This is a genomic window from Ignatzschineria sp. RMDPL8A (assembly GCF_029815055.1).
GTDB lineage: Bacteria > Pseudomonadota > Gammaproteobacteria > Cardiobacteriales > Wohlfahrtiimonadaceae > CALZBJ01.
The window spans coordinates 1,211,098-1,268,768 of the sequence record NZ_JAPPWA010000002.1 but is presented as its reverse complement, the minus strand read 5'-3'; the positions used below and the strand labels follow the sequence as shown (position 1 = coordinate 1,268,768).

Below are 57,671 nucleotides of genomic sequence, written 5' to 3'. Positions count from 1 at the left end.
TTGCAGGTCTTTTCTATCTCCCGCGCATCTATGTCTATCATGCGATGAATAGAGATACTAAAACCATCGAAACCTTTAAGGTGATGGAGCGAAAATTGATGATTATGACTCATATCGGTGGCACACTGACGCTGATTTTCGGGCTGTTGACGCTGATGAAAACCCCGCTTTTGCTTAAAATGCCATGGATGCACATTAAATTAACGCTCGTCTTTTTACTCTTTGTCTACCACGGATTTTGCTATCACTATATGATGGTATTCCGCGTCGATGGCAACAAAAAAACGCATAAATTCTATCGCTTCTTCAATGAAATCCCCTCCATTATTATCGTTGCAGTGGTGTTACTTGTTATCCTAAAACGCCCAACGATTGGGGTGTAGCAATAAAAATAAAAAATTAATCAAAAGCCCCGACGTGTAGCGATGACAGGTCGGGGCTTTTATTATTGCTGATTAATTGAGTCTTACAGATTGTCAGAGGCGTAGAGCGCTAAGCGTGAACGTTCGCCTTGCTGTAAAGTGATGTGCGCGCTATATTTCCAGCCTTGGAATTTTTCGACCACATAAGTTAAACCAGACGTGGTTTCGGTTAAGTACGGCGTATCGATCTGACCAATATTTCCTAGACAGATCACTTTAGTATTTTCACCGGCGCGCGTGATGAGTGTTTTCATCTGTTTTGAGGTGAGGTTTTGCGCTTCATCGATAATCACCCATTTATTTTGGAACGTCCGTCCGCGCATAAAGTTGAGCGATTTAATTTTGATGCGATGCGCTAATAGATCATTCGTTGCGCCTTTGCTCCAATCATCTTTTTGATGATCGCCCATCAATACCTCAAGGTTATCCATGAGTGCGCCCATCCACGGTGCCATTTTTTCCTCTTCCGTACCGGGTAGAAATCCAATGTCTTCACCCACCGATACCGTTGCTCGAGTCATGATGATTTGATCATATTTTTTCGTCTCTAAAACTTCATGCAGCCCCGCCGCAAGCGCTAGAAGGGTTTTCCCCGTTCCCGCTGCCCCAAGGAGCGTGACGAAATCAATATCGGGATCAAGCAAGATATTAAGTGCAAAGTTTTGCCCTTTATTGCGTGCTTTAATGCCCCACACGCCATTATCGTGATAATCGTGTAATGGCTCAATAATCGCGGTATCGCCCTCTTTATCGCGGACGATGTAATCCATATTATCGCTGCCAACAAAGAGCCCTTGTCCAACGATCCAGTTTTTCACTTCATCGGCCTGCACTTTGTAAAAACTACGGCCCTCTTCTTCGGTCCACGACTCTAAATTGGTATCAAACTGCTCCCAAAAATGAGTGTCATATTCGGAAAATCCTTTGTACAAAAGATTGGCATCATCGAGGATTTGGTCGTTAAAATAATCTTCCGCCTCAATGCCAACAATCGTCGCTTTAATGCGAAGGTTAATATCTTTTGAGACTAAAATCACCCGCTCAGGATATTGCTCTTCAAGCGATAACGCCACTTGCAGAATAATATTATCGTTCACCCCTTTCACAAGGCGCGAACCCTCTGCCGTCTCTTCAAGCGGACGAGTTTGGAAAAAAAGGCGACCGGTACAGAGTTTGCAATCATCGTTTTGAATTTGCGGCACAATCGGTACACCATCATTGAGATCGCCATCAAAATCCTCGAGCATATCGTTGATAAAACGGCTCGCTTGACGGGCATTTCGCGATGGCTCCGAGCGCCCCCCTTTATTGCGGTCAAGCTCCTCTAACACAATCATGGGCAAGTAGATATCATGCTCATGGAAACGGAAAATCGATGTGGAATCATGCATTAAAACGTTAGTATCTAAAACAAAAATCTTTTTAGAACGATGGGGTTTTAGCGTTGTCATACTCTTGGTTTCTCCTCGTGTGAGTCGCTTGTTGATCACAATAAGCGGGAATAAATATCAATCTATTAGACAAATCGTAGATGCGTTTAAGGTAATTAAAGGGCTTTTACCGCTTCCAATACCTCATTTGCATGGCCCGGGACTTTCACCTTGCGCCACTCGTTTACAATCTCTCCCTCTGCCGTCAAAATAAAGGTGCTACGCTCAATTCCAAAGCCAATTTTACCGAACATATTTTTCTCTTTGATGACATCAAGCGCTCGGCATAAAGTCTCATCGGGATCGGAAATGAGGGGGAAATGAAGGGAGAACTTCTCCGCAAATTTTTGATGCGATTTAACGCTATCGCGCGAGACACCAATCACCTCAACCCCGTGCATTGAAAACTCATTTAACAGCCCATTAAAATCCTGCACCTCGTTACTGCAACCAGGCGTATTATCTTTTGGGTAGAAAAAGAGCACAATGTGCTTTGCGTCGAGCGCGGAGAGGGTAAGAGAGTCGGTTTGTGTGGAGAACGATTGGCTCCAAACAGCAGAATCAATTTTGCTCATAATATTTAACTCTTTGATTTTATTTAAATTTATATCTATCCTAATAATCTATTTATTTGATTGGATCGATAATGTACGAAATTCTTCTCTTACCTATAGTTATAGCAGGTATTCTCTTATGATTAAAGATTGGCTCACTCTCTATTTTACCCCGCAGATCGGGATTCGCCGATTTCACCATCTTTTACAATCCTTTACGGATATTCATGAAATTTTAAGCGCCGACAATCGAGCATGGCAAGCGGTCGGGATTCCCCAAAGTGCGCAATCTCGTCGTGATGACCCTAAAATTGGACGCGAAGTAGAGACAAGTCTTACATGGCTAAACGCCTCACCCCTCCATCATATTATTACGCTCGATCATGCGCTCTATCCGCCGCTGTTAAAAACGCTCCCCGATGCGCCGCCGCTGCTCTTCATTAAAGGCAATCCCACAATGTTAAGTGAACCACAGCTTGCAATTGTCGGAACGCGGCATCCAACGGAAGAGGGGAAACGTCACAGCCACGCCTTTGCAAGAGAACTCTCCATGCGCGGATTTGTCATCACAAGCGGCCTTGCCATGGGTGTTGATGGTGAGGCGCACCGAGCGGTGGTTGAGGCGAATAATCGTACGATCGGCGTATTGGGAACGGGACTTGAATCGATCTATCCTAAACGTCATCAATCGCTTAGTGAATCGATAATTGATCGAGGGGGCGCCCTTGTAAGTGAATTTCCCCTTGGAACACCGCCAAAAGCGACCAATTTCCCCCGTCGAAATCGCATTATTGCAGGATTAAGCTTGGGAACACTCGTCGTTGAAGCGGCAAAGCGCTCCGGATCGCTGATCACTGCACGGCTTGCCCTTGAGTATAATCGCGAAGTATTTGCCATTCCCGGATCGATTCATAATCCGCACGCCAAAGGCACCCATCAACTCATACGGGACGGCGCAACGCTTACAGAATCGGTCGCGGATATTTTACGCGAACTGAGCGGTTGGTATGATTCTACGCTTGAATCGAAATCTGAAACCAGCTCTGAACCTAAAGCTAAATCCATACCTAGCATCGAGCCTAATTCGCGACAAAAACCAGTACCATCGCCGATCAATAGTTCGATTAGCGCGCCTCCAAATGCACCCCTAAATGCACCAAGCGATCCTACCGAGCGAAAACTCTTTGAGGCACTGCAAACCCCGCTGACCATCGATGAACTTGTCGAACGTTTAGAGCTCGAGACCTCTACCTTGATGACCACTCTCCTCACCTTAGAGCTTGAAGGGTTTGTGGCCAATATCGGTTCAGGCCGTTATCAACAAACACTCGGCTAGATGCTAGATGATTGCCTATTGAGTTTTGCCATTTAACTCATAAAATTGAGCCTGCTCACCGGTTTTTGATCCGGCTCATTTTTTAAGCGAAGCGCCATCGGAAGGGTTAATTTGGCCGTGAGCGAAATGAGATAGATAAGCGCCCGCGTTTCGGATGTGGCAACTTCATGCCGATAGATTTCATCAAACCATGTACTCAACTGGTTGCGATTAGCGAGATTGAGTGTACTAAAAAAAGAGATCATCTCCGAAAACGTCTTCAATGCTTCTTGATTGGGTGATTCAAGCGGCGTTGCAGGATGATTTTCAAGCGAAAGACTTTCTGCAAGCTCCATTAAAAATCGTGTACTAAAGGTGTGGGGCTTCCCACTTCCGAGTAACATTTCAAAAAAGAAAAGCACTGCCGATTTTTCATCAAAGAGCGTCTTTTCATTCAGCTCAAAGACAAGCCCATCTTCATGGCGATCCACATCGATTCTGTGCAGCATTTCATCGAGATAACACGCCATCGCAACGGAAAGGCGGGAGTGCCTGCGATTGAGCCGACGTAATACCTTAAGTTTCGCGTCAAATGCCTCACGATCGGCCTCATGAAGCTCACGAATCGGATCGACGCTTTTAATTAACAGCACCGCCTTATCAAATGCCGAAAGCGCCATAACTTCATCGAGAGTCTGACTCAATTCATCAAATAATGTCGCCGGAAGCGCACCTTTTAGATACTCAAGTTGCGCTTTAACAATGAGACGCTGATCGCTTAAAAAGAGCTGGTAAACCGCGATCACGCCGCCTTGCAAACGATCATATTCAATGGGCTTACCTAAAAGCGCATCAAACCCACGCGAACGTTTCCGCCCATGCAGTTTCGTATTAGCATACCGCCCATGAGCGCTCACAAGCTCGTCACTCTCTTCGGAAAAATCATGATAATAGTATCGATTCATCGCAATGAGCTCCGCATCCGTTGGGAGCTCAAACTCGGGATCAATCGCTCGAATCCGCGCAATAATGGGCGGATGGGTATCAAAGCGCCCAGGCGTTTCAAGATCTTGATAATCAGTTAAATAAAAGTGGGAAAATTCGTGATAGACCGATTCCGAGCGCATCGCAAGACTCTCATCATCCACCTCTAAAAAAGCGATTTTTTTTAACACATCCACAATGGCGTCGCTTCGTGTCAATCGCACCGATTCTGCATCGGCTAAAAACTCTCTCTTACGCGAAATTGCCGATTTTAACAGACGCGCAATAATCGCCCCCATCGAACCGATCCACAGCACAATCATCGAGATAAAAAAGAGCGGGAAATACCCAATACTGAGCGAGCCGGCACTCTTCCCTTTTTGAAATTCCGGCGCATAGCCAAGACAGAGGCGATCAAGACGAAAGGGGTAAATATCGGTAATGGAATGAAAGAGATCGCGCCCATAAAGATAGACGCATTGAAGCCCATAGAGCCAGATCACAAGTTTAAAATTAAGCAGGCAATCTTTATGGAGAATATGACTCATTTCGTGCCCAACCAGCGCCCGCAATTCCTCGCGAGACAGCCGTGTAATCGCCCCTTCGGTTACCGCGATCCCCACATCTTCCTCACTTGAGGCCACTGCAAGCGCATTAATATCCATCGAATTAATGAGATAGGTTTTCGGCGTTTTGAGATTGGCAGCGAGTGCCACCTCTTCGGCCACTTGATGAAAACGGCGCAACAATTCATTGTGTTGAAGCCCGTGTACACGTACCGCGCCAAGCATCTCCATCACTGACGGAACGCCCACTTTAAGCGCATGATATTTTGAATAGACCATGCCAAAAACAAAGAACATCGAAGCGGTGAAAATCAATAAAAAGTAGCCAAAATAATGAGGATTGGCCTGTTTAGGGGAAAAGAAAAAGATCCCCGCCGTCACCGTGACCGATAATAATAGCGAGATAAAAGCATACGAAAGTACAAAGAGCGCAATCAGGCGAAATGATGTCGCTTTTAGCTGAAATATCCGTTCAAATTGCCCCATATTGCCCTCTTTATGTTTCTATACAAAGGTTTAAAGCCCTAATCTAATCGAGCTCATTATCGCATAAATTGTATGATTTTATATGGTAAGCTCGCGTTTTCGCGTTAAGAAACGCTCCACTTCTTCAGCAAAGATCGTGGCGCGCCAAGTATTTGTCGCCGTGACATGGCTTGCATGAGGAAGCACCCACAGCGATGAGGTGGGAATCGCTTGATACATCGCAATAATATCCTCCATCGGCACCAAAGGATCGCGATCACCGGAGACAATCATTACCGGACACTCAATCGCTTCAAGCGCTGAGAGACGATAATCATGATCGGTAGTATCAGGATTGAGCGCATCACTCACCCGCGTAATCACCGTTTTCCACGCCTCATCCCCGCCTTGCCCGCGATGAAGACGCGACAGATAGCGATCCACGCCCAAACTGATCCAATAATCGGGGTCGCTCATTGAGGTGGTACTGCGAAACGTTGCCATATTTTTACGATAATTACAGCGATAGAGCACAAGTTTTTTAACGCGCTCCGGGCGATTCATCGTCACCCAAAGCGCCGTCGCTCCGCCCATGCTCGATCCGCAAAAATAAGCGCTCGTCACACCCTCTTTTTCCATCACCTCTAATACCGCGTGCCCGCATTCAGAAATCGAAAGTTTCTCCCCTTTTAACGCACTGCACCCATGACCTGGCTGATCGATGGCGATCACTTTAAAGCGCTTTTCCCACACCTTAATCTGCGGCAACCACTCTTCGTGACTCATACCCCCTGAATGCAAGACGATAAGTGGCTCACCCTCGCCAAATACTTCATAATAGATCATTCCTTACTCTCCTCTTCGGTAAACAGTGCCGTTAATTGTTTTTGTAAATCTAAACGCGTTAGACCCGCATGATAGCGCCCTTTTGGATCCACGACGAGAATTTGCGAGCCCCCTCTAAAGAGCGAGGCAAAGGATTTTGAATGCCCAAATCCGCTCTCCCCTTGAATGGCCGGCAGATACTTTGGCTCGATCCAATAGAGCTGATCCCGTAGCGCCTCAAAATGGGCCAAAATCGTCGATGATAATCCCATCGGCATCTTACCCACCACCAAAATTCGCCCAGTAAAGAGCCGTTTGTCATCTTCAAGTAGCTCAAAAATAGTACTGAGATTGGCCATCTGCTCTTTTCGCTCAAGCACAATGAGCTGCCAATCGCCCAAACCTTGGGTTAGCGTGTATTGCTCGCCCTGATTAATCCACTCAAAATAGGGAAAGGATTCGCCGAGCTCAAGCGGACTATCGCCACTAAAGGGGTAATGCCCATTTTCAAGATAATCAGCAATGAGCGAGAGCCGCTCAAAGGCCTCCTCTTTTGAGATGCCAGACAGTTCCGCTTTAGTCTCAAGATGGCGCCATGAAAAGGGATCATTTACCTGAATCGTTAGCGGACGGATCCCCAAAAGATGTTCAAACGCCTCAATCTCGGTATACACTTTCGAAAGTGGCGAGATATAATGCCGGCGCACTCGCGTAAGAAGCGCATTTATCCGCTCTTTGGTGATCGGTTTTTTCTCAAGTTCTGTCAATTCATCCAACACAGCGCGCTCCTAAATCCTGCCCAAATCCAATTTGTCTCGCCTATTATATAAATTTCCTGCAAAAGTTCCTATTTTCAGACGATATTTCCTCAAATGATCGGATCACCTCTCCTGCTTAAAAATTAATCACTTTTTGGTAAAACCGTTGCAAAATATGCCGATCGCCATGAGACCTGTTATAATCGCACTGATATTATTGAAGCTAAATTATAATCACGTTAACGCCCACGGGCCCCTGTATAGATAGATCAATTCGTGCGTAGAAAACCCCTAGTCCTCCATACATTAATTGCACTCTCTATTGCGTCTGCGATGAGTCTTTCGCCGCTTTATGCTGCGCCAAAAAGTTGTAAAATCTCCCCCCTTGCAGATTATCTTCTCGATTCGCCCAATAATCTGCCAAAAGATGAGATGATTTTACTCTCCGATGATGGGGCGATTACCCCAACGGAAGGGGCTCTTTTTGGGAATGTCATTGTTCAGGAAAAAGAGGGAAATTTCTACTCCGATTCGCTCTTTTTAGATCGCGTCAATAATGTAATTTTTTCAAAAGATGACCCGATCTATTATGGGTCTGATGCTGTTGCGGTTCGCGGGGAAACCTTCAAACATTATCTTAATGATGAAATCACCGATCTCATCGGCGGTGAATATTATTTAAGCGGTGATCGTCCGGCTCAAGGGCGTGCTAAAACCATGCATCATGAGGCGCTCGAGGAACGCTCGGATCTTGAGGAGGCCACTTATTCTGCCTGTGAGGTCGATAACGAAACATGGACCATTAAGAGTAAAAACCTCCGCATCAATCACGCCACGGGACGCGCCGTTGCCAAACATGCGTTTTTTGCGGTGCGCGGGCAATCGGTTCTCTATTTCCCCTATCTCTCCTTTCCCATTGATGGACAGCGTCATAGCGGATTTTTATCGCCGAAAGTACAATTTGATCGCAATAATGGGTTTACCTTTCGTCTCCCCTACTATTTCAATCTAGCGCCGAATATGGATGCAACGCTTGGCGTTGGGGTGATGAGTAAGCGTGGTTTTATTTTTGATGGAGAACTACGCTATCTAAATGAGTGGCAAAACTCGATTTTAAACCTTGAATACATTCCTGAAGATCGCCAAAAAAATGATGAAAAACGCTGGTCACTCTTCTTTAATCAAAATCTAACTTTTAGCGATCGATTAAGCGGTGCGATTCTCTATCAAAAGATCTCTGATGATGATTACCTTAAAGATCTCGATGACACCATCGGCCTTTTATCGAAAACGAATCTAGAGCGCTACGCTTCTCTTACCTATAACGATGAATATGTGAGTGCATCGATTCGCTTCCAAGATTTCCAAATTATCGATAAAGAGGCGATTCGCCTAAAACCCTATTCACGCCTACCACAAATTTCGGTAGCGAGCCATCAAACCTATGGCCTACTTGAATATGGGGTGAGTGCTGAATTTACACGCTTTATCACCGAGCTTGGCAAAAATGATACGCGCGCAAAGGGGGGCGATCGATTTGATGTTAAACCCTATATGCGCCTTAATTTAGAGAATTCGTGGGGCTTTTTTAGACCTGAAATTGCCTTCCGCTATACCGATTATTCGATCGATCATCGAAAAAATCCTCGCAATGATCCTGAACGTTTCCATCGCTCGATGCCCATTTTTAGCGTCGATACTGGACTCTTTTTTGAGCGTGATTTAGAGCTGAAATCACTCTTTGGCGGTGGAGAATATGTACAAACGTTAGAGCCTCGCCTCTTTTATCTCTATGTGCCCTACCGCACGCAATCACATATCCCGATGTTTGATACCTCGCTCTATAGCCCGAGCTATTCAGCGCTCTTCAACACCACCAATTTTACCGGCGCTGACCGTCAAAATGATGCAAACCAAGTAACGACCGCGCTCACCACCCGCTTTATTAATGCCAATAGCGGCGTGGAAAAGCTTCGTCTATCTGCCGGACAAATTCAATATTTTGAGAAAAATCGCATCCGCTTAGGCGATGATTTAAGTGAAGAAGAGGCCAATAAAAACCGCTCAGAATGGTTCATGGAGGGGGAATTTGAAGTGATTCCAAAACTCTATACCAATCTCACTTGGCAATGGTCTCCGAAAAAGAGTAAAACCACTAAAACCACCTTTGATCTGCGTTATCAACCTGAGCAAGATAAAATCCTCAATCTTGGCTATCGCTATACCCGAAATGATGGCAATCCCGACAACACCATCAATCAAATTGATCTCTCTGGATTTTGGGAGCTCGATGAAAAATGGAGCCTTATTGGCCGATATAATCATTCGCTCAATAATAATCAGATGATCGATACCATGGCTGGTTTCCAATATGATACCTGTTGCGTGCGCGTCCAAGCGATTACCCGTTATTATCGAGATACGCCTCAAGCGAAAGAGACACAATGGCGTTTTTATCTGATGTTTGATCTTAAAAATATGGGCAGTTTTGGCCAAAGTACCGAAGCTCTACTTCAAGATCATATTACCGGATATCGTTACCGCGGGTTTTAATCCAGCATCTCATCTCACACAATTAGATTCAACTTTCAAAGGGATAGATCGAATAATCTATCCTTTTTTTGCCATTAATCCTACTGTTTTTAGCAAAAGTACTTGAATTATTCCTTAGAGTGATCTATATCTAAGTAAGACGCTAGCAACAATTAAATCAATAATCAATGCGTCATTATTTGAATAATAATAAATAAAAAACGATTGTATCTGGAGGAAGCATGAAAAAGTCACTGTTAGCCCTAACTGTGTGTGGATTAATGAGCATGCCTGGTTTAACCATGGCGGAAGAATTAACTGGAACCCTTAAAAAGATTGATGAAACCGGCACGATCACCCTCGGTCACCGCGAATCATCAATTCCCTACTCTTACTACGACAATCAGCAAAACGTCATTGGTTATTCCCATGATGTGAGCTTAAAAATTGTGGAAGGCGTTGAGAAAAAATTGGGTAAAAAAGTCAATGTAAAACTCACGCCAATCACCTCGCAAAACCGCATTCCGTTAATGAAAAATGGCACGATTGACCTTGAGTGTGGCTCAACCACGCACAATACCTCGCGCGCTGAAGAGGCCGGTTTCAGTAATACGATTTTCATCATCAATATTCGCATGATTACCGATAAAGCCTCTGGCATTCAAAGCTTCGATGATCTTGCTAAAAAAGTTGTCATTACCACCGCCGGCACCACCTCAGAGCGTATTTTACGCAATATGGAAGCCGAGAAAAAAATGGGCATGCGCATTCAAGCGGCGAAAGACCATGGTGATGCATTTATGATGCTCGCCGATAAACGTGGCGTGGCATTTGTGATGGATGACTCCCTTCTCTATGGAGAGCGCGCAAAATCGCCTCAACCGGATCGCTGGGTTGTGGTTGGTGAATCCCAAGGAAAAGAGGCGTATGCCTGTATGATGCGTAAAGGCGATGCTCAGTTTAAAGCGGTTGCCGATGAAGTCATTGCGGAGATGTCAAAATCCGGTGAAATGGAAGCACTCTACAACAAATGGTTTATGAATCCGATTCCACCACGCAATGTCAATTTAGATTTCCCGCTATCGGATAGCATGCGCGAGCTCTTTGAAAACCCAAGCGACGTACCTTTCCAATAAAACGGATCAATCCGTCAACTCTCTAATCACAACGGGTGAGGGCCTATAATCAGCCCTCGCCTCTTTGTGGTCATGTCATAAATTTTCAGGTTAGAAAGGATCGACCTATGTTTGGATTAGATTTTTCAATTCTGCTCCAAGAAGCGGTAATCAACGAGACCTACCTCGACTGGCTGTTTGAAGGGGCAAAATGGACCATTATCACTTCAAGCGCGAGCTGGTTTCTCGCCCTAACGCTCGGGATTATCGTGGGCACGATGCGTACCCTACCGAGTCGTTTTTTTCGTTTCATCGGTGCAACCTATGTGGAATGTCTGCGTAACGTACCGCTGATTGTTCAGCTCTTTTTCTGGTATTACGTTTGGCCCAATATGCTTCCAGAACCCCTTGAGATCTGGATTAAGATGCAAGATCCAATCGTGCAGATGATGACTGCGGGGATTCTCTGCTTAGGGCTTTTCACCTCGGCGCGAGTTGCCGAACAGGTGCGCTCAAGCATTGAATCACTTGCAGGAGGACAGATGCGGGCAGCGCTTGCAACCGGGCTCACCCTTCCTCAAGCGTATCGCTATGTGATCTTACCGCAGGCGCTGCGGATTATTATTCCGCCCATGACCTCCGAGTTACTCAATATCTTTAAAAACTCCTCGGTCTTACAGACCATTGGGCTTGCAGAATTAACCCGTCAAGCGGCGCAAATTAATGACTATACCGCAAAAGCCTATGAGTCGTTTATCGTGGTCACAATCGCCTACATCATCATCAATCTAGCCTTAATGCTGATTATGAAAGCAGTTGAGCACTATTCCCAAATTCCCTCATTAAAACAAGGAGCGTAATATGGATCTTCTTCCTTTTTCTGATCTGTTCACCCTCCTCAATGAGAACCGCGCGTTTTTATGGCAAGGGATGGCGGTGAGCTTGCAAATTACCGTGATCGCGATTATTGTCGGCATCGTTTGGGGAACGATTTTAACCATCATTCGTCTCTATGCGCCAAAACCGATCGCGCTACTTGCCACCGGCTATGTCAATCTCTTCCGCTCCATTCCGCTGATTATGGTGTTGATGTGGTTCTATATCGCCATTGGCCCAAGCATTCAGCATCTTTTTGGGCTTGATAATAGCGCAAGCGTTCGCTTAATCTGGGCGATTGTGGCCTTTTCACTCTTTGAAGCGGCTTACTACTCAGAGATCATTCGCGCAGGCTTTTTAAGTGTACGCAAACAGCAAATGAACGCCGCACTTGCGCTCGGCATGACCCGTTTACAAGCGATTTTTAACGTCATTTTACCGCAAGCGCTTCGTAACATGGTGCCCCTTTTGTTAACCCAAGCGATTATTCTCTTTCAAGATACCTCGCTTGTTTACATCATGAGTTTAAATGATTTCTTCCGCGCAACTGACATTATCGGCTACAACAATAATGCCAAAATGGAGCTGATTCTCTTTGCCGGATTTATCTATTTTATCATCTGTTTTACCCTCTCAAGTGGTGTGAGATATCTGCAAACAAGGAAAAAACGTATATGATTACCTTCAAAAACGTGAGTAAATATTATGGAGATTTTAAGGTTCTCAACAACTGCTCCACTGAGATTGCTGAGAAAGAGGTAGTGGTGGTCTGTGGCCCTTCCGGTTCAGGAAAATCCACTCTGATTCAATGCGCTAATGGTCTCGAACCCTATCAAGAAGGCGACATCATCATCAATGGCCATTCGCTCTCAAACCCAAAGGTGAATCTCTCGAAAGTTCGCTCTGAGGTGGGTATGGTCTTCCAACACTTTGAGCTTTTCCCGCATATGTCGATCGAAAATAACCTGATGCTTGCACAACAAAAAGTGCTCAAACGTGGCAAAGATGAAGCCTATGAAAAGGCGATTAGCCTATTAGATCGCGTGGGGCTTAAAAACCATCTTGGAAAATACCCCACCCAGCTCTCAGGTGGGCAACAACAGCGGGTTGCGATTGCTCGTGCGCTTGCGATGGATCCTGTTGTTATGCTCTTTGATGAACCAACTTCTGCCCTTGACCCCGAGATGATTCATGAGGTGTTAGCGGTGATGGTCGAGCTGGCACAAAGCGGAATGACAATGATGTGCGTTACCCACGAAATGGGATTTGCTCGACAAGTGGCGGATCGGGTGATCTTTATTGATGGCGGTGAAATTCATGATGATCTCTCAAAAGAAGCCTTTTTTGAAGGGGATCCGAGCGATCGAGCCAAAGCCTTTTTGAAAAACATCTTTCAATATGATTAAGGATCTTGTTACACTTAAACGATTAACGCATTAATCTATTCACACCAATCTGCATTTTCACCTTAATAAAAGGAGTCAAGATGAAGCAATCGTTTACCCTTCTTGTTGCGGGGCTCATGCTCGGATTACTCACCGCTTGCAGTGCCACCACAAGCGCTTCTACCGATGGTGATATTGGCGTTTCAGCGAGCCAGAAAGTCAGCAGTGACCGCGATTCGAGCCCAAAAGTCTATGGCAGTATTCGTTACGGCTATAACTTTGGCAATTAACGCCTCGCGCTCAATAGTTAAATATTTGCTACTTAAAACAGAGCCTCAAAAATAAATCCCCATAAAAAACTCCAGTCAGTGATTGATACCGACTGGAGTTTTTAATTAACTGATTATAAACAATTATTATTGCCTATAATCATTGTTTGATCGTCTTATGATCAGTGACGTAATACCATTAATTTCTTAATCTCTGCAATTGCTTTTGCAGGGTTTAAGCCTTTCGGACAGGTATTAGTACAGTTCATAATGGTGTGACAACGATAGAGTTTGAACGGATCTTCTAACTCATCTAAACGCTCACCCGTATGCTCATCACGAGTATCAACGATGAAACGATACGCTTGAAGTAATACCGCTGGACCTAAGTATTTCTCAGAGTTCCACCAGTAGCTTGGGCATGAAGTTGAACAACATGCACAGAGAATACACTCATAGTATCCGTCGACTTTTCTACGCTCTTCAATCGATTGTAGACGCTCGCGCGGAGGATTCGGTGTATCGGTTTTAAGCCAAGGTTGTACCGATGCGTGTTGTGCATAGAAGTGCGTTAAATCAGGCACTAAGTCTTTTACAACGTGCATATGGGGAAGCGGATTAATCACCACCTCACCTTGACGATTTTTTGGCACATCCGCTGTCGCTTTAGTACAAGCAAGCGTGTTTGTTCCGCCGATATTCATCGCACATGAACCACACACCCCTTCACGGCATGAACGGCGAAGCGTCAAGGTTGGGTCGATTTTGTTTTTGATGTATAAAAGCGCATCAAGCACCATCGGACCACACGCGTCTAAGTTCACATCGTAGGTATCGTAACGGGGGTTTTCACCACTATCGGGATCCCAACGATACACTTTAAATACGCATTTATTCGTTGCGTTATCGTCCGCAAAGTGTTGACCTTTTTGAACGATTGAATTTTCTGGTAATTTAAATTCAGCCATAATATTTTTCCTCTATCTCAAATATGATGATTCCTAAAGTTCCATACCACCACAATTAGTAGGTACGCTCTTTAGGCGGAAAATACTCGACTTCATCAGTTAAGGTGTAGTTATGCACCGGACGATAATCAAGCTCCACGTCACCCTCTTCGCTTACCCAAGCAAGAGTGTGTTTCATCCAATTTTCATCATCACGTTTCGGGAAATCTTCGTGTGCGTGCGCACCGCGTGATTCGTGACGTGCTTCTGCTGAAACAATCGTCGCTAACGCTGAGATGAGAAGGTTTGACAATTCTAATGTTTCAACTAAGTCTGAGTTCCAGATTAAGCTGCGGTCATGCACTTTAACGTCTTTAAAGAGTTTAAACGCTTCTGTGATCGCCACAACCCCTTCTTTAAGGGTCTCTTTAGTACGGAATACGGCTGCATCACGTTGCATTGCGCGCTGCATTTTATCACGTAGATCCGCCGTTGAGATGGTTCCATCAGCGTAACGAATGCGATCGAAACGATCTAAGATACGGATAATTTCAGACTCTGGAAGATCTTTTTGCGAGGCATTAGGCTCTAAAATTTCAGCACAACGATTTGCCGCCGCACGACCAAATACCACTAAGTCTAACAGCGAGTTTGAACCTAAACGGTTTGCCCCGTGTACAGATACACACGCCGCTTCACCAATTGCCATTAAACCTGGAATCACATAGTCAGGATCACCATCTTTAAGCGTTACCACTTCTGCGTGATAGTTCGTTGGAACCCCACCCATGTTGTAGTGAACCGTTGGGATAACAGGAATTGGCTCTTTACGAACGTCAACGCCTGCGAAAATACGCGCACTTTCAGCGATACTCGGTAAACGCTCTTCGATCACTTCAGGACCTAAGTGCATTAAGTTGAGATATACATGGTCTTTATGTTCGCCCACACCGCGTCCGTCACGAACTTCTAGAAGAATTGAGCGTGAAACAACGTCGCGCGATGCTAAGTCTTTTGCGTTAGGCGCGTAGCGCTCCATAAAGCGTTCGCCGCTGGCGTTGGTTAAGTAACCGCCTTCTCCACGAACCCCTTCAGTGATCAAACAGCCTGCGCCGTAGATACCGGTTGGGTGGAATTGTACGAATTCCATATCTTGAAGAGCAATTCCCGCACGTGCTGCCATTCCGTTACCGTCACCAGTACAGGTATGCGCGCTCGTTGCTGAGAAGTATGCACGGCCATAACCGCCCGTCGCTAATACCACCATTTGTGAACGGAATACATGAATGGTACCGTCCGCTAAGTTCCATGCGATCACCCCACGGCACTCGCCCTCTTCCATAATTAGGTCGATTGCGAAGTACTCAATGTAGAATTCTGCATTGTGTTTTAAAGATTGTTGATAGAGCGTATGAAGCATTGCGTGACCGGTTCTGTCCGCTGCTGCACACGTTCTTTGTGCTTGCGCTTCACCGTAGTGCGTCGTCATACCACCAAATGGACGTTGGTAGATTTTACCTTCTTCGGTTCTTGAGAAAGGAAGACCGTAGTGCTCAAGCTCTAAAATTGAAGGAATCGCTTCACGACACATATATTCGATGGCGTCTTGGTCACCTAACCAGTCTGACCCTTTAACGGTGTCATACATGTGCCAGCGCCAATCATCTTCACCCATATTTCCAAGAGCCGCCGATACGCCCCCTTGAGCCGCAACAGTATGTGAACGAGTTGGGAACACTTTTGTTACACAAGCGGTTTTAAAGCCTTTTTCCGCCATACCGAGCGTTGCACGAAGTCCTGAACCACCTGCACCGACAACTACCACGTCATACACGTGTTCGGTAATTTTATAATCTTTATATTCTTTTAAATTCATTTGTTAACCTCAAAATCCTGTATCGATTCTTTTATCCCAATGACTAACCTAAAACGCTCGCAACAGATGAAATACGCACAACCGCGTATACTGCTGAAAGGCCGATAATCATCATGATTACACGCATTGCGTTAACTACCATTAGGCGAACGCACGCTTTCCCAATATAGTCCTCAAGGAAAACTTGTAATCCTAAAATGGCGTGATAAAACGCAGTCACGATAAAAGTGATGACGAGAACTGTGGTGGTCGGTTTTGCTAACCACGTTACAACGTCTCTGTAGCTTGCGGTGAGGTTTGTTGCAAAACTAAATGCAAACCATAAAAAAAGAACGGCTAACACCACTGCGCTCACTTTCTGTGCAACCCATTGGCGCGAACCGCTACGAGCAGATCCTAAGCCTTTTACACGGCCTAATGCTGTTTGATGTCTCATTATTCGCTCTCCTTATGCCATAAAACCAGCAACAATGATGATAAGTCCAAGTACGATTGCACCGATTTGAACTAAACGCGCTGATTTACGTGCTGAATCCATATCAATTCCTTTACCCGCATCCCAAAATAGGTGACGGATACCATTACAGAAGTGATAGCATGCCGCAAACGTACCAATGAACACGAAAATCAACACAAACCAGTTGGTTAAAAATCCTTGTACCGCGTGATACGCATCAGGCCCAGCTGCGATACCCGCAAACCAAGCTGCAATGACGAACATGATGAAAACGAGCGCGATCCCTGAAAGACGATGTAAAAAGCTCATCACCGAAGTGATTTGGAACTTATACGCATCCCCTAACATAAAAGGCGATAATGGTCGTTTATTTTGACTCATAAAGTGTCCCCCTTAAAGTTAATAAAATTTTAATACAACACAACTACTACAACATACAAGTTTGCCAAGTTATCCGTAAACTTGCAATACAATTATCATATTTTAACCATTTTAATCAATTCTCGACCTAGGATCGCTCAAGCGCCTCTATTGGTGCGAGTTCTGACGCTCTTTTTGCTGGGAAATATCCGAAGATAATGCCGATTAAAAAGGAGGCGAAAAATGCAAGGATAATTGAACTCATGGAGAATCGAAGGGGGAAATCTGTGTTGACTTGTCCCATAATAAATCCAAGGCCAAGCGCTAAGCTTAATCCGAGCACTCCGCCTAAAAGACAGACCAGTACCGCCTCGATTAAAAATTGTTGAGAGACATCGCTTTGACGCGCCCCAACCGCCATTCGCATGCCGATCTCACGCGTACGTTCAGCCACCGACACCAGCATAATATTCATCACTCCAATCCCGCCGACAAGAAGTGAAATGAGCGCAATGGAAGTGACTAAAATCCGCATCGTCATCGTCGTCTCTTCAATGGTTTCGCGAATGGTATCAGCGTTAAAGATAAAGAAGTCTTTTTTGCCATGAAGAACCGTTAAGATGTCAGTAATGCTCTTTTCGGCAAGTTTAAGATTCACATCTTCATCGACGCGAATAGTGATATTGCGTAAAAAGTTCTGCCCGAGCATCCGCTTCATCAAGGTTGAATATGGTACCCAGACATTCATATTATTGCTTCCGCGCATCCCCGTCGATTTCGAGGTGGCAACGCCAATCACCTGTACCGGAAGATGATCGAGCATAATCACCTCGCCAATGGGGTTTTCGCCATTCGGAAAGAGTGTTTCCACCGTATTTTCATCAATCACCGCTTCAAGTTTTAACTCATCTTCACTCTCACGATCAAAGCCAACGCCTTGGGTGATATCGTAGCCTTCCACATCAAAATATTGAAAACCCACCCCCTGAAGGCTCACATTGACCGCGGTAATATTGTGATAGCGCACGCTTACCGAATGGGAGACCACCGGCGTCACACTGTGAATAAAGCTCTGCTTTTCGAGCACTGCTACATCACTTGGACGAAGACTCTGGATCCGCCCTGAACGCCGATCCCCAAAGCCTGACCCAGGGAAAACCGTAAGCGTACTCGTTCCCATGGCGTTAATATTTTCTAAAATTCGATCGGTCGTTCCCCGCCCGAGCGCAATCACCAGCACCACCGAAGCGATCCCGATAATAATCCCGAGCATCGTCAAAAAAGTGCGCATCCTCTGCATCGCCATGGAGATTACCGCCATTTTAAAGGCATTGCTGATCCGCTGTAGAAGTTGCCCATAGAGCCCGACTTTTTTTGGCTCCGCCTCTTCATGTAGATCGATATGATTTGACGAGACCGGTGGCGGCGCTTGTTTGGTATCGCGAATCACAAGCCCATCTTTTAATTCAATCACCCGTTTTGCGTGGGCGGCAACGTCTGGATCATGGGTCACCATAATCACCGTATGCCCCTTCGCATTGAGCTCTTTGAGAATCTCTAACACCGCTTTTCCGCTCGCACTATCGAGCGCCCCGGTCGGCTCATCGGCAAGAATAATCTCGCCCCCGTTCATGAGCGCCCGCGCAATACTCACCCGTTGTTGCTGTCCGCCCGAGAGTTGCGTTGGGTAATAATCCACCCGATCCCCAAGTCCAAGCGCTTTTAGAAGATCTCGCGCACGACGATCACGATCCCCGGCACTGACGCCCGAATAGATTGCCGGCATCTCAACATTGCCTTTCGCGGTTAATGTATTCAGAAGATGATAGCGCTGGAAGATAAAGCCAAAATGTTCACGGCGCAGTTTCGCGAGCTCCTCTTGGGAGTAATTGGCAATCTCACGCCCTTTAAAATAGTAGCTCCCGCCGGAAGGATAATCGAGCCCGCCGATCAGATTCATCAGCGTTGATTTCCCCGAACCGGACGCGCCCATAATCGCTAAAAATTCGCCCTCTTCTACGGTAAGTGAAATCCCTTTTAGAACGCGAACTTCAACCTCGCCCGTCTGAAACGAGCGCTCTAGATGATCGAGCTGAATGAGTGGTGCCGTCATGATTAAAACCCTCGACGAATCCCACGGGGATGACTAATCACCGCTTTTGATTTTTTCACTTCTGTTTCAGATAAAACCACCAGCTCGCCAGCGTTTAAGCCCTCTTTCACCTCAGTAACAACATTATTGGAGAGGCCGGTTTTAATGTATCGTGGTTCGATTTTTTGGTTCGCTTTATCAGTTAATACCCATACGATTTGATAGCCCGGACGTTTCTCAGGCTTATCAATACTCGTTGGTTTATAGCGCGTTGCCATCGTTGGAATAGTGAGCACATCGTTTGCCTCATCGATCACCAGATAGATCTGGCTTGTCATATCGATATAAAATGTTTGATCGACGTTATCAACGTAAAAAAGCCCGTTATAATAGATCGCCTCATTCACATCAGTCAGCGTGTTGCCGGTGCTATTTTGGAATTTTTCCGTCGCCGGTTCGATCTGTTTTAAGATCGCTTCATATTTTTCATTCGGCTCACCTAAAATGGTGAAATAGGCCCGCATCCCGAGATCCACTTTGGGAATATCCGCCTCGGAAATTTGCGCTTTAATGGTCATTTTGGAAAGATTTGCTACCTTAACAATGGTCGGCGCTGTCTGCACCGCGTTCACCGTTTGCCCCTCTTTGACCACAATCGCCACAACCGTCCCATCAATGGGCGCGACGATTTTAGTATAGGTTAAATCAAGCTCTGCGGTATCTAAGGCGATCTGTGCTTGCGCAACTTGCGCCTCGAGCGCTTCAAGTTCCGCCTCGTAAACTTTAAGATTCGCTTCCGCCACATCTAAATCTGATTGGGTGGTCGCCCCGCTTTTAATCAGACGAGTTTGACGCTCATAATTGATTCGAGCATTGACTAACTGCGCCTCTTTCGCGACTTTCGAAGCGATCACATTTTTAAGACGCGCGTCACTATCTTTCACCGCATTTTGCTGGGGAAGGTCATCAATTTCTGCAATGAGATCGCCCTTTTTCACCATTTGCCCAAGCTTAACGTGCATCTTTTTGATCTGGCCTGAAACCTGCGCGCCTACTTCAATCTGCTCAAAGGCCTCCATCTTGCCATCTGCGAGAATATTGACTTCAATATCCCCTTTCGTTGCCGGCTCACTTAGATAGGTGGTGACCATGTTATCGCGAAACAGAAAAAACGCACCTAGCGCAATAAGGGCGATTCCGCCAAGGAGGATCCATCGATTTTTTAGTAATTTCATCGTTAAGCTACTTCTAAGTTGGTAGAATTAAATGTTCCTAGGATTACAGATTTTTTGTAAATAAACGTATACACTAGAGGCGATTATACCCCATTTTTACGCGCCTGTGACCTAAAAGGAGGTTCTCATGTTTTATGCTTTTATTATCGCGGTGGCAACGCTTGTGGTCTTTTTAATTGTTAAACCGCGCAAAGAGCTCGATCACACCAAAGAGAAACTTTCCTATCAAAACAATCTGATGAGCCGGCAATTGCTTTTAAGTGATATCCGCCATCATACTAAGGTCAATAGCCTTGAGGTGATCGAGCTGTGCGACGATATGGTTGCCTCTCTCACCTCGTTACTTGATTTTGAGGAGAGTGAAAAGAAACGTAATTATATTCTGCTTGAGATCGAAAAACTGAAAGCGAAAAAGCGCCATAAAGAGAGTGAGATGAGTGAATCGCTTAAAAAGATCGACCAAGAGATTGCTGAGATTGATCAAGAAGTCAAACGGCTTGCCCCGCTCCAAGGTCGGGATTCGGATTCATAGACAATAGTCAATAAACAGAAAATAATAAACAATGGGCCATAAAAAAGCCTGAGTATTCGTAATCAAACAGTCTCAGGCTTTTCTCGTATTTCTACTTATATTTCTCTTTGTATGCCTCTTAATCGGCGTAAGAGACTAAGCGTTGGGTTTTATATTCGCTTAAAAACTCAGGATCGTGCAGATATTCTAAATCTGCTAAAAAGCTGATGCCTTCAATGGTTGCGCCCTGCATCTCAATCAATTTAATGATCGCTTCCATAGTGCCACCGGTGGCTAAAATATCATCGATAATCACCACTTTATCGCCAGGATTTAAATCATCTTTATGCATCTGCTGCTCATCGGTGCCATATTCAAGCGCATACTCAACGGAATGGACTTCTCGTGGAAGTTTACCTGGTTTACGCACAAGAACAAAGCGTGTTTTAGTATTAAACGCCACCGCCGGCCCAAAGAGAAACCCACGCGCTTCCGGTGCTACGATCACATTCGCGCCACAGGATTTCACAAATTCCGACATCGCATTGATCGTATGTTGCAGCGCATCCACATTATTAAAAAGCGGAGTAATATCCTTAAAATCCACCCCATCTTTTGGGTAGTCGAGCACGCTTTTGATATGTTTTTTTAAATCCATTTCCTTCTTGATCGCCACCGCGACCATCCTTCAAAATGAGTCAAGCAAAAGAGTAATTATACTAAACATTCCCCCATTTGAGTATGCAAGCCGAAGAATCTTTACCCATTCTTGACCGATCTTAACCCTTTAGCGCACCCTGCTTGATCTTAAGCGCGATTTTCTCCAATCCCGCGCGCCACCCCTTGTGCTTTTACGATAAAAAGACGTACAATCGAACCTATTCGTTTTATTTTGTACCCTATCCATGTCGGGCGATTCGATCGGTTTTGCCCTAAAGAGAGAGCTATTCATGACAACCACCAATCTACTTCCGTTAGAGTTTTGCCTTGTAATTCAATATAAGGAATCGAGCCAAACTGATGCCCCGCGTTATTTAGATAAGGATCAGACCAATGCGCTCCTCCAAGAGATCGGACAAAATATCGCAACGCAATTCCCTAAAATGCAGGAAACAGGCCTCATCGGCATCGGATCGATCTATCATTTAAACCAGATCATTCGCCCCAATTTCCCCATCTATACGCAACTCTTTGAGCTTGCTAAAGTTCGTTTCCGCGCGAAAAACTTTAAGCCTCTAATCGTGGGAATCGGCACAGAAGCTGAGAAATTTGATATCGATATCTTCAATAAAGAGACGAGCGACTTTAAAGAAGTGCTCCAAGTGCTTCCCTTTTTAACAGTGATGCCCGATAACGATGAAGCGCGCGCCTTTTTCGATGAGCTCAATGAATCACTTACCACCAATACCCCACTTTCAAACGCGATGACCGAGCGCCTAGAAAACCTCTTTGGTCTTGAGATCGACAATATCAGTATCGCAACGCTCGCCGATATTAACGGGCTTTTTGCGGCGCAACTGATCCAAATCGGGCTTGAAGAGCTGTGGCATATTATTAAAGCAGTAATCTTTAATTTAAGTGAAGAATTACAAACCCTCGGCAGTGGCCATGTGCTCTACTGGAAACTCGATGAGGTGGTAATTTTAACCGCGCACGAGAAGATCTTTGATGAGGCGATGCGTGACTATCAACAAAACTTTGAGACCTATCGCACCACAACGCTCCGCCTAGAGCATCTCTTTAAATCGCACCGCATTCCTTTTACCCGTCAAGAAGTGATGGATCTGGAGTTCTTTAAAGCGCCCGCCACGGTTGAACGCGTTCGTGAACAGATTGGATCGCACATTAAAGCGCTCTAAACCACGCTCGGATCAATATACTCAGAGCAATCAGAATCAATTTTAGATTGAGCAGACACAAAAAAGCCCTTTCAGAAGATTTTACAAAACTGAAAGGGCTTTTTTTATGGATCGATTCTAATTTTTTCTAATTTTTTTCTAAATCTGCGATGAATCAATCCGCTTGAATATTGAGCCTAACCGCGATCACCGCTGCTTGGACACGGCTATTAACGCCCAGTTTCTTTAAGATGTTTTGCACATGAACTTTGACGGTATTTTCGGCGACATCCAAAATCCGTGCGATCTGCTTATTGCTCTCGCCGGTGGCGATATAGCCCAAAATTTGGCGCTCGCGACTGGTTAATTCAGCCACTTTCGCTTCATCTTCATCGTGCGTTTCCGCCTCATCCGTGCTCTCACCTGGCTTTGCGGTTTTTGAAATCAGCTGATTGACAAGTTTTTGCGTCATCTCTGGTGAAAAAACCGTATCGCCGCTTAACGCTTTATTAATCGATTCAAGGAGAAAATCGGAGTCCACATTTTTGAGCAAAAATCCGCGTGCCCCAAGTTGCATGCATTCAGTCAGATCGCTTGCATCTTCAGAGACCGTGAGCATCAAGACCACCTGTTCAGGATTGATATTCATCACCTGCGCGAGCGTCTCTTTTCCGTTCATAATCGGCATATTTAGATCGAGCAGAACGATGTCCGGATTGTGTTTGGCCATCTGCTTGATCCCCTCGAGACCATCGGCGGCTTCGGCGACAATTTCATACTCAGATTCACGCTGAATGAGCGACTTTAATCCGCTTCTAAAAAGGGTGTGATCATCGATAATTAAAATCTTAATCTTCTGATTATTACTCATGCTCTGCCTTTGCCTCTTTTCTTGGAATAATTAAACGAAGTTCGGTGCCCTCACCGGGTTCAGAAAGAACGGCCAACTGCCCGCCAATCTTCTGCGCCCGCTCTTCCATAATCAAGATTCCAACGTGTTCCAAGGATTTCTCCGTTAAAATCTCTTCTGCAAACCCTTGCCCATTATCAGTGACGCGGATGATGTAATTTTTCTCATCGGTGTAGATCTGGAGCGAGACTTTCGTCGCGTTGGCGTGCTTGCGAATATTTGAAAGCGCCTCTTGAATAATGAAGACTACCTCCAATTTTTCCTTATCGGAAAGATGAATATTGGACGCATCCACCATCGCATTGACTTCTATCTCAGTTTGCGTTTTAAAGCGTTTAATCAGCTCTTCTAAATGGTATGAAAAGGATTCAAGACGAAGGGGCGTTCTAAAATTTAACAACAATTGACGCACATTTTCGTAACTCTCTTTCACCCCATCTTTAATAAAAGCAAGATTTTCCCGCGCTTCCTCTTTATGACCATTTTTAAGCGCTTTTTCAAGCATTTGCACCTGCCAATTGAGGAAGTTTAAAATCTGTGCAATGGAATCATGCAGGTCTTGCGCGAAGATATTACGCTCTTCTAATACCGCCATTTTACGCGATCTTTCCATCAAGCGCACGCCACCAATGGCAACGCCTAACTGATTGCTCAGTGAATTGAGCAGGTTTTTCTTCGCCTCTGAAAAGGCTTTACCATCATGACTAAAGAGCGTCACAATCCCAATCTTCTCCTGATCGTAAAAAATCGGGAAGATATTGAGCGCTTTAAATGCACCCTCTTGACATGGTGGTGTCTTTTCAAGCAGATCCTGGATCGCCATCTCTTCTGAAATCGATTCTGTCTGTGCAAATTTCCCGCAGTAGCAATGATCAAAATGTTGACAGCGCACCGAATTTTGCAGATCTTCCGAGAGATTGACCTCTGCAATGAGCTTCATCTTTTGATCATTATAATCATGCAGACGAATCGCACCGGCATCGGCATGAACGATCGGCATAATGCTCGCTAAAAAGCCTTCACAGATGATCTTAATATCGTGCTGATTGTGCAAATAAGAGGTGATCGTGTAGAGCGATTCAAGCTCGGAATTGCGCTGTTTTAGATCTTGGGTTTGCTCCTCGATCGTCTCTTCCATCCCGCGATAAAGCGCCTCTAAACGAGTGGCCATTTTATTATAACCAATGCTTAAAAGCCCAAACTCATCCTCACGATTATTTAAGGTTTCACGATAGGAGAAATCCCCTTTTTCCGCCAATGAGAGCGCATAATTGAGACGCTGAAGCGGGCGAATAATAAGGTGAAACAGAATATAGAGCATCGTCAGCGAACCGGCAACCACTAACACAATTAAGAGATCTTGGTAAAAGTGAAGCCGCTTTAACGTTGATGCATTACTCGTTTCCACCATTTTCACAAGCGCATCAATCTCACTGATAAAGGCATTGGCCTCAGTGTAGGTAAACGGGGTGCCATCATTTTCAATAAGATTGGGTAGGATTTGATCTTTCCATGCTCGCAATACCGATTCTGCCTGCCAATAGATGGGATCTTCTTGGGGCAGCATCAGCGGCCGTTTCGGATCGCCTTCGACAATCCCGGTTAATACATTGGTAAAATCCTCGACCGCATCGAGTACAGGTACTTTATCGTCCGATTGATCTAAAATGACGAGCCGATAGACTCGCATTCGCAAGCTACCGGCATCGTTGATCGCTCCTCCTGCCCCCTCAAGCTGCCAAAGCAGAGAGAGGGTGAAGAAGATCGCCAATAAAGCACCGAGCCACCAAATTGTGGTGAGGATAAAAAGTTTGGTTGAAACCTTTTTCCGGAGGGGTAGCTCAGTAAACGCCATATTATCTATCCTTTAACATTTGTAACGCGCATTTTTACGTGCATAGTACCAATAATTTAATACGATACAGCTGATGTAGAAAATTATAAAGCCAATTAATGCAGTACTAATACTTCCGGTTAATTCTAGTGCAATTCCGTAGCTTTTCGGGATAAAGAATCCGCCATACGCTGCAATCGCCGCACTAAATCCAACTACTGTTGCGCCCTCTTTGGCTGCGGTTTTTTCCGCTTCTGCTTGTGTTACTAATCCCGCTTCCGCGCGATAGCCGTGCACTTTTGAGAAGATAATTGGAATTTGCATAAAGGTTGAACCGTTACCAATTCCAGTCAGTGCAAAGAGCGCCATAAAGGAAGCGAAGAAGCCGACGAAGTTACCGGCAGCGCCCGCGGTTGGGAGCGATGCAATGACGCCGCATACCGCAAAGACCATTAAAATAAAGACCCAATGCGTGACTCGCGCGCCGCCTAATTTATCGGAGATCCAGCCGCCCATCGGACGGGTAATCGCCCCGATCAGTGGTCCTAAAAAGGCTAAATGAAGCGCATTTTGATCGGCAAATTGATTTTTAAGTAAGAAAGGAAACGCTGCCGAAAATCCGATAAAAGATCCAAAAGTACCGAGATAGAGCCAGCACATAAACCAGTTATGTTTGCTTTTGAGAATCGAGAGCTGATCTTTCACGCTCGCTTTCATGAGGCTCAGATCATTCATGCCAAACCAAGCTAAAATGCCCGAGGCCACAATAAAGGGGGCCCAAATAAAACCGGCATTTTGTAACCAAATGGTGTGCGTTTCGCCGTTTGTGACAATTTCTTGCCCGCTTCCGCCAAGCGCGCCAAAGATACTAAAGCCGACCGCAATGGGGATTAAGAACTGCATGATTGAGATCCCTAAATTCCCAAGCCCTGCGTTCAGACCGAGTGCGGTACCTTTTTTCGCTTTGGGGAAGAAGTAGCTGATATTGCCCATGCTTGAGCTAAAGTTACCGCTACCAAATCCACAGAAAAGCGCGAGAATTAAGAGCGTGCTGTAGCTTGTTTCAGGGTTTTGCACCGCCATTCCTAAGCCCACGGCAGGAATTAAGAGTAGCAACGTCGAAAAGGCTGTCCAGCGACGTCCACCAAAGATTGGCACCACAAATGAGTAGAGAATTCGAAGTGTTGCCCCAGAGAGTGCCGGTGCACCGATGAGCCACGCCTGCTGGTTGGCTGTGAGATCAAAGCCGATCTGCGGGAGATAGACCACGGTCACACTCCAAAGTTGCCACACAATAAACGCCAGTGCGAGTGCAAAGATTGAAATCCAGAGATTGCGACGGGCCACTTTTTTACCGGTGGTTTCCCAAAATTCGGGGTCTTCCACGCGCCAATCAGTTAATAGATATTTCATGGTAAATGTCCTCATAATTGAGTCTAAAAATTAGGGCTTGAAACGTTGTATTGAAAAAGCCTGAGGAATGATCCGTTTGAGCGCCCTATCTCAAAATCGGCATCATTCCTCGTCGAGTGTTTAATTGTGTTGTTTAAGTTTAATCATGCTTTTAACCGTGCTGGGCTACTCTTCATTGAGCGTTTTGCGTGACCAAGCAAGATAGATGAGCGCCACACAGGTTGTGCCAAAAAGAAGCATAAAGCACGATGAGCGAATGCCTGTTAAATCTAACGCAAAGCCAAATAAGATGGGGAGTAAGAAGCCGCCTAAACCGCCTGCTAAGCCCACAATACCCGATACTGCACCGATATTTTCATCGTAGTTGTCCGAGATAAATTTAAAAACGGACGCTTTCCCCACTGCCATCGCAACGCCGACCACAAATAAGATTGTGGTAAAGACGTAGATGTTGAGTGAGATATGGAAGCCCACATCCCCGCGAGTGGTTTCCACAATAAAGTCAGTTTTTGGATAAGAGAGAATAAAGAAGCTGATAAAGCAGATCCAAAGCACCGCAGCAGTTACGCGATAGGCCCCAAATTTATCGGAAAGCCATCCACCAAAGGCGCGAAGCACCCCGCCCGGCATTGAAAAGCACGCTGCTAAGAAACCCGCGGTGGTTAAAGGAAGTGCAAACTCCGCGCGATAATAGCTTGTTAACCAGAGCGCAAGCCCCACATATCCGCCAAATACCACACTATAGAGCTGGCTATAGCAGAGCACTTTGGGGTCTTTTAAGAGTTTAAATTGATCTTTAAGCGATGAATTTGCGTGCGAAATATGTTTTTCATCGTGGAAGCTAAAGAGGAAGAAAAAGACAAAGGTAAAGGCGATCATACCGGCATAGACTTTCGGGACTAAATGCCATGTACCCAGTGCAACTAACGTCGGTGCAATGAGCGTATTGATCGATGATCCCATGTTTCCAGCGCCAAAGATTCCCATCGCTAAGCCTTTACGGTGTGGCGGGAACCATTTTGCCACATACGGCGTTCCAACGGAGAATGATCCGCCGGCAAGCCCCATCACTAAGCCGATCCCAAGAAGTGCGTAGAAATTACTCACCGATTGAATCATATAGATCGGCACAATTGAGAGCGCTAAGAGCCAAAGAAAGACTTTACGCCCGCCGAAACGGTCGGTCATCATACCAAGGGGGATACGGATAAGTGACCCCGATAACACCGGCATTGCGGTTAAAAGTCCAAATTGAAATTCGTTAAGGCCAAGCTCTTCACTAATGGGAATCGCAATGACCGAAAACATGGTCCACACCATGAAACACATGGTAAATGCAAAGGTACTGCTCGTAAGGACAGAATACCGTTTAAAGTTGTCTGAGAGTTGATTACGATTCAATAACATAATTGGGTTCCTTTTCTTGTCTATCAGAACGTATCCTCAATTGTTAATGAGGGGTGCGGCACCTTAAGCCGATGAGAACCTAAGATGCCGCATAAGGCCCGGTGCGTAACAGGCCTATTCGAGGGTTATGGTTTGTGTTTATCGAGCGAGCAATCCTTTTTCGCTTGATGGGGTTACTGTAACAACCCTTGTCAATCTAAGATATTGACCTCATTAGCTAATGGGCGAATCTTTATGATTAGTCCCACTAATTACTTCGGATTAGCTCTTCTGCAGCGTCTAAGGATCTCCATACCCTAATCGATATCCGCCACATAAAAAAAGGACTAATCCGGGTGAGATTAATCCTTTCATTGCATCTAATGGCATTTGATTAACGGCGGCGAACGATTTGGCGTTTACGGCCAAGGTAGCCCACCGATGCAAAGCCACTCCAAATGTGGACTAAGCGGGTAAATGGGAAGATAACAAAGAGCGACATTCCCATAAAGATATGGCATTTAAAGATGATGGAAGTGCCTTCAATAAAGCCCGCCGCACCGCCTCTAAAGGTGACGATATGTTGCGCCCAGTTCATCAGTTTCACCATCTCTTCCCCGTCCATGTGGCCCGCGCTCACAAAGATTGTGCTCAATCCAAGGAGAAGCGTTACTAAAAGCCAGATTAGAACGAGTTTATCGCGCCAAGTGCTGTTGATGTTTAACCGATCGTTACTAAAACGGCGATGGATCAAGATACCGAGCCCAATTAAGGTCATTAAACCGAAGATGCCGCCGGCGGTCATGGCAACGATCTGTTTAAGACCGTGGCTCACACCGAGAAAATCCCAAACCGCAACCGGGGTTAATAATCCCACTAAATGCCCAAAGAAGATACAGAGAATCCCCACGTGAAAGAGGTTATTTCCAAGACGGAGATTGCCCTCATATAAGAGTTGGCTACTCTCGGATTTCCATGAATATTGCTCACGCTCGAATCGAACTAAACTGCCAAAGAGGAAGATCGCGAGCGCTATATATGGATAAATTCCAAAAACGAATTGATGTAGTGTGTTCATGCTAAGCTCCTACTAATTTAAGCGAACATTTAATGGCGTTGGATACAAGGCGGAAGCCCTGGCGTTAAGAGCGGTTCAACCCCCTCATTACTCACGCCGAACATATCCATTGCCTCATCCATATCGCGCACCGGCGGATCAATGAGCGGACGGGGTTCACACGGACTCATATCGACAATCACATCAAAGAGTGGTGCGTACGGATTGCCATTCTCTTTGAGCTTACCGCCCACATGATTAATCACGCTCACCGCATCGGCTAAAATTCGGCTCGCCACCTCATTATCCACCTCAGAGAGAAACTCTAAAACAAGGGGGAGATAATCGGGAAGCTCGTTCGCTTCAAGGATTAATCCATGCGCTTCATAGGCGGCTACAAGATCCACCATCGCCCCGCCACGGTCACGGTTTTCACCATGAATGTGCTCAAAGAGATAGAGCGCTTGCGAGCGATTTAAATCAAACGCATTCACATACTCCATCTGCAGTGCTAAAAGATCGGTCTCTTCAAGATGCGTTAACACCTTATCAAGCTCCGCCTCATAAGCTTTGAGCACAGGCAGCTCTAAGACTGCCTGGCGGATTTGAGGAAGGCTCGTTTTGAGCTCATCACTTGGGTAGCGCAGTAAAATCGACACTAATTTAAACAGTAGATGCATGATTTACTCCTTATTAGCTTCCGCTTTTTGGGCTTTCAGCTCTTTAATTTGTGCACGAAGATCGTGGAAAATGATCGGTGAACTTTTACGTTTGCCAAAGAGCGATGCTTCAGAACGGCCATCTGAACAGCCATTACCAAAACTAAAGCCGCAGCTTGCTTGATCGTCAAAAGCATATTCTGCCTGCTCTTTATGATTGGTTGGAATAACGAAACGATCTTCATAGTTCGCAATCGCCATCACTTGATACATCTCTTCGATCTGCTCAGCGTTTAATCCAGTCCCGGTCAAAATTTCCGGATTTTTACGATTAAAGACCGACTCTTCACGCTTAAATTGACGCATCGCAATCATGGTGTTGAGCGCTTTTTCGATCGGCTCGATCTTACCCGCGGTTAACAGGTTTGCAAGATAGCGAAGTGGGATACGAAGCTCGTCAACATTGGGTAAAATGCCATCTTTATCGCGTTTGATATCGCCTTTATTCATCGCGCCTTGGATCGGAGATAGAGGCGGAATGTACCAAACCATCGGCAATGTACGATATTCAGGGTGAAGCGGGAACGCCACTTTCCATTCCATCGCCATTTTATAGACCGGTGATTTTTGCGCCGCTTTAATCCACTCCTCATCAATGCCCTGCTCACGTGCCGCTTTAATTACTTTCGGATCGTTTGGATCTAAGAAGAGATCGAGTTGCGATTGGTAGAGATCTTTCGGATCTTCAACGCTCGCCGCTGCTTCTATCTTATCGGCATCGTAGAGCATTACGCCTAAGTAGCGAATCCGCCCAACGCAGGATTCTGAACAAGCAGTTGGCATACCGGCTTCAATACGGGGATAACAAAACGTACATTTTTCCGCTTTGCCGCTCGTCCAGTTGTAGTAGATTTTTTTGTACGGACAGCCCGATACACACATTCTCCAACCGCGACATTTGTCTTGGTCAATGAGCACCACACCATCTTCTTCCCGTTTGTAGATCGAGCCCGATGGACACGACGCCACACACGCAGGATTTAAACAGTGCTCACAAAGACGTGGCAGATACATCATAAAGGTGCGTTCAAACTCGCCGTAGATCTCTTTTTGAATGCCTTCAAAGAGCTGATCTTTCGAGCGTTTTTCAAATTCACCACCAAGATCATCTTCCCAGTTAGGGCCGTGATGGATTTTCTCCATTTTTTGACCGGTCAATACCGATACGGGGCGCGCAACCGGTGAGGTTTTCATCGATGGCGCGTTTTGAAGATGCTCGTAGTCATACGTAAATGGCTCGTAGTAATCATCAATTTCCGGCATATTGGGGTTTGAAAAGATGTTCGCTAAAACTTTAAAGCGCACCCCTTGTTTGAGTTCGATTTTGCCATTGCGTTTACGAACCCAACCGCCTTTCCATTTCTCTTGGTTTTCCCACTCTTTCGGAAAACCGATGCCTGGCTTGGTTTCTACGTTGTTAAACCAGGCATACTCAACGCCATCACGGCTTGTCCAGATATTTTTACAGGTGACCGAACAGGTGTGGCAACCGATACATTTGTCTAGGTTTAGGACCATGCCTATTTGAGCTCTAATTCTCATTTTTATACCTCATTCATACTATCTATAGATTCGTGGGTGGGAAGCGGATTACTTCGAATCCGCTGGCTCATCAAGCCAATCCACACGATTCATCTTGCGAACGACGACAAACTCATCGCGATTTGCCCCAACCGTTCCGTAGTAGTTAAACCCATAAGAGAGCTGTGCATATCCCCCAATCATATGGGTCGGTTTGGTCACCGCACGGGTCACTGAGTTGTGAATTCCGCCGCGATTTCCGGTAATTTCAGAACCGGGTACGTTAATAATTTTCTCTTGTGCGTGATACATCATGGTCATTCCTTCAGGAATCCGCTGACTCACCACCGCACGCGCCGTTAAGGTTCCGTTGACGTTGAAGACTTCGATCCAATCGTTATCGACAATGCCTGCCGCTTTCGCGTCCGATTCACTGATCCAAACGTGTGGGCCACCGCGTGAAAGGGTTAACATGCGAATGTTGTCAGAGTAGGTACTGTGAATGCCCCATTTTTGGTGCGGCGTTAAGAAGTTCAGCACAATCTCTTTATTGCCATTGTCATATTGACCAATCACTTTCTGCGTTGTTTTCAGATCGATCGGCGGTTTGTACACACAGAGCTGTTCTCCAAAGCCACGCATCCATAAGTGGTCTTGATAGAACTGCTGACGACCGGTAATGGTGCGCCATGGAATCAGCTCATGAACGTTGGTATACCCTGCGTTATAACATACTTCGTCGCTCTCAATCCCAGACCAAATTGGCGAGGTGAGAATCTTACGCGGCTGCGCTTGAATGTCTCTAAAGCGGATTTTAGTATGCTCGTTCGGGTGAGAAAGGTGCGAGTGATCACGTCCTGTGGTTTTAGAGAGCGCATCCCACGCCTTCACCGCCACTTCCCCATTTGTTTCGGGTGCCAGTGTTAAGATCATCTCAGCTGCATCAATGGCAGTATCTAAGCGAGGCTGATCTTTGGCAACACTGTCGCCCCCTTTGACTTTATTGAGTTTACGGAGGAAATCGACTTCCTTATCGGTTTTCCAATTCATCCCTTTACCGCCGTTGCCCACCTTCTCAAGAAGCGGTCCAACGCTGGTAAATTTGTCATAAATCGCGCCGTAATCCCGCTCAACCACGGTAATTTTCGGCATAGTTTTCCCTGGAATCGGATCACATTCACCTTTTTTCCAATCTTTTGGATCAAAGGGTTGACCAAGCTCTTCGGGAGTATCGTGCATCAGCGGGGTTAAGAGCACATCTTCACGAACGCCTAAGTAATCTTTCGACAACTCAGAGAATTTCTTCGCAAGACCTTTATAGATCTCCCAGTCGGTACGGCTCTCCCAAAGAGGATTGACCGCTTCCGATAAGGGGTGAATAAAGGGGTGCATGTCCGAGGTATTCATGTCGTCTTTTTCATACCACGTCGCCGTTGGAAGGACCACATCTGAATATAGGCAGGTAGTGGACATTCTAAAGTCGAGTGTCACGAGAAGATCAAGTTTCCCTTCAACCGCCGGGCGCACTTTAATCTCTTTTGGTTCAATGCAGCCGTCCGCGTGGCTCTCATCGAGCGCATTTTGCGTTCCTAAGAGATATTTAAGGAAATACTCATGCCCTTTTGCTGATGACCCTAAGAGGTTCGAGCGCCATACAAAGAGGTTGCGTGGAAAGTTTTTCGGATTATCCGGGTCATTACATGACATATCTAATCCGCCAGATTTTAACTGCTCCGCCACAAAGCTCGAGGCATCTTTACCGGCGTCTTTCGCCATTTTCGCCACATCAAGTGGGTTTGTGGTCAATTGAGGCGCCGTTGGTAACCAGCCCATTCGTTCCGCTTTCGCGTTGTAATCAATTAGGCTCATGTTTTCCATTTTGCCCATCTGATTCGGTGCCATAATTTCGTCAACCCCTAAGGTTTCATGACGCCATTGGCCCGTATGGTTATAGTAGAACGATGTCCCGTTCATTTGACGTGACGGACGGTTCCAGTCAAGCCCAAATGCAAGCGGTGCCCAACCGGTTTGCGGACGAAGTTTCTCTTGCCCAACATAGTGACACCAGCCACCACCACTTTTACCGATACAACCACACATCATCAGCATATTGATAATACTGCGATAGGACATATCCATGTGATACCAGTGATTTAGACCCGCACCAACGATCACCATACTACGTCCTTTAGTATCATGAGCGTTTTGCGCAAATTCACGCGCCACTTGAATCACATCTTCCGGTTTAACGCCGGTAATTTTCTCTTGCCATTTTGGCGTATACGCCGCGTCATCAAAGTAATCTTTCGCAGCATTTTGATCCTTGAGACCGCGATCGATGCCATAGTTGGCTACGGTTAAATCAAACACTGTAGTCACAAAGCATTCATTGCCTTCATGATCAGTAATGCGTTTCACGGGCACTTTATGAATTAAGATCTCATCTTGGTCTTTCTCAAAGTAAGGAAATGCCACATCTAACACATCATCATGGTGATCCATCACCGATAATTGCGCTTGATACTCACGCTCGCCGGCACGTTCTTCTAAGTTCCAGCGCTGACTGCCATCCCAACGGAATCCAACGGAGCCATTTGGTACCACAAGTTCGCCCGTTTTTTCATCAATCACAAGCGTTTTCCATTCGCTATTTTGTTGCTCGCTCACCTCGCCCGCTAAATGCGATGCGCGTAAGAAATATTCTGGCTCATAAGTATCGCCATTTTTAACTAAACGAACTAACACCGGCATATCGGTATAACGGCGGCAATAATCTTGGAAATACGGAGAGGGATTGTCGATGTGGAATTCTTTTAAAATCACATGACCCATCGCCATACCCAGCGCAGCATCGGTCCCTTGTTTTGGTGCAAGCCAGATATCCCCGAATTTTGCCATCTCACCAAAGTCACTGGAGATCGCAACGGTTTTGGTCCCTTTATAACGCACTTCAGTATAGAAGTGAGCATCGGGCGTACGGGTCATCGGAACGTTTGAGCCCCAGACTAAAAGATAGTTTGAGTTGTACCAATCGGCACTTTCAGCAACGTCAGTTTGCTCACCAAATACCTGCGGACTTGCAGGTGGTAAGTCACAATACCAGTCATAAAACGAGAGCGGCACCCCACCAAGAAGCGACAGATAGCGCGTTCCGGCAGCATAGCTCACCATACTCATAGCAGGGATAGGAGAAAACCCAATAACACGATCAGGGCCGTACTGCTTAACAGTATATGCGTTTGCTGCTGCAATAAGTTCATAAACCTCTTCCCAGTTTGAGCGAACCATACCGCCTAAACCCCGTTGAGATTTATAGGCCTTGAGTTTTTCCGGATCGTTACAGATCGCCGTCCATGCGCTGATCGGATCTTTAGTTTGACGCTCTTCACGCCAAATTTCAGCCAATGCCCCACGCAGCATCGGATATTTTACCCGTTGTGCTGAATAGACATACCAACTGTACGATGCCCCACGAGGACAGCCGCGCGGTTCATGATTGGGAAGATCGGGACGGGTGCGCGGATAATCGGTCTGCTGCATCTCCCACGTGATCAATCCATTTTTCACGAAAATTTTCCAGCTACACGAACCGGTACAGTTCACTCCGTGAGTTGAACGCACTACTTTGTCGTGTTGCCAACGACCGCGATAACCTTTTTCCCAATCACGGCTTTCGTTACTGACCGTACCGTGACCGTCGGAGTAACTCTCTTCTTTCTTAATAAAGAAGTTTAAACGATCTAAAAAGTGACTCATATTCGTTTTCCTTACTCATTACATTAATGATGGTCTTACTCTACCAACCTGCGTCAATCTAAGATATTGACCGCATTAGCTAATCATCGAATCTTTATAATTAGTCCATCTAATTATTTGTGATTAGTCCTTTTAGCATGAGTGTAAAACGCCAATGTCACCGCTTTGCAACGTGCGACTTTCACCTCTTTATTAACATCACGATTTTAGGCACAAAAAAGAGACATAAAAAAAGAGCGCTCTTGGCACTCTTCCTGTTTTTATAAGGGTTTTCGTAACGCCCGTTATTCAAGGCACTACTCCATTCCCGCCTCGACCTTTGCCCAATACGCTTCAATCGCCGGAAACAGTTCACGCTCTTCAAAGCGCGTGTGTGAATTTAACCGCTTCCCAAGCTCGACATAGGTTGCCGGATCATTTTCCGTTAAGAGATGACGGAGATCGCGGTGATCATTTAAAAATTGCAACAACAGCGCACCGCTTGAGGACATACTATTGAGGATCGGAATAATCAGCTGTTCCTCTTCAAAAAAATGAGTGAGTAGCCCCTCTCGCTCAGCAAGTAACAATTCTGCGGTCGCTTCGTCAGTGGGGGCATTTTGCAGTTTTAGCGACAATTTTAATGCGCCGTGATGTTCCTGTGAAAAAGGGATTAGACGTGGATCACGTTTCATAATTGGCCTCCTCTAATGAGTTATGTGTAAGGAATGAATCCATCTTACTGTGTAATCCGCTGATTTACCTACAGATAAATCAATTATTCATTTGTCTGTTATCGACCATTCAAATCGAGCGTAAAAATGGGGTCTTATTTCAGTGATTTATTTGTAATCGATCGCCCAAACTTTTAAAATAGGAGGATTGACGGTAACGCAAGGACGCAGAGTGAAAAACAACTCATTTCAATGCTTAGATCCCAAATGGCAAGGCTGGGTACAGCGCCATCGGCAGGCAATTTCAGACGGATTTGAATTCGATTTTGTGGTGCGCGTGCTCTCAAAATTGAGCAGCGTCTCCCCCGATGATGTCACCCCGCAATACCCCTTTGTTGATGGCCAAAACCGCAATCGCCGCATTGATTTTGTCATTCAAAATGGCACCAAAGGGCACTTTTTAGCCATTGAACTCGATGGCGCTCGACGCGGTCAAAATGAGCTCCAAGCGCAATGGGCGGATTTTTTAAGTCGTCAAAATGATCTCTTAGAGCAGGTTGGCCCACTGTTACGTTTTTCCAATAGTCAGATGTTTCGCAATTCAAGCGCGATCATTGAACGCATCAATAAAACGCTCTACTTCCAAGCGCAAAAACATCTCGAAGCCAAGCAGCTCAAAGAGCAACACGACACCCTTGAGAGCGAAACTTATCGGCTCAAACAATCCCTCCGCCAAGCTACTTTCGAGCTAAAATCCTTAAAAGAGAAATCAAAATCGGCGCAAGATTCCATCAATCCCGATGCCTATAACGAGATGCAACAGCGCCTCCACACGATGGAGACCGCCAAACAATCTCTTGAAGCGAAATATGAGCGCGATCTTGCCACCCTTGAGCAGACCGCTGAAAAAATTGCCCAAAATCGCACCGAACAGCTCCAAAAAGCGAAAGACGACACCGAACTTAATCTCAAAAAAACAAAAAAGGAAAATCAGCTGATGCTCCGCACCATGTATATTTTAACGGGGATCATTGTGATCGCGCTCGGCGCTGTCTTTTTTAAACTCTCTAATATGGAAAAAGAGAGCACACCGACACAAACAAGTATCAATGCCCCCGCCCCGATTCAGCCAATCAAACGTGCCTCAATCAGCGCTAAAAATGCGCGCCACTATATCGGGCAAACCAAAGAGGTCTGCGGGAAAGTGGTTCAAGTGAGCGACTTTAAAAAAGGCATCTATCTTAATTTGGAAGAAAATTACCCCAATCAAGCGGCCACTTTTGTGATCTGGGAAGAGCATATTCCCACCATCACTCGTGAAAACGCTTCGCCCTATCAGCTAAAATATTTTGAGGTGTGCGCCTACGGTAAAATTGAGGAATATAAGGGCGTTCCGCGCATTAACGTCTCGCCTGCGTCGTTTCACGTGCAGTAGTAAAATAGGTAATCGGGGTGATGGTGCGAGCGAGCTCAATTTGCAGCAACATCAACGCCCCAAACACAAGCAGCAGATAGGTGCTAATCAGATAGGTCTGTCTCAGGTCGCCCGTTAACAAAAAGAGCGCGCCGCCACAACCGATCGTTAATCCCAATAAGAGCACAATGGCCGTTCTACACGGATTTTTCGGCACGAAATGTTTTTTTAATGTTTCAAAATAAGAGAGCATTAATCCAAATGCCACAAAATTCATCATAATGCTAGAAAAAAGATCGATCGAAAGCAGATCACGCGATGTTACGATAACCTCGCCCGCGCCCATGAGTTTATGTGACACCACGACAAATACGAGCGTTAGGATCACCGCAATAATCGCCGTAATAAAAATGCGCAGAATAGAAATTTTCTGATAGCGCACTCCTGTTAAGACAGTTCGCCAAGCGAGATATTGCAGATAGAGAAAGACTCCGACGCCCGCGCAAACAAGAAGCGAAATGATGAGTACATTTTTAAGATCTTCGCTTGCTAGACTATGGAAAAACGCAGAGATAATCGCCGCCCCTTCCAATCGAAAAAAGCCCAAAAAGAGCAGCGCCGTTAGTGAAAATGCAGTGATTGAGTGGCGCTTTTCAAGGGTGAAAACTTCTTTCTCAGCGCGCCAAATATGCATCCAAGTCGCCGAAAGAAATTGAAAGACTTTCCAGATAATAAGCCCCCACAAAAACGCAGCGATCATCGAGAGCATCACCAAAATATACGGGGGATAGGCCATATATTCAATGCCTAAAACAAGATAGACCGCCCACCCCTCAAGCGCGTTTAATTGTATGTTCCCGAAGTAAGTGAGCAACGAAAACACCAATGCATAGCCGATACTGCGCGCATCCAACATTTGAACTCGCTCATGCACACCAATCACCCACAACACCATCGCCAAAAATAACGCCATCACCCCACCTGAGAGCAAAACCTCGTGACCATATTGCGAAAGTGCGAGCGTAAAACTCACATGGGTTGTCATCGCGGTATAAAAATAATCCACCGATGCAATGATGAGATAAAAAAGTATCGATAATCCCGATAATATCGAGATGGGCAAAAGACGCATCACTCCCCCTTACAGGCGCAGATTTAAAATGGGTTAAATAAAGTATGACACATTGATCTATATGGGAGATCGCAAGAAAACTCAAGCCCGAATCGCCCGCTTCTTGAGCTCCATCTATATTTATCCACGAATCGTTTCTTATTTGCCCCATCCCCTCTTTTTTCAGTACAATGATCCCCTATTAATGATAAGGAGACTCCATGAGCAATAATGACGATTTAGACTTCGAATTCGACTTAGATGATCTCTACAAAGATGTGCCGAAAAATTCCGATAACCCCATCGCAGCCGATAGCCCCGAGGTAATCGAAGACACCGGTTGCGCCGGCGGTGCGTGTACACTCTAAGTGATGCGCATAAAGCATTCATGATCATTTAAACTGACACAATAAAACCCGCGTTCATCTGATGAGGCGGGTTTTTGTTTTAAGCATTGAGTTTCTGGTATTCGCGCAAATGCTTAAAGGGAAAGGGATATACGGTTGAATTTTTATGCCGAATGTGAAAGTGCGTCATCATCTCTAAAAGAGCATCCGGAACACTTTCAGCATCGGTAATAATCCGCCGAAGCACACAAAATTGCGAGACTTTTTCCTTAATGTTTTGAGCACCCACATAATAGAGTTTTTCGCGATTATTATAAAAAAGACCAAACGCGGCATTCATATAGCCCTGTTTCCCTTGTAAGGAAGCACCTAAGAGTATCCTTTTTTCTGCATAGAGCCAGTCAAAAAAAGATTTCGCTACCCCGCGATAAAAAAGCGCATAGGCACCCCTTCCCCAATCTTCCTTAAAATATCGTTTCTTTGAAAGGTCCAACAACCTCTCAAGGCGTGCTATTAAATCTGATATCTGCTCATCACTTGCCTTAATATCTAATTTCGAGGACTTCAAGAGCGCTAAGAACTCTTCAATCCACTCTCTTAAAATACCCGTATCATGGCCGACTTCAAGTTCTTTCATCACCTCACTAATTGACTCAAAATCAGGCAGTTCTACATAATTGGTCTCTTGGATAATATACGACGTGCCACTCTTTTCATGGCATATTGCATACTCCCATTGATCGTCCTCAACGATCGGAAGTGTAATCAAAACCTCATCAAAAGAATCATCATTTGGCGAAATAGAGCGATAACTTAATTGACCCCCTTTTACCTCAAGTAGATGATGCCACGCTTCTTTCTCTTTCGTTTCTTGTCCGTCTGCATCAAGTATGGATCGCATCTCCCGCTTGATAAAAGTCCAAGTACCTTCGAGCGATATTAATAAAAATTGATTCCGTAAAATTTCTTCTTTAATCGCAAATTCTTTCTTACACGCCTCATAAGCCTCAGTCGACTCAATATTTTCAACCATAATCGACTGAACAACAACGTTTTCTCTATGTAGATCCTGATATGGGTCCTTCCTATAACGATCGGCGTAATATTGGGGTGAATGATGGATCACTAAGTTAAAGGCCTTGGGATCTAGCTCTGTACTTATGGCATAATTGAGCTGATCTTTTTTAACAAATTCAATTAATTTACTCGGATCAACGTCAGATAAATTCACAATATTAAATGGTCGCATACGTATGACAGAATCAATTTTCTTATAAAGATCATTGATCTTTTTTGAGCTGAAATAGACCCGATAATCACTCTCGATCGTTTCAAGTTGATAGGTTATATAACTCCCTAGATAGCGTTTCACATCATCTAAAAATAGCTTCAAAACACCTAACTTACTTTGCCAAAAAAGATGTGGACGGCTTCGGTCTAAAGAGACTACTTGACTCTTCATTCGCTTAGTTTTATGCCCTCGACAAATAAAATCCCCTTTCAGATCTTTCTTCATCTCTTGAGAAAATTCATCAAAATGAAATCGCGGTAACCGCGCTACTTTGGGTGGCAAAGATCCATCTCTGTTTTGGTAATAGGCAAGAGGTATAAATGTTGTTCCTGTTAAATTTACAACAATCGTCTCCGCTCCTTGTTGATCTTCTTCCAAAACAATTTGGAATGTTCGAATAATCGGAACACCACGATCTTCTTCACACTCAACAAGATAGTAAAGCCCGAGTTTTTCGCAAAACCGTTCCTCGGAGTCGGATAATACAGGCAATGCACCAATCAGTAATCGCGCTAAATGCAGAGGCTTTATGTTGCGCGGGTCTTGCTCTCTAATAACAAAATGATCATCCTCTAATCTAGCCGCTCGCCCCTGCCCTTTAGGTAATAAAACATAATACGCATAGCCCGCCTCTTTAGACAACGACAAGGGTTTTATTTCCGCATAAATTGCATTAATCACCCGTCCAAAAGCCCCATATTCAGGATTATCATAGCGGATTAGCAACACATCAAAATCTTGACAAATTCTTTCATACGAAAATGTAACTGCCATTCGATTTATTTGAACATCCATTTCCTCTCTCCTTTTAAGGTTATTTATTTTGAAGCCACACTAATAGTGCGCGAATATTATCGGATGCGATTTCCCCATTCTCTCCTTCAATCAAAGCTGGAATTTCTATGATCTGACTGTCATTTGGCAAAGCCGGTTTAAATGTCTGATCGTAATATCGTACCTCTTCAGCCTCTTCAGAATGAATATTGCATACAATCAATTTCTGATAAGGTAGCGCTCTTAACTTCTTGGCCATTTTCTCTATCTCAAGCATTCGATCAGCCTCATCTCGCATACGCCATGCCTGTAAATTCCAATGTTTAAAATCAATTAAAACCGTCTGGTCTTGAAATGTGAGAAGTCCGTCAAAACGCTCGTAATGCTCATTAGGCAATGCAGAAATCATGCAACCTTGTGCCTGTAAAATCGCACGACCGACCTCTTCCCCTAAGGCACCTAAATAGATATTAATAAACATCGGGGGTGTTAGTAGATAACGCGCGCCCGCTTCCCACGCAGTCGCAAATCCTTGCGTTTCAAAATGGTCTTTAACGATTGGGTTTTTCATAAAAATGGGGAGCTTGGAGGCCGCCTCACTCACTGTTCGCTTTATGTTGCCATCTCCCGGATTAATGTATTTAAAAAATGTATATTTGTGAATTTCATTCTCATTTTTAGGCGCTGAATACTCATATTGATCCGCTATATTAGAATGAAGATAAAAGTCTTTTTCGATCGGCTTAGAAACTGATGCAGGTATTCTTAATACGGCATAACGAAGTGCTTCCCATAACGCCACGTCTTTTTCTTGAGGCTGATGCTCAAGCCCTCTTAATCGTTGGTTAATATATTGATATCCTCGTCTAGTATGAAGAAGTGCTAAGTTATGCTGGCTCTGCTCCTCTCGAGTGATCAATGATGGCGCTTGAAAACTCTGCTCTTGTGCTAATTTCCTTAACGCAACATATTCATGCGTTAAAATCGCTGACTGCCGATTATCTTGCGCAAGAATCGGGGATAAATCTTCATCCAACAATAGTAAAATGGTATCTCGCTTAATCGATGTTCTCGCCGTGCGCCCAACGGCTTGCTCAACCATTCGATACACCGAAAACAATGCGTCCTCCGAGCAGTTCGATCCAATATTTGTGTTATACCACCTCTTTTTAGCCTCTCCACAGGCATTATCCATATTGTTTGCCGTTAAAACAGTATTACACCAACTAGCTGCCACATTTGGACTTAAAAATCGCCCCTCTTGAAGAGAGAGCCCATAATGCATCAACCTCAATTGGTTACTAATACGATTTGCTCGATCATCAATGGAAATCAAATGAGTTGGCTTTTGTAGGTAAATAGCATCAATATCGGTATAGAGATCTTCTCGCTTTCCAACATTATGCAACGTGTTATTTTCATGGATATGATTAAATTTATACTTAGGGTTTTTCCCTGAAGACATCGTCGCATACGTAGTAAATACAATAACCTTTCCCGAATGATTCTCTAGATGAGCAATCACGTCGGTTTCAAACTTTCCTTGCTTTAAATAAGCGGCATTAACACCCAACACCAATTTCGTATCAATCTCTTTTTTCGCAGATAAGTACGCCACATACCACTCTAAAAAGCTTGCTAGGCACGCCTCTTTTTTATTTGTATATTCCTTATCCTTAAATGCCAACTTAACGATTCCAGCATTTAACATCAGCATCATATAGCGATTATTAGGAGCATCCAGGAATGCCTCAATTGCGATGCAAATCTTACTTAATTCTCGTAGAGAATGATCATATTGATGAACTTTTTCAGGCTTAAAAAATGCTCGATAAAACACTTCCTGATGCGCTATAGGCTTGCCTCTCCAACGAGCAATGAGCCCCTTAATATGATTAACATCAGTGACCACTTCACGCGCATCCAAATTAATCTTCGCATGATGATAATTACGTTCCAAATTGTAATAATCTTGGACAATTTTACGATCATCAGACGTTAACTCGATCCATCGACTCCCGAGCCGATGAGCAAGATGCTTCATATCAAAGTTATGGATGACACTTTCACATTCAGCGGTAGCACTCACTCCCAAAATATTGCCCCCTGCTAAGACCCAATCACCGAGCATACCTGTCGGAGTTCGAGCAAATCCATGCTGTCTAAAGAGTACTGAATCGATCACATTTTCATGACGATCCACTTCGATTAAATTTAATCCTCGAATATGGTAATCACCAAGATTAAACTCTTTCTCTTTTTTTCGTCCAGTGTGGTGAAGTAAGAGTGCTTTCATGTGGTCGACTAAATGAAATAGATGAAGATGCTCTAAAACCGTTGCTATAATCGCATCAGGTGCATCTTCAGGCTCATGCTTATTGAGGCCATTTTTTGACTTTCGCTTCTGCTCTAAACTTGCCATATTTTTTTGGTACTGCTCAACCACATTCTGCATCAAATAGAAAAAATCACGGTTGGCAAGTTTTTCCATGGCGCCAATAAACTTAGGAAAATCCACCTCATGCGCCCCAATCTCACCTTTGATACCAATTTCATGAAAATCATATTTCTGATTGGTTTGAAAGACCAGTTTTTTCTCAAAGCTTGTGATATGGGTTGCTAGCTTGTCACTAAAGAGCAATACCTGTTTCTTCGAGTTCTCTAATCCTTTATGCAGTAGAAAACTGCACTCTAAATGATGCGATTCATAAAACTCTCTCACCTTTTCAAAATATGCTTCAAGAAGCACATTAATCCCATCATACTTAGGCTTCTGAGGAAGCTTGGCAGTTTTTGAATGAGCATATATTGAGCGTATAATTGATAGAATATCGATCTCATTGGCTCTAGTTAAATGATCTAAAATTTCAGCTTGCTGACGATCAATCTCATCAATAATGAGATAATTCTCGGATAAATTGGCTGAGGGATAAAACTTTTTCGTTGTCTGATGGAGCCCAAACATAAATTTTTTCGTAGTCATAAACACGATACGAACACGTCCAATCTCGGGTTCTAATAGACTTCCTGGGATTAGGTTTTTTAATAATCGAACCTGCCCTTTTAACTGATTTGTTTGATCCTTTTTTAGTTTCTTTTGAAGGTGCAACACCAGCCTTGAGTAAGCCTGTGACGCTCTCTCTGCTAGCTGATCTTGGAAAATTTTTATATCGCTTTGATTCCCCTTAATTGAATTAGCCGCATAGTACTGCGATCGCACCTGATTAAGTCCATTATAAAGCTCCTTTGTTTTATCTACTTCAAATACCTCATAAATCCGCTCAAGCACATCACTATACTCATCAAACATAGTGTAGAGCGTCGTCGTATTGTTAGGTGCATATAAAATCGACTCTTTCAGAAGATTTTTTTGAGCACTCGAGAATGAATTAATCTCGTCAATTCGATCTAGCAAATCCAAATAAGCATTATGAACATTATCCACCGAATTGGTGATGTAGTAGCAGTAACGAGGCGTATACTCACCCTCTGAATTTAACTCTCGCTCAATCTCATCAAGTAAAAATTGTAGCGCAAATGACAGCGTATTATACGTTTTCCCAATCCCCGTCGGAAATGGCAACGCCAAAAACTGACCTGATTTAAATTCATGAGAAGATTTATAAAACTTACGCTCAATCAAATCGTAAATCGGATTAGCAAAATCGATTTTGGGAACACCCCCTGGAAATAACCCCTCTAATGTGCGCCCCCGAACTGACTTACTCATACACCTTCTCCCTAAATTTATATTTAAACTCGCTGAGCAACAATAAAAAACAACAATATAACAAAACAGTATCATAATAAACTTAATAATCAAGTCATTTTGATTTGACTAAAGGATTCAATACCTCTTTATATCGTTTTAATACGCTTCTTAAGGGCTTTTTGATATGATGAATGAATTACTCATTAACGAGCTTTCATCTTGCTATGGATCAGACCATTTCCCTCTTTCAAAACCTCTCAAATCGATTACGATATATTGAATTTTGCTTAATCTATAAGGGATTCGTAACGCGTGCCGATCTTATTGAAAAATTCAATTTAAGTGAAGCCTCAGCCACTAGAGCAATTAAGGAATATATTGATCTAAGCGATCAAAAAAATGCGCAATTTAATAAAGAGACGAAAGCCAACGAAATCACTCACGCCTTTAAACCGCTCTTTACTATCTCTGAAGAAGAAGCGCTCTATTGGCTACAACTGGAAAGTGTGCCCGAGCTTAATCAATTGCTCGTATATGGACTGCCAAAGATCAATCTCCCTGAGCAGGCCGCATTAGCTCCCATCATTCATGGGATAATCCATAAAAAGTGTGTGAAAATAACTTATTTATCGCTTAAAAGTGGCATGTCTAAAGAACGTATCGTTGCACCGCACGCACTTTTTAATGATGGTTTACGACTCTATATCCGTCTATTTGATCGAAATTACAGCAAGTTTATCGATATGTCTCCAGCGAGAATTATGAATGCTGAATGCTTAAATGAAAGTGTTCAACCTCATGAATCACCAACCAACGACATTTTTTGGAATGAAGAAATTGAACTCTTATTAATGCCTCACCCAAAATTAAATCCAAATCAAGCGGCTGTAATCGAGTATGAATATCAAATGGTTCGTGGCAAACGAAAAATCAGTGTTAAAAAATCAACCGCTAACTACTTTTTACGGGTCTGGAATGTGGATTGCTCCGAATCTGGAATGCTCAATCCCCAAAGTTATCACCTCTGGCTAGAAAATCGACACGATATTCTGAGTCATTTAAATCCTATGGCTCCGGGATTTCAAAGCATACCCTCGACAAACCCTACACCTTAAACAGCTCCAACGCTTTTAACCGTTGCGTTTTATGATCAACGATTGGATCTGGATAATTGAGCGGCTTTTTGTGGGTTTTACTGAGCCACGGGGCGTGGATGGATTTATTATCAAGATGGGCAATTTCTGGGACATATCGGCGAATAAAATCACCGCTTGGATCAAATTTTTCTGACTGGGTAATGGGATTAAAAATACGGAAGTACGGTTGCGCATCACAGCCGGTACTTGCCGCCCACTGCCAGCCGCCATTATTGGCCGCAAGATCAAAATCGAGCAGCATTTTAGCAAACCACGCCTCGCCCCAGCGCCAATCGATTAAGAGATCTTTCACTAAAAAACTCGCAACAATCATGCGTAAACGATTGTGCATATAGCCACTATGAAGGAGTTGTCGCATCGCTGCATCAATGAGCGGATAACCGGTCTGTCCCATTTTCCAGCGCTCAAACCACGCCTCATTATTCTCCCACTTAAGATCGCGATATTCTTCTTTAAAACTCTCTCGCACCACATTGGGATAATGGGTTAAAAACTGCTGGTAAAATTCGCGCCAAACGAGCTCTTTCAGCCAAATTTGCGCGCCTTCACTATCCGCCTCTAACGCAAGGGTCACTAGATGCCGAATCGACAATGTTCCAAACCGTAAATGCACCGACAGGTACGAAACGCCCTTTTTAGAGGGAAAATCTCGCGCCAGATGATAGCGATCGATCCGCGTTAAAAAATCTGCCAATACGACTTGCGCACTTGTTTCGCCCCCGCTAAGTAGTAGCGTTTGCGGCGTAAATCCTAATGCCTCAAGCGTTGGCATTTCAGGAGGTGATTGAAGCGCTGTAGGAAGCGCTTTTTGGTTATCTGCCAATTGCGCCCAATTATCCTGTTGACAATCGATCGCACCCGCATGCAGTTTAGCCATCCAACGGCGATAATAGGGGGTGAAAACATGAAATGGCGTCTCTTTTTGCGTCATCACCTCATTTTTTGCAAAAATCACCTGATCTTTTACCTGAGTAAACGCGATTCCAAGTGCCTCTAAACAGTGAGCAACCTCAGTATCCCGCATAATGGCACTCGGCTCATAATCCTCAGCCGATACCACCTCTACCGCCCCTGTTTTTCCTGCCAATTCCGGAATGATGTTTTTTGGTAGGCCCTTCAAAACATAGAGAGGAACGCTTTTTTCAGCAAGTGATGCTTTTAATTCTGCAACCGTCTCATGGATAAAAGAGAGCCTTCGATCTTCATTTGGAAGCGGATCTAAAATCTCACGATCAAAGATAAACACCGCAACCATCGGTCTTTTTTGCTGAACGGCATATTGAAGCGCACGATGATCAAACACCCGAAGATCTCGGCGAAACCAGACGAGCGTTGTGGGAGGCGTACTATGCGTCATATTATTGATCTGCAAAATTGGATTGATGATGATCTAAAAACACCAACAGCGCACGAATCGCGGCGGAAAGCTCCCAGTAGTTCATGCGTTCGGCGTCATTATGGGCGTTTTTCTCATACTCTGAGATTAAGGAAAGCGCCTCCTCAAATTGCTCATATTGAATGGCAGTTTGGAGCGCATCGGGGAGTGCCCAGCGCACCTCGTTATTGGAAAGTGCGAGTTGTTGACGCAAAATAACAAGCGTTAAAAACGCATAGGATAAGAACCGAGCTTTGCCGTAGGATTCTGGAATAATACGCGCTTTATAGATCGCGCTATAGAGATACGCCTCGTAATCCCGCACCGCTTTCGGCGTGACATTCTTTTCAACAAGGGTAAATTGATGATTAATGCTCTCTAAAATACGTTCAATTTTCCGATCATCAGAGCTTGGGCGAATGATATTAAAAATCATTAAAATAATCACCAATGCAATCACTACCGAAAGTGCATTATTGGCAAATTGAGCGAAATTATAGGTCATCGGATTGGCAAACCCGATCAAAAATACTGACGAGAGCATAAAGGCATAACCGATCAGAAAACCGATGAGCGAACGGATCTTAATCATCGCCGCAAAAAAGTAGATCGGGAGCACAATCAGCATCGCCGGCAATAGACCATTGGCTTTAATCAACACGCCAAATTTAAGCATATAGGCGACCGGCACCGTCATAAAAATGGTGAGTACGAGCGTCACCGTGAGGAGTTTATTAATCATCGGATAGGTCGCCCCGAGCGTACAGATCAGCCCGATTAAAACGAGCAGAATATAGCCCGTTTCCCACTGCGTTCCCATCCAAAACGCCATCCCGGCAATAATGCTTAAAAACGTTCTCGCCCCATTAATGAGCGCCTCTTTTCGGTCACTATAATAGATGCGAATGCTCGGAATATAGAGATCGGCGCGATCGGTATCGGGGGCCCTTAATGCCAATAGATCCATCAATTTATCATCGAGCTGTTTGACAAAATAACGCCCTTTACTGCTCGAGAGTAAGGCATCCGGCGCGACCGGTTTTGTGGCCAGTTTCCGCTCCCGCGACCGTCCTTTTAAAAACCACTCACGCAGCCTATCGAGATAATCAATCATCGCTTCCCGATCACTTTTGAGCAGATCATGCTTCATCGATTCAAGCGATAAAACGCCGGACATCGCAGTAATTAAGCGGTGGCCATTTTGATAGATCGAGAGTACTTCATTGCGCTCCGTCGATACCGATAAAAAGCTCTGAAACACCCGATCCCGAAAATCCATCAGATCCTGAAGCGTCGATTTATATTGCATCGCAAAGGCTTTATGATCCTGCCCCGGCGTTAATAACATCTCATAGAGCTCGCGGACTTTAAAACGTTTGGCGCGAAGTTTATGGCGAATATCGCGGTGCTCTAAATAGGCAGGCCACAACATTGAGATAAAAAAGGCAGTGACGAGCCCAATCCAAATCTCTAAAATCCGCGCTTGCGAAATTTGAAACACCATATAGGACGATGGAATCACCGAGAGGCTGAACCCTAAAATCGCCGAAGTATAGCCACAAAGCGAGAAACAATAGGTGAGCATCGAGCTTCGCGCACTGGCCAAATAGGCACACAGCGCGAGCCAAAATGCCATATAGATCACAAATAACCACTGATCATCGAGCGCGTAGGCGGCAATAATATTAACGCTAATCGCCCCAACGACCGTACCAATGAGCCGTGCAATAAACTTCTCAAGAAGCTCACTTTGCGTTGGCAAGGTGACGATCATCACCGTCATAATCGCCCAATAGGGTTTATCGGTTTGCAGACGAAATGCCACAAACCACGCAAGCGCAATCCCTACAATCATTCTTAAACCATAGGAATAATTTAGGCTCGCAAAAAAGCGATCAAGCCCTTGGAGCATCGCTAGCCCTTTTTCACGTCCCGTCCCGGTTGGCTCTGCCCCGATTTTTTCGGTCTGGACTTCGTCCATTTCCTGCGCTCTCGGCGCTGCATCAAGATCCTTCATAGATGTCTATTTCTTTGCTTGTTTCTCATCGAGCACAATGATCGTCACCGTCGTTCCGGCAATAAGATGGCGCTCATCAATCTCCGCACTGCTATGATCAAAGGCAATTTTCACCGGAATCCGCTGTGCAAGCGTTACCCACGGATAATTGGGCTGAATCGATTGCAATAATTGCTCCGCCGTTTGCGCACTTTGGTCAAAAATCGCCCGTCCGTAACCGGTGATATAGCCATACATTTTCGGCGCACCATTATAGGGAATAATCTCAACACGGTAGCCTACATCAATATGCTTAAGCTTGGTCTCTTCAAAATACCCGACCACATGGAAACTCTCTTTATCCACAAGGGCAAATAGCGGTTGCCCTGCAGGAATCACGTTCCCCTCACGAATATTCATATTGGTAATATAGCCGCTCGCTTCAGCGTGAATCTTCGTACGGCTCAGATCAAGTTCTGCTTTTTCCACCGCAATTTGAGCCTGCTCCACCTGATCATTTAATAGATCTAAATTGTATTTCACCTCTTCAAGATGCTCTTTTGAGATGGCGGCGGCGTTGCTTAAACTGGTACGGCGCTCATATTGTTGTTTCGCTTGCTCTCGGCGCACTTCGAGCTGTTTAAGCTGCGCTTCAGCATTTTTCAAATTGATCTCATAATCGGTGGGATCGATCTCAAATAGCAGGTCGCCCTTCTCCACATATTGATTATCCACGATCGGAAGTGACACGAGTTTCCCCGAAACCTGCGCCGAGACTTGAATCACATTGGCACGAATTTTTCCATCACGGGTCCAACCGCCCAAAATATAAAAATTCCACAGCTGGTACGCTACTACAATCATGATAAAAGCCATCACAACCGTAATCAGATATCGTTTTAATGTCGCGTTCATTTACTAACCTTGTAAGCCTTGTATAAATAGAAGAATCAGGTGGCTGATATAAAGAGAGACAAAATAGACACTAATGTCCACCAAATTGGGGTGCCAAATTGTGCCGGCGTAGAGTTTTTTACGATAAAATCCCCGCGCAAAGAGCCAGATAAAAAAGCCGAGAATCAGCACTTTTAAAATGCCTGGCAAAAAAATCAGTGATCCAAAGACAAGATCGGTCATAGATTCACCCTCGTTTACTTAAAAAAATGAAACATTACATTAGGGTAGCCTATAAGACAAGATTTTTATAGAAAATCCTAAGAAAAAACCTCGGCGAAATATTCATACCGAGGTTTTTGATGAAGGCATTTTGCGCCTTCTATATATAGATAGTCAGATAGTCACATGGTAACGATCATCAACTATGGACGGATCGCCGTCACTTCTATCTCAACGCGCCATGCAGGGTTCGCAAGTTTTGCCACCTGAAACGCTGAACGTGCGGGAAGTTTATCGCTTTCGCCATCAAAGAATTGTGTATAGCCGTTCATGAATCCTTTAAAATCCATGAAGCCGTCATTCTCTTCGCCGCCCACTAAGAAGACTTGCATTTTAACCACATCTTGCATGGTTAAACCGAGCTCTTCAAGGTGCGCTTTAATCTGCTCAAGCACGTTCACTGTTTGCGCTTCAGTATCCCCGTATGAGGCTAATTCTGTCGCTGGAAGCCCCGCTTCTTTCATCGTTGGGACTTTTCCGCTTAAGAAAATGATGTTTTTGCCCGCGCTAATCTCAACAGACTCCGCGATTGGCATGCCATTTAATTTATGAGCCACAAAGCCCTCCGTTTCTAGATTTGCATCGGCACTTGCAACGCCCATTACAAATGGAACTGCTAATAATAATTGTTTTAAACGCATCATAAACTCCTTACATTTCAATTAAGTGAATGGTTTATTGGTACGACTTACCTATAGTACTCGTTATTTATCAAAACGCGCAAGGCTAAACGCTTTCGGATCGATCACAGGTTTTTGCCCGGTGATGAGGTCGGCGGTGATTTCAGAGGATGCAGGCCCTTCGGTCATTCCCCAAACCGTTGCCGTGTTAATCACCAATCCTGGGTATTTTGATACCTCTGAGATGATCGGCAATTCATCAAACGTTGGGCTCACAACTGCGCCCCAACGTTCAACCACTTCAGAGGCTTCAAATTGTGGGAATTCCGCTTTCATGCGATCAAATACGGCATCTAAATGCGCATTATTTTGCGTTGCAGTCACGGTTCTGAATTTCTCAAACGGCGTCACTTCATCTAAGTTCCAAGAAGTCGCCATTTTGAATGAATTAAAGAGGTCTGGGCCTAATTTAAACTCAAGCGGAAGCTCGCCACCGCCTAAAAGATGCATAAATTTAGGACCTAAAAGGAAGCTATCTTTAACGATTGAGCTTGTGAAGATACGCGGTGCAACAGCATAGGTTCCATCGGCTTGTTCGCGGAAGTGAATGCCGTTTGGAAGATGCACGTTGCCTTTTGGCGCGCCGGGAACACCTGAAACGCGTTGCTGTGAAAGATAGACATTTAATGTCGGAAGATCAACGCCCATGTTGCCCATAAAGAGACGTGACCAGATCCCGCCCGCAAGCACTACAGATGAGGTTTTGATCGATCCTTTTTCTGTCACAACATCGGAGATTTTACCACCGGCAGTTTCAATACCGCGCACTGCACAATGGGTGAAGATTTTAACGCCAATGCTTTTTGCATAACGCGCTAATACCGGTACCCCTGTTTCTGGGTCAACACTGCCCGAATCTTCTTCAAAGCCCGCTAATTGCCACTCGGTTTGCGCATTGGGAAGACGGTTGGCTAATTCTGCACCTTGGATAATACGGGTATTTAGACCGCTGCCAAAACCGGGATTTGAGTTGAGTTTGATCCAATCTTGAACGATTTCTAACTCTTTTTCGCTCGCAATCGCTTCAACACGGCCCTGGGTACGATAGCTTGTGTCCGCGCCGATTTTCTCGTTCATGCCACGCCAAAGCTTTTTACCGTAATGATGCAGAGGGAAGATCTCAGGTGAGGTTTTATAGCTGATGATTTGACTATAGGCACGGCCCGATTGCTCGGCCGCAATCTCACCTTTTTCACACACTACAACGCTCATGCCACGCTCTCTTAAATTGATCGCGCTGAGCACCCCTTGAATACCGCCACCGATAATGACAACATCCGCCTCTTTAGGAAGTGCGCCTTCCGTACCGGGCACAAATAATGCTCTCGATTTAGCCGCTACGAGTGTCCCTTCACGGCGAGCCATAGGAACCACAGCCGCTCCGCCAGCTACAACCCCTGCAGCCCCCATACCTAAAAGAAATTTTCTACGTGAAATACCCATGTGTACCTCCTCAGCATCCCTGCTAATTACGATTCTTAAAAATAATAGGGGCGCATCATACCATAGATTTTTTTGATTGATAAATATCAATTTTCAATATAGATGATTAAAAAATCAACGAATATTGATTATAAAATAGACCTAAATCAAGAATGGCCGAAAGAAAATTACCGTAATTACAACTACTTTTAGCGTGGAGAGTCCCAATTAAAATGCCAAAATATTATGATCCAAATGGCGTTAAATTGATCAATAATATTGCTTATAAATGCAAATCTCTTAAACAATATATCTTTTACGCAACTATTATCCCCCAACGAATGATCAATCCTTAGGCAGATTTTTGTTCTTATTTAGCACAATGAAAATAAATTCGAGAGTTGGGCTACACCTTAAATCGTTAAATTGAGGCACAAGGAGCGCGTCTTTATAGACAAAGAGCGAAAAAGAGAGTGTTGAACAAAGTTTTTTATATGTGACCTAAATGGTAGCGACTTGTTTTAGTAAAATAGATTGATTATATTGGTAACTACCCGTTATAAAATTTCTGCAATTGCAGAGGCAAACAACAGGAGGAAAACAATGGGAGATACAATCGTTTTAATTCTGGCATGGGCGGTTTTCTTAATTGGCGCATTTCTCTATATTCGTATGTTCCAAACCGCGAAATAAATCTAGTTTAAACACAATAAAAAAACAATAAATCTCGTCATAACGAGCCCTCTATTAGCATCCGCTGATAGAGGGTTTTTAATGTCGGCACTATGCCAAAATCGAGAGAATACTACCCGAAGCGATAGCAAAAATGATAGGATAGAGAGATTCCGATTTAACCAGACAGATAGATTCAAAAAGCGATGACAACTTATAAACATTTCGACGAGATTCAACAGGATATTGTAAACGAATTTTCCATCTTTCCCGATTGGTACTCAAAATATAGTTATCTGATCGATCTTGGGAAAAAACTTCAAGGCGTGCCGCAAGAATTTTGCACCGAAGAGAATCGGATGCTCGGATGCATGTCGAGCGTCTGGATTAAATGCGATCATCAAGATGGACGACTCTTCTGCCAAGGCATGAGCGATGCCGCGATTGTCTCAGGCCTCATTGCCCTTGTAATCCGCACCTATAACGGTCAAAAACTTGAAGATGTACCTACCATTAATCTCTGGTTTATTAAAGAGATCGGCCTTGAAGACCACCTCTCCCCCCAACGCGCCACCGGCCTTTCCGCTATGATCGATACCATCAAAAAGTACGCGATCACCGCCGTTCACGCGCAGCATTAATTAACGTCCGGAAAATTAAATCCGGTCAATCCAAATTCGAAAGCCCCAAGCGATTCGCATGAGTTTTAAAATGCGAGCTTGGGGCTTTATTATGTTTAAAAATCAGTGAAAAATCGACACGTTTTTACAATGTGTCGATCGCATCGACACAATATCGACACTTGATCAGAGCTTATAAAAATAAAAAATGGACTTTATGGATAAATTTACAGGGATCAATCGGCTAATCAATTTGAGGAGGGATTTTAAAATCTTCGGCAGAATCTTCGGCATTTTTATGCTGGACAACAAAAAAGCCCTTAAAAATAAAGGGCTTCCATGTTTTATGTGGTGGACATAGGTGGAAAATATAGAATAAACATACAGGCGTATAGTTAGTTATCTTTATGATTCTATTGAATTTACCTCTATATGTCTATTTAAGTAATTTTAATTAAGGGGGCAAAATAAGGACAAGAGTTTTTCTTACATCAATTATAAATCAGTAAAAAAACATAATTGAGGAATGATTTCTTTAAGCTTGTCATAATAATCTTTTCTTAATATTAAATCACACCCTTCTAATTTAGCTATATTAGATTCCATACCAACAAATGAGGAACCTTTGTCAATAAATTTTGATCGCCATTGTCTAAACTGCAAAGCTATCTCATTTTGCTTGTTTAATGCTTGCAATCCTTGTTTATAATCATCAAGCGTTAGTCCCAACATGGATAACAACTCGCTATTCATCCATAAAACGTATGGAGCCTCAATGCTATTCATTTTTCCATAAAAACCTTGAATAAATGGGTTATTTTTATAAAAAGTATTCGTCCAAATATGATGAGTAATTCCTGTATTGGGCAATAAAGGATTTACATCATTTAGTTGACAAGGAAGTAAGCCTTCACATACTATTCCTCCACCATTATTAGCTTTTTCCCAAGATCTATTTAAGGTTAATTCTCTTTCAAATCGTGCTATTTGAACATAATCTCCTTCAGTAATAGGCTCTTTAAATCCTGAAATAGTTTTAGAAGGAGTTTGAATAATCGGTCTTTGAATTAATGAACTAGATGTTGCTATCATGGTTTTAACATCAATCATAATATCCTTTTCAAAAACAACGCTCTCTTTATAGTTTTGATAGAGCCATTGATTAACATGCTCAAAGACTAAAGCCTCAATGTAATTATTAGGTGATTGCAAAGAATATCCACGATTATGGAATACATCCAACTCATGCTCTCTGATATCCAACAATATTTCTTGTGATATTGTTGAAGGAAGTATCTCTTTCCAGTGTGAATAATACAATAAGTGCTGATTGATATAGTCTAGAATTTGCCTCTGATATGGTTCATCCATTATGATACCCCTCCAATGAGACTATGAACTTTATCATCAATATATACGCTTTCTATGTTGTATAAGCTTTCCAGACTTTCTTTAACTTCTGCTAAAAGCATTTTATTATTATCTTTCTCTGTTTCTAGAAGTTTTAATACAGTTGCTATAAACAACATATTAAATTGCTCATGTCGATTAAAAACCCATCTAAGAGGTTTAATTAATAAATCCCCATTTTCTTTCATAAAGTAGCTAAGAGCATAAATTATTTCTCTTTGAATATAAGCATCATGAAATTTTGATTTACTCAATAACATTACAATAGCAAGCTCATCACAATTCATTTCTAAAAACTCTGGGCTCTCTACATCTTGCCAATCAAAATTATTAATATCAGGCAATCTACTTTCTAAGACTTGATACCCTGATTTATACATATCAATAATAGTATCTTTATCAGCCCCTGCATTAGTCAGTGCAATAATGAGGTTAGCTGTTGATTCTGAAAAATACCCAGTGCTCGAAAAGTAATAATATAAAACCTCTACAAGTGTTTGCATTGCCATGTTTCTATCATAATCAACTGCTATTTTGAGAGATTCTCGTTCTGTAAAGTTTGCAAACCAACCATCCTTAGAATAAACAAAGTTATTTACTAAAAGAACAATTTTGGCTTCCTCACTTATAGGTAAATCATAAATTATTTTTTGTAAACTTCTCGATAAATCATCTGATAGGAATTGCTGTTGAATTATTTTTAACAAGAATTTAGTAATTACTTGATCATCTTGTTTTTTCTGTAAAAATGTAAATAAATAATTGGATTCTATTTCAGTTAGACTTCTTTTATTCTTGATGTGCTCTAACAACTCTTTATCATTCATCTTATCGAGAGAAGATAACTCTATGACAGTATTTTCTACTATTTTCACACTTTTTACACCAATGTTAGAGCTCTTATTGTTAGGATTAATGTCTGTAAAACCATGCTTCAATCCAAACTCATCTAGTAATGATATTAATCTGACTACACTAGTATCTTTTAAAGTGTCATATGAATCATTCCAATGTCTCTCTGATAAATCGATTAATGATTGTTTTGCTAAATTTTCATTTATTCCCTTTAATTCTTCTAAAACATTTAAGAATCCATTTAAATATTCATCTCGATTATTTGTTGGCGATAATCGGTACAGAAAACTTAAAATAATAGGATCAACTTTATCGAAACTTATATGTAGGTAATCTATAAACATATAATCCAGCTTCCAAAATGTAGGTTTAGCAATAAATTGATTAATTAAATATTTAGTAGCCAAATCATAATCTATCTCTATAAGCTTTTTAAACCAATCCATCGTTAACCAACGAGTGTCTTTGCCATCTTCTGTATGATTCATCACGGCATCGGTTAGGTATTTTAATTTTTTAGCATATTCAAGCGCGATTTCAGAACTAATTTTATTTAAAACTGACAAAGGATTAATTACTTCATTTAAGCTAGTGTCTTTTCTATAGGTGTATCCTGTTATGTATCGAAGAGCTTTTTTTAATTCTTCTTTTGCAAGTTCTTTATTCCCCAATTTTCCATAGTAGATTGCTTTCTTAAAAGAATACTCAGCATGTTTTTCATATACAACATCTTCAGACAAATTATCCCACTCATCATAAACATCTATAACAAACTGAATATTATCTTTATTTAAAAAATTATTTTCTACTAAGTAGAAAACAGGAAGAGTATAGTCAATATGTATTTTTTTCAAAGATAGAACAACATCCTTCCAAGCTTCAACAGTCGCAATATATTTTAATGCCTCTAAGACAGTTATTTCTATAATGTCCTTATTCGGATGTAAAAAATCATATGGTCTTGGATCCCCTTTAAATAACTCTAAATCACTTGCTAAGAACCGAAAATTGCTAACTATGTATTTTTCTAATTCTTTTTCTGATAAATTCTGATTAATAGCTACAGTATTTCGGATATAAAATTTTATCCAATTATAAATAAAATCCTGTTTAGGTAATGATTCTTCAAAGGAAATTAAAGTCTCAATATCTAATATGGAATATTTTTTTACACTATTATAAAACTCAACTATATCTTTTTTATTATATGGATCGCTAATAAAAGAACAGCTTAATTTTTTTAGCTCGTTCTTGTGAGTTAAAATATCAATAGGAATAAGATCTTTACAATTTGTTTTTTGCAAAACTCTATTAATTAAATCGCCAATCTTTTCTGCTAATTTTTTATTAGAAACTGATTCATATATCGCATAAACTTGGCTGAAACCCTTTGCATAATAAAGCTCTTCAATAAATATATTGAATAAATTAATTTTAAAATTATCACCTAATAATCTGTAGTTGAAAATATCTATTGGTTCTATTTCTTGAAGCCAATATTTAACTGTATATTTAAAATTATTTTCTAAATTGTCTTTTTCAAACAATTCACTAATATTTTCCCATCTTGGTTTATAACCAAATTTTTGTAAAATACT

At 43.6% G+C, this 57,671-nt stretch carries 46 protein-coding genes (2 of these 46 only partly in view); 14 read left to right on the top strand and 32 right to left on the bottom strand.

The window, feature by feature from the left end:
* Positions 1–383, top strand: the 3' portion of a protein-coding gene (locus OXI21_RS07285; protein WP_279618900.1) for a CopD family protein. It extends 58 nt beyond the left edge of the window; 383 of the gene's 441 nt are visible here — the last part of the coding sequence; its start codon lies beyond the left edge, outside the window; it ends in the stop codon at positions 381–383.
* Between the two features lie 83 nt (positions 384–466).
* Here the strand turns inward: OXI21_RS07285 and OXI21_RS07280 are convergent, their stop codons facing one another.
* Together OXI21_RS07280 and OXI21_RS07275 are read right to left on the bottom strand one after the other, a co-directional pair.
* Positions 467–1,873 carry a PhoH family protein gene (locus OXI21_RS07280; protein ID WP_279618899.1) on the bottom strand — a complete coding sequence of 469 codons (1,407 nt, stop codon included), beginning with the start codon at positions 1,871–1,873 and terminating at the stop codon, positions 467–469.
* A gap of 95 nt (positions 1,874–1,968) precedes the next feature.
* Positions 1,969–2,427: a peroxiredoxin gene (locus OXI21_RS07275; RefSeq protein WP_279618898.1), complete on the bottom strand. Its 459-nt coding sequence runs from the start codon at positions 2,425–2,427 to the stop codon at positions 1,969–1,971.
* A gap of 118 nt (positions 2,428–2,545) precedes the next feature.
* Between OXI21_RS07275 and dprA the strand changes: the two genes are divergently transcribed.
* Positions 2,546–3,742, top strand: coding sequence for a DNA-processing protein DprA (dprA, locus tag OXI21_RS07270; RefSeq protein ID WP_279618897.1), 1,197 nt, complete (start codon positions 2,546–2,548; stop codon positions 3,740–3,742).
* 32 nt (positions 3,743–3,774) lie between these two features.
* On the opposite strand, the gene OXI21_RS07265 is transcribed toward dprA, so the two are convergent.
* From OXI21_RS07265 to OXI21_RS07255, 3 genes are all read right to left on the bottom strand, one after another.
* The gene (locus tag OXI21_RS07265) at positions 3,775–5,757 is read right to left on the bottom strand and encodes a M48 family metalloprotease (protein WP_279618896.1); all 1,983 of its coding nucleotides are present in this window, start codon (positions 5,755–5,757) and stop codon (positions 3,775–3,777) included.
* A 78-nt stretch (positions 5,758–5,835) separates the two neighbouring features.
* Entirely contained in the window at positions 5,836–6,582 is a 747-nt protein-coding gene (locus OXI21_RS07260; RefSeq protein WP_279618895.1) for an alpha/beta hydrolase, read from the bottom strand.
* Positions 6,579–7,340, bottom strand: coding sequence for a hypothetical protein (locus OXI21_RS07255; protein ID WP_279618894.1), 762 nt, complete (start codon positions 7,338–7,340; stop codon positions 6,579–6,581). The genes OXI21_RS07260 and OXI21_RS07255 overlap by 4 nt, the downstream gene beginning before the upstream one ends.
* Positions 7,341–7,595: 255 nt before the next feature.
* Here OXI21_RS07255 and lptD point away from each other — a divergent pair, with 255 nt between their 5' ends.
* The 6 genes from lptD to OXI21_RS07225 all read left to right on the top strand — a co-directional run bounded on the left by lptD (position 7,596) and on the right by OXI21_RS07225 (position 13,517).
* Positions 7,596–9,872 (top strand): LPS assembly protein LptD, encoded by a 2,277-nt coding sequence (gene lptD, locus OXI21_RS07250; protein ID WP_279618893.1) that lies wholly within the window; start codon positions 7,596–7,598, stop codon positions 9,870–9,872.
* Positions 9,873–10,093: 221 nt separating this feature from the next.
* A complete protein-coding gene (locus OXI21_RS07245) occupies positions 10,094–10,987 on the top strand; it encodes a glutamate/aspartate ABC transporter substrate-binding protein (protein WP_279618892.1) in 894 nt (297 codons plus the stop codon).
* A 107-nt stretch (positions 10,988–11,094) separates the two neighbouring features.
* Positions 11,095–11,826, top strand: coding sequence for an amino acid ABC transporter permease (locus tag OXI21_RS07240; protein ID WP_279618891.1), 732 nt, complete (start codon positions 11,095–11,097; stop codon positions 11,824–11,826).
* A gap of 1 nt (position 11,827) precedes the next feature.
* Positions 11,828–12,520 carry an ABC transporter permease subunit gene (locus OXI21_RS07235; RefSeq protein WP_279618890.1) on the top strand — a complete coding sequence of 231 codons (693 nt, stop codon included), beginning with the start codon at positions 11,828–11,830 and terminating at the stop codon, positions 12,518–12,520.
* Positions 12,517–13,248: an amino acid ABC transporter ATP-binding protein gene (locus OXI21_RS07230; RefSeq protein ID WP_279618889.1), complete on the top strand. Its 732-nt coding sequence runs from the start codon at positions 12,517–12,519 to the stop codon at positions 13,246–13,248. Before OXI21_RS07235 ends, OXI21_RS07230 begins: the two co-directional genes overlap by 4 nt.
* 80 nt (positions 13,249–13,328) lie before the next feature.
* The gene (locus OXI21_RS07225; protein ID WP_279618888.1) at positions 13,329–13,517 is read left to right on the top strand and encodes a hypothetical protein; all 189 of its coding nucleotides are present in this window, start codon (positions 13,329–13,331) and stop codon (positions 13,515–13,517) included.
* A gap of 161 nt (positions 13,518–13,678) precedes the next feature.
* Here the strand turns inward: OXI21_RS07225 and OXI21_RS07220 are convergent, their stop codons facing one another.
* From OXI21_RS07220 to OXI21_RS07195, 6 genes are all read right to left on the bottom strand, one after another.
* On the bottom strand, positions 13,679–14,464 hold the full coding sequence (locus OXI21_RS07220; RefSeq protein WP_279618887.1) for a succinate dehydrogenase iron-sulfur subunit: 786 nt from the start codon (positions 14,462–14,464) through the stop codon (positions 13,679–13,681).
* A gap of 55 nt (positions 14,465–14,519) precedes the next feature.
* Positions 14,520–16,319: a succinate dehydrogenase flavoprotein subunit gene (gene sdhA, locus OXI21_RS07215; RefSeq protein WP_279618886.1), complete on the bottom strand. Its 1,800-nt coding sequence runs from the start codon at positions 16,317–16,319 to the stop codon at positions 14,520–14,522.
* A 43-nt stretch (positions 16,320–16,362) separates the two neighbouring features.
* Positions 16,363–16,755 carry a succinate dehydrogenase, hydrophobic membrane anchor protein gene (sdhD, locus tag OXI21_RS07210; protein ID WP_279618885.1) on the bottom strand — a complete coding sequence of 131 codons (393 nt, stop codon included), beginning with the start codon at positions 16,753–16,755 and terminating at the stop codon, positions 16,363–16,365.
* A gap of 12 nt (positions 16,756–16,767) precedes the next feature.
* Positions 16,768–17,157 (bottom strand): succinate dehydrogenase, cytochrome b556 subunit, encoded by a 390-nt coding sequence (gene sdhC, locus OXI21_RS07205; RefSeq protein ID WP_279618884.1) that lies wholly within the window; start codon positions 17,155–17,157, stop codon positions 16,768–16,770.
* Positions 17,158–17,284: 127 nt separating this feature from the next.
* Positions 17,285–19,249, bottom strand: a complete 1,965-nt coding sequence (locus OXI21_RS07200; RefSeq protein WP_279618883.1) for a MacB family efflux pump subunit — start codon at positions 19,247–19,249, stop codon at positions 17,285–17,287.
* A 2-nt stretch (positions 19,250–19,251) separates the two neighbouring features.
* Positions 19,252–20,463 (bottom strand): efflux RND transporter periplasmic adaptor subunit, encoded by a 1,212-nt coding sequence (locus OXI21_RS07195; RefSeq protein WP_279618882.1) that lies wholly within the window; start codon positions 20,461–20,463, stop codon positions 19,252–19,254.
* A gap of 127 nt (positions 20,464–20,590) precedes the next feature.
* Here OXI21_RS07195 and OXI21_RS07190 point away from each other — a divergent pair, with 127 nt between their 5' ends.
* Complete coding sequence (locus tag OXI21_RS07190; protein WP_279618881.1) at positions 20,591–20,995, top strand: hypothetical protein; 405 nt, start codon at positions 20,591–20,593, stop codon at positions 20,993–20,995.
* A 118-nt stretch (positions 20,996–21,113) separates the two neighbouring features.
* On the opposite strand, the gene OXI21_RS07185 is transcribed toward OXI21_RS07190, so the two are convergent.
* Complete coding sequence (locus OXI21_RS07185; protein ID WP_347815523.1) at positions 21,114–21,632, bottom strand: adenine phosphoribosyltransferase; 519 nt, start codon at positions 21,630–21,632, stop codon at positions 21,114–21,116.
* A 292-nt stretch (positions 21,633–21,924) separates the two neighbouring features.
* On the opposite strand from OXI21_RS07185, the gene OXI21_RS07180 reads away from it, so the two are divergent.
* Positions 21,925–22,833, top strand: coding sequence for a hypothetical protein (locus tag OXI21_RS07180; protein ID WP_279618879.1), 909 nt, complete (start codon positions 21,925–21,927; stop codon positions 22,831–22,833).
* A 154-nt stretch (positions 22,834–22,987) separates the two neighbouring features.
* Here the strand turns inward: OXI21_RS07180 and OXI21_RS07175 are convergent, their stop codons facing one another.
* From OXI21_RS07175 to OXI21_RS07135, 9 genes are all read right to left on the bottom strand, one after another.
* Positions 22,988–23,683, bottom strand: coding sequence for a response regulator transcription factor (locus OXI21_RS07175; protein ID WP_279618878.1), 696 nt, complete (start codon positions 23,681–23,683; stop codon positions 22,988–22,990).
* Positions 23,676–25,577 carry a type IV pili methyl-accepting chemotaxis transducer N-terminal domain-containing protein gene (locus tag OXI21_RS07170; RefSeq protein ID WP_279618877.1) on the bottom strand — a complete coding sequence of 634 codons (1,902 nt, stop codon included), beginning with the start codon at positions 25,575–25,577 and terminating at the stop codon, positions 23,676–23,678. Before OXI21_RS07170 ends, OXI21_RS07175 begins: the two co-directional genes overlap by 8 nt.
* 12 nt (positions 25,578–25,589) lie before the next feature.
* Positions 25,590–26,969 (bottom strand): NarK family nitrate/nitrite MFS transporter, encoded by a 1,380-nt coding sequence (locus OXI21_RS07165; RefSeq protein ID WP_279618876.1) that lies wholly within the window; start codon positions 26,967–26,969, stop codon positions 25,590–25,592.
* 165 nt (positions 26,970–27,134) lie between these two features.
* Positions 27,135–28,376: a NarK/NasA family nitrate transporter gene (locus OXI21_RS07160; RefSeq protein WP_279618875.1), complete on the bottom strand. Its 1,242-nt coding sequence runs from the start codon at positions 28,374–28,376 to the stop codon at positions 27,135–27,137.
* Positions 28,377–28,749: 373 nt separating this feature from the next.
* Positions 28,750–29,433 (bottom strand): respiratory nitrate reductase subunit gamma, encoded by a 684-nt coding sequence (gene narI / locus OXI21_RS07155; RefSeq protein ID WP_279618874.1) that lies wholly within the window; start codon positions 29,431–29,433, stop codon positions 28,750–28,752.
* A 29-nt stretch (positions 29,434–29,462) separates the two neighbouring features.
* Entirely contained in the window at positions 29,463–30,092 is a 630-nt protein-coding gene (gene narJ / locus OXI21_RS07150; protein WP_279618873.1) for a nitrate reductase molybdenum cofactor assembly chaperone, read from the bottom strand.
* A gap of 3 nt (positions 30,093–30,095) precedes the next feature.
* Positions 30,096–31,673 carry a nitrate reductase subunit beta gene (narH, locus tag OXI21_RS07145; RefSeq protein ID WP_279618872.1) on the bottom strand — a complete coding sequence of 526 codons (1,578 nt, stop codon included), beginning with the start codon at positions 31,671–31,673 and terminating at the stop codon, positions 30,096–30,098.
* 48 nt (positions 31,674–31,721) lie between these two features.
* A complete protein-coding gene (locus OXI21_RS07140; protein ID WP_279618871.1) occupies positions 31,722–35,408 on the bottom strand; it encodes a nitrate reductase subunit alpha in 3,687 nt (1,228 codons plus the stop codon).
* A gap of 296 nt (positions 35,409–35,704) precedes the next feature.
* Positions 35,705–36,082, bottom strand: a complete 378-nt coding sequence (locus OXI21_RS07135) for a hemerythrin domain-containing protein (protein WP_279618870.1) — start codon at positions 36,080–36,082, stop codon at positions 35,705–35,707.
* 187 nt (positions 36,083–36,269) lie between these two features.
* Between OXI21_RS07135 and OXI21_RS07130 the strand changes: the two genes are divergently transcribed.
* Positions 36,270–37,496: a hypothetical protein gene (locus OXI21_RS07130; RefSeq protein WP_279618869.1), complete on the top strand. Its 1,227-nt coding sequence runs from the start codon at positions 36,270–36,272 to the stop codon at positions 37,494–37,496.
* Here OXI21_RS07130 and OXI21_RS07125 read toward each other — a convergent pair.
* The gene (locus OXI21_RS07125; protein ID WP_279618868.1) at positions 37,462–38,607 is read right to left on the bottom strand and encodes a hypothetical protein; all 1,146 of its coding nucleotides are present in this window, start codon (positions 38,605–38,607) and stop codon (positions 37,462–37,464) included. The genes OXI21_RS07130 and OXI21_RS07125 overlap by 35 nt on opposite strands.
* A gap of 200 nt (positions 38,608–38,807) precedes the next feature.
* On the opposite strand from OXI21_RS07125, the gene OXI21_RS07120 reads away from it, so the two are divergent.
* On the top strand, positions 38,808–38,954 hold the full coding sequence (locus OXI21_RS07120; RefSeq protein ID WP_279618867.1) for a hypothetical protein: 147 nt from the start codon (positions 38,808–38,810) through the stop codon (positions 38,952–38,954).
* 79 nt (positions 38,955–39,033) lie between these two features.
* Here the strand turns inward: OXI21_RS07120 and OXI21_RS07115 are convergent, their stop codons facing one another.
* Positions 39,034–41,019 (bottom strand): hypothetical protein, encoded by a 1,986-nt coding sequence (locus OXI21_RS07115; RefSeq protein WP_279618866.1) that lies wholly within the window; start codon positions 41,017–41,019, stop codon positions 39,034–39,036.
* A 19-nt stretch (positions 41,020–41,038) separates the two neighbouring features.
* Entirely contained in the window at positions 41,039–44,728 is a 3,690-nt protein-coding gene (locus tag OXI21_RS07110) for a hypothetical protein (protein WP_279618865.1), read from the bottom strand.
* A 206-nt stretch (positions 44,729–44,934) separates the two neighbouring features.
* Between OXI21_RS07110 and OXI21_RS07105 the strand changes: the two genes are divergently transcribed.
* Positions 44,935–45,825, top strand: coding sequence for a WYL domain-containing protein (locus OXI21_RS07105; protein WP_279618864.1), 891 nt, complete (start codon positions 44,935–44,937; stop codon positions 45,823–45,825).
* Here OXI21_RS07105 and OXI21_RS07100 read toward each other — a convergent pair.
* From OXI21_RS07100 to OXI21_RS07075, 6 genes are all read right to left on the bottom strand, one after another.
* Positions 45,815–47,224, bottom strand: a complete 1,410-nt coding sequence (locus OXI21_RS07100; RefSeq protein ID WP_279618863.1) for a deoxyribodipyrimidine photo-lyase — start codon at positions 47,222–47,224, stop codon at positions 45,815–45,817. The two genes, OXI21_RS07105 and OXI21_RS07100, sit on opposite strands and share 11 nt — an antisense overlap.
* Before the next feature lies 1 nt (position 47,225).
* Positions 47,226–49,259: an FUSC family protein gene (locus OXI21_RS07095; RefSeq protein WP_279618862.1), complete on the bottom strand. Its 2,034-nt coding sequence runs from the start codon at positions 49,257–49,259 to the stop codon at positions 47,226–47,228.
* 6 nt (positions 49,260–49,265) lie between these two features.
* The gene (locus OXI21_RS07090; RefSeq protein WP_279618861.1) at positions 49,266–50,153 is read right to left on the bottom strand and encodes an HlyD family secretion protein; all 888 of its coding nucleotides are present in this window, start codon (positions 50,151–50,153) and stop codon (positions 49,266–49,268) included.
* Between the two features lie 3 nt (positions 50,154–50,156).
* Entirely contained in the window at positions 50,157–50,375 is a 219-nt protein-coding gene (locus OXI21_RS07085) for a DUF1656 domain-containing protein (RefSeq protein ID WP_279618860.1), read from the bottom strand.
* 182 nt (positions 50,376–50,557) lie between these two features.
* Positions 50,558–51,055, bottom strand: coding sequence for a RidA family protein (locus OXI21_RS07080; protein ID WP_347815522.1), 498 nt, complete (start codon positions 51,053–51,055; stop codon positions 50,558–50,560).
* A gap of 63 nt (positions 51,056–51,118) precedes the next feature.
* Complete coding sequence (locus OXI21_RS07075; RefSeq protein ID WP_279618858.1) at positions 51,119–52,537, bottom strand: FAD-dependent oxidoreductase; 1,419 nt, start codon at positions 52,535–52,537, stop codon at positions 51,119–51,121.
* An 857-nt stretch (positions 52,538–53,394) separates the two neighbouring features.
* Here OXI21_RS07075 and OXI21_RS07070 point away from each other — a divergent pair.
* Positions 53,395–53,829, top strand: coding sequence for a SufE family protein (locus OXI21_RS07070; protein ID WP_279618857.1), 435 nt, complete (start codon positions 53,395–53,397; stop codon positions 53,827–53,829).
* 474 nt (positions 53,830–54,303) lie between these two features.
* Here the strand turns inward: OXI21_RS07070 and OXI21_RS07065 are convergent, their stop codons facing one another.
* Both OXI21_RS07065 and OXI21_RS07060 read right to left on the bottom strand, forming a co-directional pair.
* Positions 54,304–55,179, bottom strand: a complete 876-nt coding sequence (locus OXI21_RS07065; protein ID WP_279618856.1) for a hypothetical protein — start codon at positions 55,177–55,179, stop codon at positions 54,304–54,306.
* Positions 55,179–57,671 carry the 3' portion of an ATP-binding protein gene (locus OXI21_RS07060; RefSeq protein WP_279618855.1) on the bottom strand. 2,244 nt of this gene lie beyond the right edge of the window, so 2,493 of the gene's 4,737 nt are visible here — the last part of the coding sequence; its start codon lies beyond the right edge, outside the window; the stop codon is at positions 55,179–55,181. The genes OXI21_RS07065 and OXI21_RS07060 overlap by 1 nt, the downstream gene beginning before the upstream one ends.

Excerpts from the sequence above, each read along its gene's own strand:
- OXI21_RS07190 (WP_279618881.1), top strand. The coding sequence starts at position 20,591 with ATGTTTTATGCTTTTATTATCGCGGTGGCAACGCTTGTGGTCTTTTTA.
- OXI21_RS07080 (WP_347815522.1), bottom strand. The coding sequence starts at position 51,055 with ATGCGTTTAAAACAATTATTATTAGCAGTTCCATTTGTAATGGGCGTT.
- OXI21_RS07075 (WP_279618858.1), bottom strand. The coding sequence starts at position 52,537 with ATGGGTATTTCACGTAGAAAATTTCTTTTAGGTATGGGGGCTGCAGGG.
- narJ (WP_279618873.1), bottom strand. The coding sequence starts at position 30,092 with ATGCATCTACTGTTTAAATTAGTGTCGATTTTACTGCGCTACCCAAGT.
- OXI21_RS07115 (WP_279618866.1), bottom strand. The coding sequence starts at position 41,019 with ATGGATGTTCAAATAAATCGAATGGCAGTTACATTTTCGTATGAAAGA.
- narH (WP_279618872.1), bottom strand. The coding sequence starts at position 31,673 with ATGAGAATTAGAGCTCAAATAGGCATGGTCCTAAACCTAGACAAATGT.
- OXI21_RS07180 (WP_279618879.1), top strand. The coding sequence starts at position 21,925 with ATGACAACCACCAATCTACTTCCGTTAGAGTTTTGCCTTGTAATTCAA.
- OXI21_RS07095 (WP_279618862.1), bottom strand. The coding sequence starts at position 49,259 with ATGAAGGATCTTGATGCAGCGCCGAGAGCGCAGGAAATGGACGAAGTC.
- OXI21_RS07230 (WP_279618889.1), top strand. The coding sequence starts at position 12,517 with ATGATTACCTTCAAAAACGTGAGTAAATATTATGGAGATTTTAAGGTT.
- OXI21_RS07090 (WP_279618861.1), bottom strand. The coding sequence starts at position 50,153 with ATGAACGCGACATTAAAACGATATCTGATTACGGTTGTGATGGCTTTT.
- OXI21_RS07175 (WP_279618878.1), bottom strand. The coding sequence starts at position 23,683 with ATGAGTAATAATCAGAAGATTAAGATTTTAATTATCGATGATCACACC.
- OXI21_RS07235 (WP_279618890.1), top strand. The coding sequence starts at position 11,828 with ATGGATCTTCTTCCTTTTTCTGATCTGTTCACCCTCCTCAATGAGAAC.
- OXI21_RS07245 (WP_279618892.1), top strand. The coding sequence starts at position 10,094 with ATGAAAAAGTCACTGTTAGCCCTAACTGTGTGTGGATTAATGAGCATG.
- OXI21_RS07065 (WP_279618856.1), bottom strand. The coding sequence starts at position 55,179 with ATGGATGAACCATATCAGAGGCAAATTCTAGACTATATCAATCAGCAC.
- OXI21_RS07120 (WP_279618867.1), top strand. The coding sequence starts at position 38,808 with ATGAGCAATAATGACGATTTAGACTTCGAATTCGACTTAGATGATCTC.
- narI (WP_279618874.1), bottom strand. The coding sequence starts at position 29,433 with ATGAACACACTACATCAATTCGTTTTTGGAATTTATCCATATATAGCG.
- OXI21_RS07220 (WP_279618887.1), bottom strand. The coding sequence starts at position 14,464 with ATGGCTGAATTTAAATTACCAGAAAATTCAATCGTTCAAAAAGGTCAA.
- OXI21_RS07160 (WP_279618875.1), bottom strand. The coding sequence starts at position 28,376 with ATGTTATTGAATCGTAATCAACTCTCAGACAACTTTAAACGGTATTCT.
- OXI21_RS07140 (WP_279618871.1), bottom strand. The coding sequence starts at position 35,408 with ATGAGTCACTTTTTAGATCGTTTAAACTTCTTTATTAAGAAAGAAGAG.
- OXI21_RS07100 (WP_279618863.1), bottom strand. The coding sequence starts at position 47,224 with ATGACGCATAGTACGCCTCCCACAACGCTCGTCTGGTTTCGCCGAGAT.
- OXI21_RS07280 (WP_279618899.1), bottom strand. The coding sequence starts at position 1,873 with ATGACAACGCTAAAACCCCATCGTTCTAAAAAGATTTTTGTTTTAGAT.
- OXI21_RS07265 (WP_279618896.1), bottom strand. The coding sequence starts at position 5,757 with ATGGGGCAATTTGAACGGATATTTCAGCTAAAAGCGACATCATTTCGC.
- OXI21_RS07225 (WP_279618888.1), top strand. The coding sequence starts at position 13,329 with ATGAAGCAATCGTTTACCCTTCTTGTTGCGGGGCTCATGCTCGGATTA.
- OXI21_RS07165 (WP_279618876.1), bottom strand. The coding sequence starts at position 26,969 with ATGAAATATCTATTAACTGATTGGCGCGTGGAAGACCCCGAATTTTGG.
- OXI21_RS07125 (WP_279618868.1), bottom strand. The coding sequence starts at position 38,607 with ATGCGTCTTTTGCCCATCTCGATATTATCGGGATTATCGATACTTTTT.
- sdhD (WP_279618885.1), bottom strand. The coding sequence starts at position 16,755 with ATGAGACATCAAACAGCATTAGGCCGTGTAAAAGGCTTAGGATCTGCT.
- OXI21_RS07170 (WP_279618877.1), bottom strand. The coding sequence starts at position 25,577 with ATGGCGTTTACTGAGCTACCCCTCCGGAAAAAGGTTTCAACCAAACTT.
- OXI21_RS07195 (WP_279618882.1), bottom strand. The coding sequence starts at position 20,463 with ATGAAATTACTAAAAAATCGATGGATCCTCCTTGGCGGAATCGCCCTT.
- OXI21_RS07275 (WP_279618898.1), bottom strand. The coding sequence starts at position 2,427 with ATGAGCAAAATTGATTCTGCTGTTTGGAGCCAATCGTTCTCCACACAA.
- OXI21_RS07085 (WP_279618860.1), bottom strand. The coding sequence starts at position 50,375 with ATGACCGATCTTGTCTTTGGATCACTGATTTTTTTGCCAGGCATTTTA.
- OXI21_RS07200 (WP_279618883.1), bottom strand. The coding sequence starts at position 19,249 with ATGACGGCACCACTCATTCAGCTCGATCATCTAGAGCGCTCGTTTCAG.
- OXI21_RS07110 (WP_279618865.1), bottom strand. The coding sequence starts at position 44,728 with ATGAGTAAGTCAGTTCGGGGGCGCACATTAGAGGGGTTATTTCCAGGG.
- sdhA (WP_279618886.1), bottom strand. The coding sequence starts at position 16,319 with ATGAATTTAAAAGAATATAAAGATTATAAAATTACCGAACACGTGTAT.
- sdhC (WP_279618884.1), bottom strand. The coding sequence starts at position 17,157 with ATGAGTCAAAATAAACGACCATTATCGCCTTTTATGTTAGGGGATGCG.
- OXI21_RS07260 (WP_279618895.1), bottom strand. The coding sequence starts at position 6,582 with ATGATCTATTATGAAGTATTTGGCGAGGGTGAGCCACTTATCGTCTTG.
- OXI21_RS07105 (WP_279618864.1), top strand. The coding sequence starts at position 44,935 with ATGGATCAGACCATTTCCCTCTTTCAAAACCTCTCAAATCGATTACGA.
- OXI21_RS07240 (WP_279618891.1), top strand. The coding sequence starts at position 11,095 with ATGTTTGGATTAGATTTTTCAATTCTGCTCCAAGAAGCGGTAATCAAC.
- OXI21_RS07185 (WP_347815523.1), bottom strand. The coding sequence starts at position 21,632 with ATGGATTTAAAAAAACATATCAAAAGCGTGCTCGACTACCCAAAAGAT.
- OXI21_RS07135 (WP_279618870.1), bottom strand. The coding sequence starts at position 36,082 with ATGAAACGTGATCCACGTCTAATCCCTTTTTCACAGGAACATCACGGC.
- OXI21_RS07070 (WP_279618857.1), top strand. The coding sequence starts at position 53,395 with ATGACAACTTATAAACATTTCGACGAGATTCAACAGGATATTGTAAAC.
- dprA (WP_279618897.1), top strand. The coding sequence starts at position 2,546 with ATGATTAAAGATTGGCTCACTCTCTATTTTACCCCGCAGATCGGGATT.